The organism is Candidatus Neomarinimicrobiota bacterium (assembly GCA_016784545.1).
In the GTDB taxonomy this organism is placed as follows: Bacteria; Fidelibacterota; UBA8477; order UBA8477; family JABMPR01; genus JABMPR01.
The window spans coordinates 1-41,598 of the sequence record JADHUM010000033.1 but is presented as its reverse complement, the minus strand read 5'-3'; the positions used below and the strand labels follow the sequence as shown (position 1 = coordinate 41,598).

37 protein-coding genes are annotated in these 41,598 nt (G+C 42.3%); 31 read left to right on the top strand and 6 right to left on the bottom strand.

Translation table 11 applies throughout. The annotated features are described in order from the left end of the window. The first annotated feature begins 119 nt into the window (after window positions 1-119). The 27 genes from ISR87_09045 to ISR87_08915 all read left to right on the top strand — a co-directional run bounded on the left by ISR87_09045 (window position 120) and on the right by ISR87_08915 (window position 28,727). Window positions 120-1,235, top strand: coding sequence for a hypothetical protein (locus ISR87_09045; protein ID MBL7025590.1), 1,116 nt, complete (start codon window positions 120-122; stop codon window positions 1,233-1,235). Next, window positions 1,232-2,407, top strand: a complete 1,176-nt coding sequence (locus tag ISR87_09040) for a hypothetical protein (GenBank protein MBL7025589.1) — start codon at window positions 1,232-1,234, stop codon at window positions 2,405-2,407. The genes ISR87_09045 and ISR87_09040 overlap by 4 nt, the downstream gene beginning before the upstream one ends. A gap of 10 nt (window positions 2,408-2,417) precedes the next feature. Further along, window positions 2,418-3,692 (top strand): hypothetical protein, encoded by a 1,275-nt coding sequence (locus ISR87_09035; GenBank protein ID MBL7025588.1) that lies wholly within the window; start codon window positions 2,418-2,420, stop codon window positions 3,690-3,692. 12 nt (window positions 3,693-3,704) lie between these two features. After that, the gene (rpiB, locus tag ISR87_09030; protein MBL7025587.1) at window positions 3,705-4,157 is read left to right on the top strand and encodes a ribose 5-phosphate isomerase B; all 453 of its coding nucleotides are present in this window, start codon (window positions 3,705-3,707) and stop codon (window positions 4,155-4,157) included. Continuing rightward, window positions 4,147-5,445, top strand: a complete 1,299-nt coding sequence (locus ISR87_09025; protein ID MBL7025586.1) for a serine hydroxymethyltransferase — start codon at window positions 4,147-4,149, stop codon at window positions 5,443-5,445. Before rpiB ends, ISR87_09025 begins: the two co-directional genes overlap by 11 nt. A 5-nt stretch (window positions 5,446-5,450) precedes the next feature. Continuing rightward, window positions 5,451-5,894: a transcriptional repressor NrdR gene (gene nrdR / locus ISR87_09020; GenBank protein ID MBL7025585.1), complete on the top strand. Its 444-nt coding sequence runs from the start codon at window positions 5,451-5,453 to the stop codon at window positions 5,892-5,894. A gap of 36 nt (window positions 5,895-5,930) precedes the next feature. Further along, window positions 5,931-6,680, top strand: coding sequence for an ATP-binding cassette domain-containing protein (locus ISR87_09015; protein ID MBL7025584.1), 750 nt, complete (start codon window positions 5,931-5,933; stop codon window positions 6,678-6,680). Between the two features lie 357 nt (window positions 6,681-7,037). Continuing rightward, a complete protein-coding gene (locus ISR87_09010) occupies window positions 7,038-8,261 on the top strand; it encodes a PorV/PorQ family protein (protein ID MBL7025583.1) in 1,224 nt (407 codons plus the stop codon). An 88-nt stretch (window positions 8,262-8,349) separates the two neighbouring features. Continuing rightward, a complete protein-coding gene (locus ISR87_09005; protein MBL7025582.1) occupies window positions 8,350-11,160 on the top strand; it encodes a T9SS type A sorting domain-containing protein in 2,811 nt (936 codons plus the stop codon). A 5-nt stretch (window positions 11,161-11,165) separates the two neighbouring features. Then, on the top strand, window positions 11,166-14,276 hold the full coding sequence (locus ISR87_09000) for a hypothetical protein (protein ID MBL7025581.1): 3,111 nt from the start codon (window positions 11,166-11,168) through the stop codon (window positions 14,274-14,276). Beyond that, window positions 14,269-14,979 (top strand): hypothetical protein, encoded by a 711-nt coding sequence (locus tag ISR87_08995; GenBank protein ID MBL7025580.1) that lies wholly within the window; start codon window positions 14,269-14,271, stop codon window positions 14,977-14,979. Before ISR87_09000 ends, ISR87_08995 begins: the two co-directional genes overlap by 8 nt. Then, entirely contained in the window at window positions 14,976-15,773 is a 798-nt protein-coding gene (gene bamD / locus ISR87_08990) for an outer membrane protein assembly factor BamD (protein ID MBL7025579.1), read from the top strand. The genes ISR87_08995 and bamD overlap by 4 nt, the downstream gene beginning before the upstream one ends. Before the next feature lie 10 nt (window positions 15,774-15,783). Next, window positions 15,784-16,377 carry a nicotinate (nicotinamide) nucleotide adenylyltransferase gene (gene nadD, locus ISR87_08985; GenBank protein ID MBL7025578.1) on the top strand — a complete coding sequence of 198 codons (594 nt, stop codon included), beginning with the start codon at window positions 15,784-15,786 and terminating at the stop codon, window positions 16,375-16,377. Continuing rightward, entirely contained in the window at window positions 16,377-17,366 is a 990-nt protein-coding gene (locus tag ISR87_08980) for a calcium/sodium antiporter (protein MBL7025577.1), read from the top strand. The genes nadD and ISR87_08980 overlap by 1 nt, the downstream gene beginning before the upstream one ends. A 16-nt stretch (window positions 17,367-17,382) precedes the next feature. After that, window positions 17,383-18,147, top strand: coding sequence for a class I SAM-dependent methyltransferase (locus ISR87_08975; protein MBL7025576.1), 765 nt, complete (start codon window positions 17,383-17,385; stop codon window positions 18,145-18,147). Beyond that, complete coding sequence (locus tag ISR87_08970; protein ID MBL7025575.1) at window positions 18,144-18,806, top strand: ATP-binding cassette domain-containing protein; 663 nt, start codon at window positions 18,144-18,146, stop codon at window positions 18,804-18,806. Before ISR87_08975 ends, ISR87_08970 begins: the two co-directional genes overlap by 4 nt. Next, window positions 18,803-19,675: a hypothetical protein gene (locus ISR87_08965; GenBank protein ID MBL7025574.1), complete on the top strand. Its 873-nt coding sequence runs from the start codon at window positions 18,803-18,805 to the stop codon at window positions 19,673-19,675. The genes ISR87_08970 and ISR87_08965 overlap by 4 nt, the downstream gene beginning before the upstream one ends. Window positions 19,676-19,783: 108 nt before the next feature. Next, window positions 19,784-20,839, top strand: a complete 1,056-nt coding sequence (gene hrcA / locus ISR87_08960) for a heat-inducible transcription repressor HrcA (GenBank protein ID MBL7025573.1) — start codon at window positions 19,784-19,786, stop codon at window positions 20,837-20,839. A 1-nt stretch (window position 20,840) separates the two neighbouring features. Continuing rightward, window positions 20,841-21,419, top strand: a complete 579-nt coding sequence (locus ISR87_08955; protein ID MBL7025572.1) for a nucleotide exchange factor GrpE — start codon at window positions 20,841-20,843, stop codon at window positions 21,417-21,419. A 2-nt stretch (window positions 21,420-21,421) separates the two neighbouring features. Then, the gene (dnaJ, locus tag ISR87_08950; protein ID MBL7025571.1) at window positions 21,422-22,582 is read left to right on the top strand and encodes a molecular chaperone DnaJ; all 1,161 of its coding nucleotides are present in this window, start codon (window positions 21,422-21,424) and stop codon (window positions 22,580-22,582) included. A gap of 13 nt (window positions 22,583-22,595) precedes the next feature. Continuing rightward, entirely contained in the window at window positions 22,596-23,051 is a 456-nt protein-coding gene (locus tag ISR87_08945; GenBank protein ID MBL7025570.1) for a ComEA family DNA-binding protein, read from the top strand. 13 nt (window positions 23,052-23,064) lie between these two features. Continuing rightward, a complete protein-coding gene (locus ISR87_08940; GenBank protein ID MBL7025569.1) occupies window positions 23,065-25,296 on the top strand; it encodes a hypothetical protein in 2,232 nt (743 codons plus the stop codon). A gap of 14 nt (window positions 25,297-25,310) precedes the next feature. Continuing rightward, a complete protein-coding gene (locus ISR87_08935) occupies window positions 25,311-26,252 on the top strand; it encodes a hypothetical protein (protein MBL7025568.1) in 942 nt (313 codons plus the stop codon). After that, a complete protein-coding gene (locus ISR87_08930; GenBank protein MBL7025567.1) occupies window positions 26,242-27,405 on the top strand; it encodes a hypothetical protein in 1,164 nt (387 codons plus the stop codon). Before ISR87_08935 ends, ISR87_08930 begins: the two co-directional genes overlap by 11 nt. Continuing rightward, on the top strand, window positions 27,402-27,932 hold the full coding sequence (locus tag ISR87_08925) for an RsmD family RNA methyltransferase (GenBank protein ID MBL7025566.1): 531 nt from the start codon (window positions 27,402-27,404) through the stop codon (window positions 27,930-27,932). Before ISR87_08930 ends, ISR87_08925 begins: the two co-directional genes overlap by 4 nt. 1 nt (window position 27,933) lies before the next feature. Further along, window positions 27,934-28,431 carry a pantetheine-phosphate adenylyltransferase gene (gene coaD / locus ISR87_08920; GenBank protein MBL7025565.1) on the top strand — a complete coding sequence of 166 codons (498 nt, stop codon included), beginning with the start codon at window positions 27,934-27,936 and terminating at the stop codon, window positions 28,429-28,431. 11 nt (window positions 28,432-28,442) lie between these two features. Next, window positions 28,443-28,727: a zinc ribbon domain-containing protein gene (locus tag ISR87_08915; GenBank protein MBL7025564.1), complete on the top strand. Its 285-nt coding sequence runs from the start codon at window positions 28,443-28,445 to the stop codon at window positions 28,725-28,727. An 85-nt stretch (window positions 28,728-28,812) separates the two neighbouring features. On the opposite strand, the gene ISR87_08910 is transcribed toward ISR87_08915, so the two are convergent. Genes ISR87_08910 through ISR87_08890 form a run of 5 tightly spaced genes read right to left on the bottom strand, consistent with a single transcriptional unit; the run spans window position 28,813 to window position 34,745 of the window. Beyond that, entirely contained in the window at window positions 28,813-30,042 is a 1,230-nt protein-coding gene (locus tag ISR87_08910; protein MBL7025563.1) for a glucose-1-phosphate adenylyltransferase, read from the bottom strand. A gap of 28 nt (window positions 30,043-30,070) precedes the next feature. After that, window positions 30,071-31,486 (bottom strand): glycogen synthase, encoded by a 1,416-nt coding sequence (locus ISR87_08905; GenBank protein ID MBL7025562.1) that lies wholly within the window; start codon window positions 31,484-31,486, stop codon window positions 30,071-30,073. After that, window positions 31,487-32,530, bottom strand: a complete 1,044-nt coding sequence (locus ISR87_08900) for an endonuclease/exonuclease/phosphatase family protein (GenBank protein ID MBL7025561.1) — start codon at window positions 32,528-32,530, stop codon at window positions 31,487-31,489. Continuing rightward, on the bottom strand, window positions 32,511-34,517 hold the full coding sequence (locus ISR87_08895) for a sodium:solute symporter family protein (GenBank protein ID MBL7025560.1): 2,007 nt from the start codon (window positions 34,515-34,517) through the stop codon (window positions 32,511-32,513). The genes ISR87_08900 and ISR87_08895 overlap by 20 nt, the downstream gene beginning before the upstream one ends. Window positions 34,518-34,526: 9 nt before the next feature. Next, a complete protein-coding gene (locus ISR87_08890; GenBank protein ID MBL7025559.1) occupies window positions 34,527-34,745 on the bottom strand; it encodes a hypothetical protein in 219 nt (72 codons plus the stop codon). Between the two features lie 185 nt (window positions 34,746-34,930). Here ISR87_08890 and mtaB point away from each other — a divergent pair, with 185 nt between their 5' ends. Then, a complete protein-coding gene (gene mtaB / locus ISR87_08885) occupies window positions 34,931-36,235 on the top strand; it encodes a tRNA (N(6)-L-threonylcarbamoyladenosine(37)-C(2))-methylthiotransferase MtaB (GenBank protein ID MBL7025558.1) in 1,305 nt (434 codons plus the stop codon). Window positions 36,236-36,314: 79 nt separating this feature from the next. On the opposite strand, the gene ISR87_08880 is transcribed toward mtaB, so the two are convergent. Beyond that, window positions 36,315-37,562: an OFA family MFS transporter gene (locus ISR87_08880; GenBank protein ID MBL7025557.1), complete on the bottom strand. Its 1,248-nt coding sequence runs from the start codon at window positions 37,560-37,562 to the stop codon at window positions 36,315-36,317. A gap of 221 nt (window positions 37,563-37,783) precedes the next feature. On the opposite strand from ISR87_08880, the gene ISR87_08875 reads away from it, so the two are divergent. From ISR87_08875 to ISR87_08865, 3 genes are all read left to right on the top strand, one after another. Next, the gene (locus ISR87_08875; protein MBL7025556.1) at window positions 37,784-39,451 is read left to right on the top strand and encodes an NAD-dependent malic enzyme; all 1,668 of its coding nucleotides are present in this window, start codon (window positions 37,784-37,786) and stop codon (window positions 39,449-39,451) included. 110 nt (window positions 39,452-39,561) lie between these two features. Further along, complete coding sequence (locus ISR87_08870) at window positions 39,562-40,446, top strand: DMT family transporter (protein MBL7025555.1); 885 nt, start codon at window positions 39,562-39,564, stop codon at window positions 40,444-40,446. Between the two features lie 54 nt (window positions 40,447-40,500). Then, window positions 40,501-41,451, top strand: coding sequence for a phosphodiester glycosidase family protein (locus tag ISR87_08865; GenBank protein ID MBL7025554.1), 951 nt, complete (start codon window positions 40,501-40,503; stop codon window positions 41,449-41,451). Window positions 41,452-41,598 lie beyond the last annotated feature (147 nt).

Sequence of the window (41,598 nt, the reverse complement as noted above, 5' to 3'; positions counted from 1 at the left end):
AATTTGGAATTGGAAACATTCTTTGGAGTTGAGAATTAAAACTCTGAATATTGACAGTGTTGACTCTAAACCAACAGAGTTAAGTGTTTGATCGCTTAACTCTTTTTTTAAAGGGGCTTATGAAAATCCGGATTCCTTTCGCAGTTCTTATCACCGCACTTTTTTTGTGGTCGTGTGATGAACCATTATCCTATGACAATGCTAGCTTTGTCTACAACCCATTCTCATTTACTGAAGATACCCTTAACAACGTTACGGCGACTGAATCACGAGCTGCTGAGATTGAATGGGGATCACATTTCAGAGCCTGGGTTGGTGAAACACAATACTATAAATCAGGTTTTACAGTTGACTTTGTCTTCTCCGACACATCCTTGGATATCGCCGGTGTGGATAGTATCCAATTCCTGGTAAACCATTTTTTGACTTATCCTGAGAATGGGGCTGACACAATCGCTTCGACTTATTTAAACTTTGGCTATTACGAAACCATGGATCAAACTATAGACTTGGAAAGCTCCAGCTATGGCAATTTTCTTGGCACAGATTCTATGAATGTTTCTGGCGGTAGTAATTCCTGGAAGTATACTTTACCCTCTGGTCTCATAACTGAGGGTGATACCACCGCTAGTCTGGGTATTTTTCCTGCGACTACAGAATACCTCTCTTCATTTTATGGGGGTGGCTCTGTTTCAAGACCACTATTAAACTTTTTCTTTCATGAACCTGATACGGCTGGGGACGACAGTGCGACTTTTATAACCTTTGATGCCGATACGCTCTATATGCATTTAATTGAGAAATCTGGGGTTTTTGATCGATCGCAATTCGATTATATCAGTCAACTAAAGAATGATTCACTTATCATGACACTTGATCTCCAAGGATTCATGTTTGGCGGAGATACAATCCAGCACGTTCTTTCTTCCAGTGTTCTGCCTGCAATTGATGATATGGCTTCATCTCTTTATAGTACTGATAGTGTTTTCAGATTTAGTATGATTGTTGAAGACCCTAACTCAGGGTTGTCAGCTACTATTGAATATGGAGGGGATGGGTACAATAGCAATCAGGTGAAGGATGTTATTCAATCAGCCATAGATGATAAAGAAGATGTAATAGAATTGATATTGAAGCCTACGAATTCCGGTTACTCCCCTGGATTTCTGGCAATCTCAAAAGATGCCAGTGCTTCAGCTCTTTATGTTAAATCTTCCCTGGCGGTGCGACCATGAGGAAGCTGATACTCATACTTTTTCTGGCAATTTCCCTCATGGGGCAATCTGCTTACTACCGGCTGGGTTATGGTGATATATATCCAACAACAGACCCCCTGGGGAGCAGCCTTGGTCACGGTGTAGTGGCCCTCGAGGACTCCACCCGCATCACTATACACAATCCTGCTGCATTGAGCAGCTCGAACCGTGTACATTTTGGGGTAAGTTTGGGTTCAGAATTTAGATCAATTGACAATATCGTGTCTAACAAAACCCGGCTTGAACAGGTCTTTGTTACAATTCCAGTGGGAAAGCGATTTGGGATGAGTCTTGGAACCCATGCAATCTCTGATTTTGCCTCTGGATATGAATCTAGTCTGGACATGGGTTCTTTCTCAGAACAATCAATTGGAGGAATTTGGGATTTTCATCTGGGTCTTGGATATGCACTCTCTCCCAGTATGAAGTTAGGGCTCAAGTTGCATAAATTTCAGGGTCAAATAAGACGCGAATTCACGATTCTGACTGATGATATTCAAGATATGTACGTAATAAAGGGTGACATCTCCGGAAATAGTATTGAAGGTGGAATTATTTCCAATGTGAGAGAAAAAGTCTCGCTAGGGTTAACAGTTAATATCCCTTTCGACAAACCTACACTTTCCGGTAGGGATAGTCTGGCTGGATCTGATGCCTTTGCAGAAATAGATGAGGAGCTGAAAGCCTGGCCAACCACAATTAAATTTGGTGTCATCTACCATCACTCAAAAAACGTTAATTTTATGGCAGGTATTGCACAGCAACTATTCAGCGAATCTGGTTTCTCGGAAGCCAGAGTATTCGCACTACCAGCTGGATGGAGTACTATACCAGTTGCATCTTTTCAACTCTCCCGGCAAAAATTACCTACCGATAGAACCTCACGTTACTGGACCAAAAGAACCGGTTGGCAGGCTGGGGTATCAATCAAAAATTATTATCTGTCACCAGACAATGGCAATATGATATACGAATATTCACTGATTTCTGGTGCCAACCTCGCTCTGAGGAATGGAAGAAGTCTATTTGAGATTTCTGGGGAATTCGGATCTCGTGGAGGGGATGAAAGTCTGCCTGATGAGCTTTTCGCTCGTATGAAATTTGGAATTCAAATTAATGATATGTGGTTCAAAAAAGTTAAAAGAAGATGAGGGTTAACTCATGAAGTTAAAAGTTGTATCAATTATTACTATGGGCATCATGCTATTTACAATGGTCTTGTCAGCATGTATGCCTCCACAAGCCACAGCTGAAGAATTGGCTGCCATGGAAAAAGCACGCAAAGATTCCGTGCGCAAAGCAAATTCCCGCTACTGTATGAAACACTTAAGTTTTGCAACAGAGTACTACAAGAATAAAGCCTATCCAGATGCCTTGTTTAATTATAAGAAATTGTTCGAATATGAGTGTGTCGATGAACAAATGGCTCAAAATGTTTATGTCTATATGGGTAACTCCTATCGCGAATTAGACCATCTAGATACTGCCATGATTTATTACGATGAGGGCCTTGCAGTTATCCCCACCAACAAATACTTGTGGGAAAATAAATTATTCACCTTGAAATTGATGGATGATGAAGACGCATTGCTACAGGCTAAAGTTGATATGTATGCAGCTTTCCCTCAAGATTCTGTATTGGGTGAAGAACTTGCAGAGGACTACATTAAATTTGGAATGTATCCTGAAGCAAAAGACATTGCCGAACATCTTCTAGCTACCAACCCTGATAGTAAAAACTTGAGAAATATTGTTCGTGAATCCATAGAGGCTCAGGGTGGTGATGTCCGTGGTTTCATTGAGGAAGAGTATAGAAAGAATCCCGATAATATTTCCAATGCTCAGGACTATGTCCGAGTACTGCGAAATGATGGTGAAAATGATACCGCTATCAAAGTTCTGGAAGGTATTCTAACTATTTCGCCAGGTATGACAAACATCATGAAAGATCTTGTTGAAGCATATCGTGAATTGGGTCAAACAAAAACAGTTATCAGCTGGCTGCAAAAATTAAATACTGCTAATCCTGAAGATGTCCGTATCTACTTTGATATGACACAGGCTTACATAGAGGACGGCCAACTCAAATCAGCCATGTCATGGGCCGATAAAGCCATTAAAATGGATTCCAGAAATGGTCAGACCTATGCCAACCGTGCTTCTGTATTTGAAGCCGTGGGTGTAGCATGTGCTGGTTCTGTTCCAGATTTTGATGACAAACTGGTATTTATGATGGCGTACGAAGATTATTTAACTGCAAAATCAAATGGCTATTTTAAAGCGGCCAATAAAATTGATTTTCTAAAAGAAGCTCGTATTCCACAACAGGGTGACTGGTTCTTCAATCGAGATGAATACGTTAAAGGCGGTAAAGCTAAACCCAGGAAGGAATGTTATTCCTGGCTAAAACGTAGTGTCACGGCTCCCAAAGGCTAAAATAGGTCGGCTATGAAACTTGTCATTGGTTGTGATCATGCCGCTTTTGATGCAAAGACCGAGCTGGTTCACTATCTCAAGTCAATCGGGCATGATATCATCGATGAAGGGACTCACAATCTGGATTCTGTTGATTATCCTGACTTTGCTGCCAGGGTAAGCCAAAAAGTTCAATCCGGTGAGGCTCAGTGCGGGATATTGATATGTGGTACTGGTATTGGTATGTCCATAGCTGCAAATCGTTATAAGGGCATTCGGGCAGCCCTCTGCTGCAATGAGGAGTTGGCTACACTTAGTCGACTTCACAATGACGCAAATGTCCTCTGTCTGGGTGCCAGAACACAATCTATAGAATCAATGAAAAGCATTCTCTCAGTCTGGTTAACCACAGAGTGGGAGGGTGACAGACATGCAATAAGACTTAACAAAATTGAGCAAAATTCTCGAGGTCAAGATGCTGAATGAGCTAAAAACGTCTGATCCAGCCATATACGCTGCAATTATGGCAGAACGCGATCGTGAAAACGAAACCTTAGAGTTAATCGCTTCAGAAAATTTCGTTAGTAAAGCTGTTTTACAGGCAGCAGGCAGCGTGATGACAAATAAATATGCGGAGGGGTATCCTGGGAAACGATACTATGGTGGTTGTGAGGCCGTAGATACTGCTGAAAATCTTGCCAGAGACCGCGTCAAGCAACTTTTTGATGCTGAATATGCTAATGTCCAACCCCATTCTGGCAGCCAGGCAAACATGTCCGTATATTTCACCTTGGTGAATCCTGGAGACACAGTCCTTGGTATGGATTTATCCCATGGCGGCCATTTGACCCATGGCTCCCATGTCAATTTCTCAGGTAAATTTTACAAGATAGTTGCCTATGGTGTGAACGCTGAAACAGGCTACATCGATTATGATATGGTTCGTGACCAGGCTAAAAAGCATGGACCCAAAATGATCATAGCTGGTGGTTCTGCATACCCCAGACACTATGATTTTAAATTATTTAGAGAGATTGCAGATGAAGTTGGTGCCTTTCTCATGGCTGATGTTGCTCATCCCGCAGGATTGATTGCAGCCGGGGAGCATCCTAGTCCCATGCCACACTGTCATGTAGTCACCTCAACCACCCATAAAACCCTTCGTGGACCCCGCGGTGGCTTGGTGATGATGGGCAAAGATTTTGAAAATTCATTCGGCATTGTTGCTCCAAAAAGTGGTCGCACCAAAATGATGAGTGAGCTGCTGGACAGTACTGTGATGCCAGGCATTCAAGGTGGTCCGCTCATGCATGTTATTGCTGCCAAGGCAGTGGCCTTTGGAGAAGCACTGGAACCATCATTTAAAACGTATGCAAAGCAGGTGATCTCTAACGCAAAAGCCTTGGGTCTTGCTCTCCATGAATATGGTTTTAAGCTGATCTCTGGTGGAACGGATAACCACTTACTTCTTATTGATTTAACTGCGAATAATATTAGTGGCAAAAAGGCTGAGCGTCTTCTGGAAGATGCTGGGATGACCACCAATAAAAATATGGTTCCCTTTGATCAGCGGAGCCCACTCATTACAAGTGGTATTCGCATTGGAACTGCAGCCTTAACCACCCGTGGTTTTAAGGAAAATGAGATGAAATTGATTGCAGGATATATCAATGATGTGATTTCTGACCCAGACAATGAAAGTGTCAATCAATCAGTCCGATCCAAGGTGCAGGGACTTGTCAAAGACTTCCCTCACTATCAGGATGTCGAGTAAAACGTATGAATTGTCCACAATGTCAACAGGGTGATACTCGAGTAATTGATTCCCGTCACACCCAGGATGGTCGTGCAATTCGACGTCGTCGGGAGTGTGGGAGCTGTTCATACCGTTTCACAACCTATGAATATGTCGAGACACAACCCTTGCTGGTCATTAAAAGCAATCAGCGACGTGAACCATTTGACCGTGAAAAAATTCTTAAAAGTATAGCAATAGCATGTAGCAAAAGACCTGTGAACAGTACTCAGATGAGTCAAACTGTAGATTTGGTGATACAGGATGTAAATACTTTTGGATCTTCTGAAGTTCATGCAAAAGATGTTGGCGAACTGGTAATGAAGCATCTGAAAGATCTTGATGAAATTGCCTATGTCCGGTTTGCCAGTGTTTATCGGAAATTCGAAGATGTTAAAGAGTTCAGAGCGGAATTGGACGACATCTAAATCCATGAAAACGATCTGATTCAGAAATGTATCGGTATGATCGAAATTAAAAATCTCCATAAATCGTTCGGCGATCTCAATGTACTGTCTGGGGCCAGTATAAAGGTTGATGATGGCCAAAGTCTCGTGGTCATGGGAAAAAGTGGGACAGGAAAAAGCGTTCTTCTCAAGCTGATTACCCGTCTACTATATCCTGATTCAGGACATATCTATATCGATGGGGATGATCTCGGTACGCTCAATCAAAAACAACTCGGTGAATGTCGTCTCAAATTTGGGATGTTGTTTCAATCAGCCGCCTTATTCGACAGTCTGAATATTTACGATAATGTAGGTATAGGCCTAAAAGCATATAATCGGCATTCTGATGCTGAAATTGATACTATTACCAAGGATAGTCTGGAACGAGTGGGGCTGGTGGATGTGGGTCATAAATTTCCGTCACAATTAAGTGGTGGTATGCGTAAACGTGTTGGATTGGCTCGTGTAGTGGCCATGAAACCAAAATACATTCTATATGATGAGCCTACCACTGGATTGGATCCAGTTACCAGTGCTCAGATTGCCATCATGATAAAAGAAATGCAAGATGATTTAAATGTGACCAGTATTATTGTGACACATGACATTCCCACTGGCTTTTTTCTGGCAGATAAAATTGTTTTGCTAGATCAGGGGAACTTTTCCTTTGTTGGTAGCGTCGAAGAGATGAGAAAGTCAGAACTAAAATCAGTGCAGGATTTTATCAGTGGCTATAAAGAAGAAGCAGATATAAAATTTAGGTGATAATTTGAATCAACACCCAAAAAATGACATGGACACAACATATGATATTAGTCATGGTTTTCCACGGCTCATCATAGAGTTATCCAGGTCACTTGAGGGCTTAAATACTGTGAAATCCGTTGATTAGCGAAAGGTGTAAACCTATATTCGCCCGCTTTACGAGAGGAGAACTTTAAGAGAGAAAACGTTACTGGGATTTTTTGATGAGAATCCACCGAAAACAAAATACGAAACCTGGCGTTAATCTTTTTTTAAAGTTGATACCGAATGTTATTAATAATATTCGGTTTTTTTATGAATGAGGAGTTAGTTAGAATGAAAATGAATAAATTTTTAAATCTCACCATCGGAAGTCTGATGTTTCTGTCAGTGGCATTCTCACAGAGTGCATTATTTCTGTTAATCGCCCCTGGTGCACGGGCTGGTGGTATGGGTGAAGCACAAGTTGCTCTTGCAGATGACTCCTACGCAACCTACTGGAATCCTGCCGGGCTTGGATTTCAAAGTGGCTATGAGGTCTCTGGAATGCATGTGAATTGGCTTCCTGGTCTTGTAGATGATATGTACTATGATTTTCTGGCTGGAAGAGCTCCTGTAGAGGGTCTCGGAGTCTTTGGTGGACATATTATCTACCTGAATGCTGGTAAGCAGCAGTATACCGATGCAAATGGGACTTCACTTGGAACCTTCCTGACCTATTTCTCTTCAGGGGCAATAAGTTATGCCACAATGATATCTGAGAATTCTAGTGTGGGTTTTAACTTTAAAATTTTATATCAGCACCTTACGGATAAAAATGTCGGTACTGAGAAGACCAAAGGAACAGCGACTAATTTTGGTTTTGATGTGGGGTACCTGAGTAAGGGATATTTGGGTGGCAAGCTGGATCTTGGTGCCATGGTGGCTAACCTGGGTCCCAAAGTTATTTTCAACGATAAAGAACAAGCTGATCCACTACCTACGAACTTGAAACTTGGTTTCAACATGCGTGTGTACGACTCAAAGTACAACCGATTGAATGTGGTCTATGATGTAAACAAACTACTGGTTGGTGAATATGCATCCATGGATTGGGACGGTGATTTGAAAATTGGCGGCTATAATGAAGATGGCAATGAAGATCCTTCTGGAAATTACAATAAAGATGGACAGAATGAAATTGCTCACACTGATTCATGGTGGAAAGGAATCTTCACTTCTTTTCTAGACGACTGGTATCTTGGTGGTGATCGCAACATGGATGATGATCGCGTTATTGGAGGATATGGTCCTGATTCATCTGCTGTAGAAGGTGGATTATATGGAAACAATGGACTACTTGAGGTTGGTAATAGCGATGACAGAAGTCCGGCTGACGAATTTAAATCACTGATCCATAGTGTAGGTCTTGAATATTGGTATAATGAAATGTTTGCCATACGTGGAGGCTATTACTATGACTCTGAGGGTAAAATTACCACGCCTACAGTTGGTGCCGGATTGCGCTATGGAAACTATGGCTTTGATTTTGGCTATACCGTGGCAGAGGAAACACACCCTCTGAACAATACCATGCGATTCTCGCTTATGTTAAAATTTTAGGATGATCGGATCAATCTGGTCATCGATCCATAATTTTTAACCCTCAAAAGCTCGCGGGGATAATATCAATCAATTCACAGTAAGATTATTGCTGACTATTCTGTCAGTCCTATCCTTATCAGGGCAGGAGCTGAAGGTTGCTGTACTTCGAGTAGCCTTTCAAACGGACTCATCACCGGCAACAACTGGGGATGGAAGCTTTGTCCTGGAAGACACTGTTGATCTCGATTGTACGGACTGGTCACTGGACCCACCTCCTCATGATCGCAGCTATTTTCAGGATCACCTCACTGCCATGGAAAACTACTGGCAGCGGGTTAGTGATGGGGCGGTTCAGGTAAATATTGCTGAATCAGCCGTTTATCCACTGAATGAGGATGATGTTTACCTATTGCCCCATGAGATGCTCTACTATCATCCATATCTAGAAGCATATGATGAAACAGAAAAACTTTTTGAGTTGAGTCGAGATGTCATCGCCCTGGCAGATCCTGATGTCAATTTTGATGAGTATACTACAATCATTCTTGCCCATGCAGGCATGGGTGGTGATTTCGCATTTGCACTTGATCCCACACCAGGAAACATTCCCTCAGCCTATCTTTCACAGCCAGATTTCGGAGCGTATGGTTTTCTTCAAACCAATGAAGGCAATCTTTCTGATCTAATCATCATACCAGAGTCACAAAATTTTCTTCAATATGAAGAAACACGCACCCTTTTTGAGGATGCAGAAGACCCCTGCTTTTATCAGGTCGCCTTAAACGGGACCCTGGCGTTAATGATCGGCTTTCATCTTGATTTACCACCCTTATACAATACTGAAACAGGGGTTTCTCTTGTAGGTGGATTTGCCCTTATGGATCAGGGCTCAAATAATTTTCATGGTATCGTACCAGCCTATCCTGATCCTTTCACCAGGATTGAAAAGGGCTGGACCCTACCTGACGTGAGAGGAATTGGGGATACAGTCTTAGTTAGCGTTGATGATCCACCAGTAAAAATTTCCATAAGCGATACCGAGTACTATCTCATTGAAAACCGCCAGAGAAATCTGCTGCATCCCAGTAGTATGCCACTTTGGATTGACGAGCCAGGTTTTGATACGGTTTCAGTCGTTCTTAGTGCAAATGGGGTGGTTGTTCAGGTCGATGAGCAGCATGCCGGTTTGCCAGGCAATGGACTCAATATCTGGCATATTGATGAAACCGCACGATACACTGATGATAATCCCAATGGCGGGAATATCCAGATGGTAGATTTCGTGGAAGCTGATGGTGCCCAGGATATGGGATATGCCACTCAATTGCTCTTTGCTGACTATCTGGAAACCGGTTGGTGGTTTGATCCATGGTTTGCAGGGAATGAGGGATGGTTTCATCTTAATCGCTATGAGGACATTGTCGGGGATAGTCTTCTCAATTTCAGCTCAAGCACCTTTCCTGCAACAACATCCAATTCTGGGGCTCCCAGCCACTTGAAAATTGAAAATATTTCTAAAAATGGTTCTTCCATGAGCTTTTCGATTTCATCTGATAGATTGGTTGTGAAAGACTCTATTTCCAGCTTTTTAGGATGGGGGGCAACAGCAAACAGTCTGTGGGCCTTTAACAAGGATTCTACACAAATAGTCATGACCTCATTCGAAGAGGGTGGGTTGACACAAACACCAAGTTCGGTTCTATCTCCAGCAGATATTCTCCATGGCGAAGGCGATAGTACCTTTCATTTCCGATATCCCTGGATATTTCCAAACATGACCACAAGCACACATTTTATCAATGTGGAAACTGGTGATTCACATCCTAATACGAGGGTGAGCAATCCCTTCGAAATTATAATTAATCAGAGTGGCCAACTGACCTTATCGTATTTTGCTGAAAAAGATGGTGGATTTGCTCTGGTCAAGTGGTTTGATGCGCTTGGGCAAAGTATCATAGAAGGACCACTACCGGGTCCACCCATAGCAAGATTCCAGACGACATCAGGGATACAATCTTTTTATTCAGAATTTTCTGACAATCCTAAACCTGCAGGTGTGACGCTGTTTAGGGGACCTGATGACCTCTCTATGGCCGTTCCAGAAGCTATAGATGTTTTTTCATGGTCTACTGCTGAAAATGCCTTAAAAATATCTCATTTGCCTTCTGAGGAAGTTGTTTTAATTACTGTTGAAAAACCCCTCCATATCATTCCTCTGGATGCCGATCTGGACGGCTACTATGAGATTGGCCTCTTCTTTGAAAATACAATCAAGATTATCAATCAGGTCGGAATAGCTTATAGCGGTAATCCTTTCCACACAGAACCATATTTTGGCAATCCAGTAGTTGGTTCAACAATTGATGGCCAACTCACTATATTTTTAAGACATGCCAATGGGTATTCCATATTCGATTTGGAAGGAGAATTGCTAGACAGTGGTGTCTTGCCCCAGGTTACCAGAAGTGTGGAAAATTCCCTCAGTTCTACAAATGGCTTAACCTTGATTCTCAGTGATCAGGAACTCCTCTATTTTGAATATGATCAGACCATAGAAGGGATTGCTTTTTGGTCAGATCCACAGGGTAACCGAGCTGGAAATCGAGTTACTGAAACCCCAATAGTGGCACCTTCAACTGCACCCACACTCCAATCCAGTTCTGTATATAATTACCCAAATCCAATCAAAGGCAACGCTACGACCATCCGTGCCTGGTTGGGAGATGTAGATACCTGGAGCATTGAAATATTCTCTATGAATGGGGCCCAGGTGGTCCAGGTTGAACTGGACAAACTTCAACGCAATAGCTATAACGAATGGGTCTGGGATGCATCAGATGTATCCAATGGTGTTTACCTCGCCCAAATAGTGGCTGGGAAATCATCAGAGATAATCAAGATAGCTGTTATTCGATGAACATTGTGAAATACATACTCCCCATCCTGTCCACAGGAAGCCTGCTTTTTGCTCAGGGGTTCAATCATCCTGAGTTGGAATGGAAAACCATTGAAGGTGAACACTTCATCGTGCACTATCATCAAAACACTGAATGGACGGCCAACGAAGCTCTCCACGTTGCCGATGATATCTATGATGGGATTACATCCCTATACAACTATGAACCCGAGGAAAAGACACATCTTATCATCCGGGATACAGATGATTATGCCAACGGTGGCGCTTATTATTTTGACAATAAGATCGAAATATGGGCCATGCCTCTGGATTATAGCTTAAGAGGATCTCACTACTGGCTGCGTGATGTCATCACCCACGAGTTTACTCACATCATAAGCTTGAGAGCCTCTCGGAAAATGCATGGGAATGTACCTGCTGCATATCTCCAGGTGATTTCATATGAGCCAGAGCGAAGAGAAGATGTTCTATATGGCTATCCCAATGGTATCGCTTCATATCCGATTCCGTCTGTTGTTGTTCCCATGTGGTGGGCTGAAGGAATTGCCCAATACCAAAATGATACCACACGCTGGGATTGGTGGGATAGCAATCGAGATATGATCTTACGAGATCGTATTAGCTATGATAAAGTCTTGACACTTAACGAGATGGATGGATTTGGTAAAGTTGGAATCGGCAATGAAAGTGTCTATGACCATGGCTTTGGATTTGTACGCTATCTGGCCCAGGAGTTTGGGCAAGATGTCATAAAAAGGATTACGGATCGTATTAGTAATCCCCTGAGTTATGGCTTCTATAACGCCTTTGAAGCCGAAACGGGTATGTCAGCAAACAGCCTATGGTCTGACTGGGTTGCATCCCTTGCAGCAAGACAGTCGCATTCATATAATGATGATGAAGCTATCAGTCCCATCCACTTTGTCCAACGCGAGGGGGACGCAAACCACTATCCAAGCTTCAATTCAACAGGCAGCAAACTGGGCTTTATCTCCAGCGCTGGTGAAACCTATCTCTCCAGAACCGCTTTATTTATTAAAGATAGCTCTGATGAGGCAAGCAAAGTTCTCCCAGGAGTTGAAGGTTTCGACTGGAGTCCTGATGGAGGCCATCTGGTTTATGCACGTAAGGAATATTATGATGGGGGAATCCCTGATCCTCGCACCCCCGATCACTCTAGCCACAGCATCAAACCCTTCCTATCTGGCAATCAGGTTTCCACCTGTGAACGATGCCAACTCCTGATTAGCGGATCGAGATTCTCAGATTTGTTTATTGTTCACCCAGACAGCCTAAAGGATGAACGTCAACTTACTTTTGGTGAGCGGGTAAAAAATCCAACCTGGTCGCCCCAGGCTGATAAGATTGCTTTTGTGAATTTACGGGACGGCACCAATAACCTTTGTCTGGCATTTCCCGGTACTCCTGACAGCGTACAACAACTAACCTTTTTTGAACCTGGCACTCAGGTTTATGTCCCGAAATGGTCCCCTCAGGGAGATCGGATCATTTTCGACTACACCTCCGGGAGCAATCGCGATATTGCTGTTTATCATTTATCCAGTGGTGTAATTGAGCCGCTGCTCACATCAGTTTGGGATGAACGTGACCCGGTTTTCAGGGGTGATTCAATTATTTATTATAGCGATGATCGAACTGGTATTTTCAACATTTACAAGTTTGACCTCCAAACCAGGGACAATCCCCGTGTCACCAATGTAGTTGGTGGTGCCTTCCAGGCAGAATGGCAAAAAGAAAAGCTATATTATTCACTATATGATAGTCTGGGCTTTAACATTGCTGTGCTTGATGAATCAGAATTGATACAGGTTCAAACTGCACCACTTGCTGAATCCGTCCACAGAATAATTGCGCCAACCTGGACACGACATGAGAGTCAGTTAAGCGCTACTGAATACGCTTTTCGTGCAGGTCCCTTATTCCTGCTTCCTCGTCTGCAGATTGAAATGGATCAGTCGAAGAATGATGTCCTCTTTAAACCCGGTTTCTACTTTTTCTCAGATGAAATCATCAGTAATTACTCCATGATTGGTGGATTTGGACTTGCTCCCAATCTTGACATGGATTTATTCCTGTCGGCCCAGTATAAGGGTTTCTTGCCCACCCTGACCTTCGAATTCTATCAGATGGTTCGTCACACGACTGAGGAATTGCTTTACGGGGTATATCCTGCAGACAGCGATCTAACTTTCAGTTTATCGCAAGGCGTGTTATCGGCAGACATTCGTGTACCACCAATTCATGCGTTAAAACTGGATATCTCTGCATCCAATTATCGTACAGCCATCGCTGTGCACACTGTTGGACCTAATAATCTGCCAGGTGGCGGCATCAGCTATGACTACTACAAGGGCTGGGACTGGGGAATAAAATGGGATATGTCTCGTATCAATATCCGGCAAGAGCGGGGGATAAACCCCTCTGGCTACAAAGCCAGCCTATCTCTCCGAGATAATCACCATAATTTTCTTGATCATTACGGCTATGATGAATCAACAGAACGTTGGGGGAATATCTTTAGCAATAATCGCTACCTGAAGCTCAATGCTTCCGCTTTCTACGGATATCTACTGCCAATTCCCGGCAACATTGTTGTTTCCAATACTACAGATCTCAACCTGATTGACAATAATGCCATTGATGATTTTTTCTGGGAGTTTGGTGGTGGAATGCCCGGATTAAAAGGGTATCCATTTTATTCACTAAAGGGGACCCGTCGACTGGTATCTACGACATCATTGAGGTTTCCACTATTCAGGGACAATTACAACCGTGTTGCACATCTCACAATTCGTGACCTCTATCTAGGCTTCCATGGCCAGTTTGGAGCCATATGGGCAGCTGATCCAGATATGGTAACACCGGATGATCTATCCGCCTGGATGCAACATGAAGGTGATCAGATTGAGGTGGTCCGCGATATCGGAGTGGATTTAAGACTGGCCCTGAACTCATACTATGCTTTTCCCACTGCCTTTGAGTTTGGAGCTTATTATGGAATGGATGAATTAGATGTCACTACCAATAATGGAGAGGTAATCAGCTATGGTGGAGAATGGCGTTTTTACTGGAAGGTACTATTTGGTTTTGAATAGATTTAAAAACATATCCATCATGGTTCTCATGAGCCTGTTACTCGTATCCAACATCTACGCTCTGGAAACTCCTGCAAAACTCAAAGTAGACAAGCGTATGGTGAAGAACTTTATGAAGTCTTTGATTATTCCGGGTTGGGGTCAATGGGAAAATGGAAATAAAATCCGTGGAATAGTATACGTTACTGCCGAGATAGCAGGTATTTATGGCTATCAGTCAAATTTCAAAGCCGGGACAGATAAGGAATCAGAGTTCAAATTGTTTGGGGATGCGCATTGGGATTACACGGTATGGTCGTTTAGTGATAATGGTGAAACTGCTTGCGGTAATCTCAGAACCCACAATATGCCTACATACATTGATTCTGAAGGAATCATACAACCTATCCGGGACCATCATTTCTACGAAAATATTAGCAAGTATCCTGAATTCGTTTGTGGCTGGGACGATATATCACTCAAGGATGACAACGATTTAACACCTAACAAAAGTACCTATGTCGATATGCGTACACAATCCAATCAATGGTACCGCAATGCACAAATTGCAGGGACACTGATCATGGTCAACCATTTGATTAGTGCGTTTGATGCTGCCTTGGGCACAGATTTGACATCATTTGAATCAACTAGTTTCGCTGGAAAATTCTATATTAATCCGCTGAATGTCTCGAGAGGCATCACGATGGAGGTAACATTTTGATTAAACGCTCTACCAGAAATACATTTATTGTGCTTGGTCTCCTTTTAATTGGGTTCTCATTTCAACAATGTGCAAGTAAGAAAAGTGATATGGACGCATCAAATATTGCAGATTCCTATCAACGTGGGCTCGATTATTTCGAAAAAAATAATTATATCAAGGCAGAAGAAGTCTTCACCTTCATTATCTACAATGATCCAGGTGGGGCCTATGCTGACGACGCACAGTTTCAACTCGCTGAAACCTATTTTGAGCGAGACGAATATCTGCTGGCGATTAGTGAATATGATCGTCTAATCCGCAGAATGAAAAATTCACCCTTCGTTGAAGATGCATTCTGGAAAAAGACAGAAGCTTACTGTGAACTCTCTCCAGACTACCGTCTAGACAGAGATATGACTGACAAGGCCTTAAGAAGTCTTTATGATTTTGTGGATATTTACCCAACGAGCAAGTATTCTGAGGAAGCCCAAACACGTATACTTGAAATGCGTGAGAAGCTCGCCAGGAAATTACTGGAGAGCGCAAAATTATATGATACGCTACGTGAATACGAATCGGCTATTTATTACTATGATAATGTCATAAATGATTATTCTGATACTGCTTTATATGCATCAGCTCGTCTGGGAAAAGCTGGAGATATGGTTGCTCTGGGTCGTTGGTCTGAGGCCAGAGAATTGATGAACTCCATTGCACTTAATGGTAAGAATGACCTTACCCAAAAGGAAATGCTGAGAATGCGCACTCTGGGCGAAAAAGTTGTCGCAGAAACCGATTCCACGAAGAAGTGAGCCGAACCCCTTGAAGGTCTGTCTCTTTGGCGGTACATTTGATCCACCCCACAATGCACATTTTATCATTGCGGAGGCGATTAGAGAATCCCTGGATTTGAATAAAATAGTATTCATCCCAGCTTATAGACCTCCCCATAAATTCGAAATCAAGCCAGTTACACCCGTTGAACATAGAATTGCCATGTTAAAACTTTGTATTAATGATATCTCCCAATTTGAGTATTCGGATATTGAAATAGTACGCGGGGGTGTATCCTACACCATCGATACCATTCGTGAGATGAAAGTTAAAAAGAATATTTCCTCAAAGGATTTACACTTTTTAATTGGTAGTGACAGCCTTGCTGAATTTAAATCCTGGAAGGACTGGGAAGCAATTCTTGACGAAAGTCAAGTCATCGTAGCTCGTCGCCCCAGATTCGAAAAAACTGATATTGATGCTGATATTATCGACCGGGTCCAATTCTTAAATTTACCCCGAATGGAAATCAGCAGTACAGAGATCAGAGACCGATTCCAGGCGGATCGGATGACAAGATTTTATGTTCCAACTGTTGTTTCAGAGTATATTCAAAACAACAAACTTTATGGAACCAAATAATGGATAACATGATTGCTTCAATCGGAATGGGTGGGAATAGTGTTATCATTGCACTCAGCGCCACCTTACTCTTTTTTGGTGCAGATTGGTTGGTAAAAGGGGGTAGTCAACTCGCTAATCAAATGGGTGTAAAACCCCTTATTGTTGGCTTATCAATCGTGGCATTCGGTACCTCCATGCCAGAGTTTGTGGTCAGTTTGATCGCCAATGTTTTTGAGGACTCGTCTACAATTGCCATCGGAAATATTATCGGAAGCAATGTGACCAACATTGGATTAATCCTGGGAGTCAGCGGATTGATCTTCCCCATAACCATCCACTTTAAACAAACCTATAAAGGGTTGATCTTTCTTTTTGCAGTCAGCCTTCTGCTTTATGGTCTATCCCTGGATGGTTCCGTATCGCGCATAGATGGTTTTATTATGGTGCTGGTTCTCATCGGTTACATCTTTTATTTGTATCGTCACCCAAGTGAAGTTCCACTTGAAAATTTTGAAGGTGAATTTGGAAGTAAAACAAATAATCTCCTCCTGGTTTTAGCCGGAAGTATAGCATTGTCTGTTGGTGCCTGGTTGTTTGTAAAAAGTGCAGTTTGGATAGCCGAAGAATTTGATATACCTAAGATGGTGATCGGCCTGACCATCGTGGCTGTTGGGACCAGTCTACCAGAATTGGCGACTTCCCTGGTAGCTGCGTTCCGAAAACATGGTGAGATATCAGTTGGAAATATTATTGGAAGTAATGTCTTTAACATCCTCTTTATCATGGGAGGAGTGGGATTAATAAAACCACTCGATGTCCTTGAAAGTCGGACGATTGCTGGCGAAGCCGTGAAAATATTTCCTCATGCCCAATATCTCATCATGATGGCATTTGGGTTGGTCCTGATACCACTGGGAATGCGGCATAAAATTGGACGCCTCACTGGTACCATCCTGGTTCTCGGTTATCTGAGTTTTTATATCTATCTTTTTTATGGACGAGCTTGATAGGAAACCAAGGCTCATGCCGGACAAGCAGAATATACAGACGATTCAGCCCTACCAGCGTCTTGCAGCCTATTACGACACCCTCATGGATTATATCAATTATGATATTTGGGTAGATGATATAGAGGCACTGGTTGCACCCTATGAGCCAGACAAGACATGGTTGGATATCTCTTGTGGTACCGGTTCCATGGCTCTCAAGCTTGCCCGGCGTGGCATTAATATGACTGCCATAGACTTGAGTGAACACATGATTGAAATTGCTCGCAATAAAGCACTCGCGGAAAAGCTTCAGATTGAGTTTGGGGTTGGGAATATGGTCAATTTTACGTCAGCCAAAGAATTTGACGTCATCATCAATCTTCATGATGGTTTGAATTATCTGCTGGAGACGTCTGAGATTGAGTTATTTCTCCGAAATACATTCACACTTCTCAAACCAGGTGGCATTTTGCTGTTTGATGTGGTTACCCCCCTGTTATGCCAAACCCATTTCCGTGGCTATCGGGAGATATTCAGTGATGAATATGGAGGGTATGAGCGATACACCAACTATGATCCTGACTCTCAATTGGCTGAGTCAGTCTTCACTCTGAAAACAGATAGGGAAGATACGGTTGATGTTGAATCACATATTCAAAAAGCATATGAGCAATCTGACGTGGAGAAGTTTTGTACATCCTCAGATTATAAGTGGTGGAAAATTCTCGATGATGAAACGCTGGATCAACCCACTCCACAATCGGAACGGTTTATCGTTATGTTGAGGAAGACTGCATGATCAGATTCGAAAATGTTTTCTTGAGATATGATACGGGGATATCCCTACGCGATCTGAATTTCAGCATAGACAAAGATGAGTTTGTATATTTATATGGAGATTCCGGAAGCGGTAAATCCTCCATTCTCAAGATGATCTATTTGGATTTGTTTCCTAATTCAGGCGCAGTGAGTGTGCTTGGTTCTGACTCCACCCATACAAAGAGAAGAGACATTGCCAAGATTCGTCAAAGGATTGGCATGGTGTTCCAGGATTTCCATCTGTTGGCTGACAGAGACATTTACTCCAATATCGCCCTTCCTCTCGAACTGCAAGGCTTCAAAACCGACGAGGTTCGAAGTAAGGTTTCATTAAAGGCTGATGAGTTAGGTATTCGCTCCAGATTGTCACATTACCCCCATGAATTATCGGCTGGCGAACAACAGAAAGTTGCGTTGGCACGTGCCATGGTGATTTCTCCTGAAATTCTACTGGCCGATGAGCCTATCGCACATCTCGATGAAAAAGCCGCAAGTGAAGTTCTTAAATATATCTGGAAAATTCATGATGCAGGAACATGTGTCATTTTTGCCACCCACAATGATAACCTTCTCAAACAGGATCCAGCCAGGAACATCACTTTGGTATCTGGTGAAGTTGTGAGTGACAGGCCATTATGAAACTAAGTTATATCATAAGAGAGGGAATTATTGGTATCAAAAGAGCCCGCATGCCTTTCATGATATCCGTTTTCTCCGTAACCATTGCCTTGCTGATCGTGGGGCTGGGTGTACTGGCAGTTGATAATAGCCTGGAGTTCTTAGGTGAATTTCAAGCAAGCTATGATCTTGAAATATTCCTGGAAAATGAAGTGACTACCCACCAAAAACATGAGTTGGCAGCCATCGTCAGGGATTATCCAGGAATTTTTAGAATGGAATATTTGTCCAAGGAAGATGCAGCCGCCCTTTATAATGCTGAATTTGGGGAAGATGTTCTTTCCTTGTTGGATGACAATCCATTGCCCAGTTCATTTCGCATTACTTTTGAGGAAGATCATCGTTCTGCAGAATATATCTTAACTTTTATCCACAACATGAATGAATTGGATGGGGTAGATGAAGTCATGTTTAAGAAGGATCTGTTCAATCGGGTTCAGGGCATCATGAAGCTTGTCTACACAGTCGCCACCGTCACCTTGTTTCTCATAATCTTATCCACAGTATTTCTTACTGCCAATAATCTTCGGTTGATGATACTGGCCAGATACGAATTTATTGAAACGGTTCGCCTATTGGGCGCCAGCGATTTCCTGATAAAGGCACCATTCTTTCTGGAAGGAGGCATTCTGGGATTTCTTGGGGCAAGTCTCTCAGTGCTTCTGATCATGCTAGCTGAGTATAGTATTAAGTATTTTGTCCAATTCGACTTACCTGTAAGGATAATTGATCATCCCGAAGTAATATTAGGGTTGATTCTTTTCGGCGTCAGTATTTCCTCCTTAGGTGTTTTGAAGGCCGTAAGAAAAATGCTTCGGTTCGTTGCTTGATTTTAAAGATTCCTCCATCCTGAACATTTGCTTTCAAGCCTTATATAACAACTCTTTACCCATTTAAAATCTTGTATTAATTGGGACCCAAAATTATTATGTTCGGTTATGAATCGAAGTCCTAGACAAACGTTTATAGAACTCAAGGACCGTGAGGAAAAAGTCCTCAAATGGTTGGTGAGAGATTATGCTGTGAACGGGCACCCAGTTGGGTCTTCACGTCTGGTTGCCATGGATTATTTCAAGGTAGGGTCCGCAACCCTTCGTCATGTTTTGAGCGATCTTGAAGTGGGAGGATACTTATTGCAGCCCCACACGTCGGCAGGACGCATTCCAACGGATAAGGGATATCGATATTTTGTGGATAGGCTGATGGAACTCGAACAACCCCAGCAGAACGTCACCAGAGATTATGAGTCAGGGTTGGATAATCTTAGTAGAGATCTCGATCAACTGATCAAAAATACTGCTCAGTTTCTGGGTGATATGTCTCATGCCCTGGTGCTCATGTCCCGCCCTCAGGAAAGAGCTACTCGTATTCGTTCAATTGCTCTCCATGAATTGGATAAAGAATCCGTACTTCTTATTGTCCATATGTCCCTGGGACAGGTGAAGACGGTTGCCTTTGAATTAGAGAGCAAGCTTTCTCGCATTGTGATGCACGAAGCAGAAAATATATTGAATGATCTATTTGCTGGTCGCGATATAGATGATGTTCAAAAGCAGGTTGAACAGGGCACTGACGAAGTGACACGAAAAAACCCCATCATTGATCAGATTTTAAAGAGTTTTAACAACGTTCTGGATTCCAATTCCAGCAATGATTTTAGAACCTATGGCACGCACCAGTTGCTGCATTATCCGGAAATTGCGGATCCAGCAAAATTAGAATTCTTGCTGGAAGCTATAGAGACTGATTCTCTCCAACGGTATTTACCTGCGCCCTTATATAGTGGGAAGCCCAGTGTCTTTATCGGTGGGGAACTGGGGCAGACATTTTTTAAAAATATGTCGCTCGTCTCTATTGCCTATAAGGGGAACAGGTGTAGTGGTGAAATTCATATTTTAGGACCCACTCGCATGGAATATGAACGTATCATTGGTCTGGCAGAATTCACTGCAGATAAAATTGAAACATTAATTAACACGAAATACATAAAGTAATATGACTGATAAAACGACAAAGAAGACGAGCAAACAAAAAAAAGCAACTCCAAAGCCTAAGCTTACAGCTAAAGAAAAATTGTTAACCAAAAAGATTGAAAACCTTGAAGATACTGTGGAAAAACTCACTGATGAACTGGTGGATCAGCAACTCCGTGTGCAAGCAGCAGAAGAAAAAATGTTGCGCGTAGTTGCAGAATATGAGAATGGAAAAAAACGAGTAGAAAGAGAAAAAGAACGATCCCTAACCTTTGCCAAGGATCGAATGCTTATGGGGCTCTTTCCAATTATTGATAATCTTGAGCGCTCTGCCCAATATGAACAGGACGCTGCAGATGCAGAAAATTCATCCAAGGGTATTGCTCTGGTTTTAGATCAGATTCAAAAGTTCCTGAAAGATACTGACGATGTTGAAGTCTTTGATCCCACAGGGGAACCTTTCGATCCCGAGCTGCACGAAGCCATGGCCATGCAACCCTCTGAAGAACATGATCCCGGCAACATCATTCAGGTGTTCGAAAAAGGCTATAAATCAGGTGATCGTGTGTTAAGAGCAGCAAAAGTAGTGGTTAGTCAATAGCTATGGCCAAACGCGATTATTATGAAGTACTTGGTCTATCTAAAGGGGCCAACAAAGCTGATATAAAGAAATCTTATCGTCAGATTGCCATGAAGTATCATCCAGATAAAAATCCTGGTGATAAAGAAGCTGAGACCAAATTTAAAGAAGCTGCTGAAGCCTACTCAGTCTTAAATGATGAACAGAAAAAAGCACAATATGATCAATTCGGTCATGCCCCTGAAGGCGGCATGGGTGGAAGCCCCTTCGATGGATTCGGTGGTGGTGGATTCGGTGTAGATCTGTCTGATGCCCTGCGAATATTTATGGATGGATTCGGCGGTGGCGGCGGTGGTGGATTTGGAGACATATTCGGTGGTGGTGGGGGTTCTCGCTCCCGCGGTCGTTCCAGAGGTTCAGATTTAAAAATTAAGTTGCCCTTAACCCTGGAAGAAATTGCTACGGGTGTCACCAAAAAGATGAAAGTCAAAAGATTCGAATCTTGTCCCGATTGCAGCGGAACCGGCGCACGGGATAAGGCCAGCAAAACAAACTGTACGGTTTGTCATGGTAGGGGTGAAGTACAACAAGTTTCCAGATCAATGTTTGGACAATTTGTCAATATTCAACCTTGTTCAAATTGTGACGGCACCGGTGAGGTGATCGCTCATCCATGTCAGACTTGTAGAGGCGATGGAAGAGTGAGAAAGGAATCTGTTGTATCAGCTAAGATTCCTGCTGGTGTTCACGCAGGCAATTATATGACCCTTAAAGGCGAAGGCAACTCAGCCAGACGCGGTGGGCAACATGGTGATCTGATTGTTCTCATTGATGAAAAAGAACACGATTTATTTATTCGAGATGAGGATAATATCTATCTTGAACTGGGCATTAATATGGCCCAGGCAGTCACTGGTACAGAATTGGAGATTCCAACCCTGACAGGAAAAGTCAATCTGAAAATTCCTGCTGGTTCTCAATCGGGGAAACTTCTCCGATTAAGAGGAAAAGGGATTCCTCGTATCAATAGCCATATGGTTGGTGATCAAATGGTGAAGATTCAGATTGAAACTCCTGTAAAACCAAGCAAGAGAGAGAAAGAGCTCTACAAAGAACTAGCAGACTACTACAGTAGTCAAAAAGTCAAGCGTAGTATCTTTAGAAAAATAAAATCCTTACTATGATGAGGCAGGAAACTTGCTAAATTTTACCCGCCAGGAACGAATTGTAATTTACTTTTTAGTGGTCACACTGGGAGTAGGTGCTGTTCTCAGGCTTGTTAGAAATCAGCGTATTGAAAAACAGTTGACTCCGAATCGGTTTTATGAAGAGGAACAACAATTCATAAAGATCACAGAGCAGATAAATTCTGACTCGCTCCAGTTTGTTGACAAGGACAATTCAACGCCGGAATCTAGTGGAGTTGATACGCTTACAGAGGGGATCGATGGAGCTGTTAACCTGATAAATTTGAATACGGCTGGAGTTAGTGAACTTTCTAAACTGCCGGGTATCGGCCCGGCTATAGCTGAAAGAATAAAAGATTATAGGGATCGAAATGGTCCATTTAAGAATAAATCAGATATTGTCCTCGTTAAGGGGATCGGAAATAAAATATACACCCGCATTGAGGGTTTAGTTACGACAGAGTAGTCGAGGAGGACTCGTGAGTAAAGATTTTTTCGCCAATCACAGAACCAATTCAATAATAATTATTGTTCTGATAATACTGTTTATCAGCGTGATTTATCTTCCAAAGACTATCTGGGATTATGAGGCCACATTGCGTGATGATGCTCGATTCCGGATGAACGCTGTAAGCCTTGCTGAAAAACTTCACTATCAATTAGCAAAAGAATATACCACTGATACTGAACAACTTTTACTTGTTGTGAATAGCGTTAAAGACAGTCTTCTTGCCGCAGCTATGGATACAAATTATAGCTATTATGGACCTCAGAAGATACCTATGGCCGCAAAGTCTATTCCGGTGAATTATTCTGATGAATATAAAAAGCTTTATAATAAGTTACATCTCGACCTATTCAAGACACTGGAACCCAATCACAATATGGATGCAAATACTATCAATCTCGTTCTCGATAGTATAAAAACCCTTTTTGACGCTGGCAACTATGTCGGTGACCAGAATATGGAGATAGATAGCATTGGTTTGAGCTTCACGGTTTCAGACAAATTTGATATTTTATATCAGAACATCAAAACCTCTATGTTCAATGCACTTACCACGAGTTACACAAAATATCCAACCTTCTCCAATCCCCTGGTTGATGCTGTCATGGATAGCATCGCCAAAAATCCCAATCTTTCAGGTCGTATTGAGTTTGGTGGTATTTTTGATGGTGATGTGAGGATTGACTTCATCATTCCAGCTACCTTTGAAGAGAACCTGGAAAAGACACTGGAAGCACTAAAAAAACAATTTGTAATTGATTCCTATGATTCAACTACCTACGGGGACACCCTCTATGACATGGCCTTGGCAGAGTTTCTCGTACTAAATGATACGCTGGAAACCATGCCTGACTTTATGAAGCTCATGTATCTGGATACAAGTGGTATCGAAGTTGAAATCCCTGTGGAAGTTAAAGTTGGGGATATGGAAGCTGCGCTTGCAAAACGAAGGAACAACTTATACAAGCGCCTGACAGGGTATTCTGAACCAAGTCCTTACATTGCCGACCAAGTTATAGCAGTCGCTTTGGATTCATTAAACAGTCCCACTGCCGGATTAGATTCAATCCACCTGGATATAGATTTAACAAATGCAGTTTTTAACATTAATATTCACAAAAATATTTCTGAGTATTTTAATAAGGTGAGTCTGGAACAAGCTTACTATAAGTCAGCTGTAAATTTAAGTGATCTCGACTGGGAAAAAGCCGCCGTTGAAGTGGTTGAATTTATCGGTGCAAAACTAATAAAAAAATCTGATTTCTTAAAGTGGCAGGTGGTAGAAGTTGAGTCTGATACTTTTAATGTGAATATTTATGACAATTTCTTACGTAAATATGATGATATGAATATTAAACTGGCAGAGACACTTACAGGCAAATTCATCAACATACATAATCAAGCCCGCGATATCGTTGGAATTGCAGAACATTTGGCTGGTGTTGATACACTAAACTGGAGCGGTGAACAGGTTATTGAATTTCCTGCAGATACTTTGCTTATTGATGTATTTCCAACCTATCTCTCGGAATATGACACTACCTTTACTATTGCACGTGATACAGTTGTACAGATTGAAGATAGTACTTTCAATGGTGTCTGGTATAGAGGCAAGGTGGGCGTTACTCAGGAATTCTCACTCGATTCTTTGCCTTTCCTCAAGCGACTAAACAATTCAGCCTATCACTATGATTTCAACGGTACTGATAGTGTACTGTCAATGAATATTCTGGAAAAAAGTGATACTGCCTACGTAGAAAAGGTTTTCTACGGTATGGATAAATTCATTTTGGTTTTCGCAGGGGATAGCCTGCTTGAAAATTTATTCCTTATTGCAGATATGTACTCAGAGCTTGACTCCATCCAAATTGATAGTCTTAGTGTTGTCTCTGATGAATTTGTCGCCGGTGACAATGAAAAGGATCTGTTTATGCACAAAGATTCCTTTGGAGGCTGGATCGACACAACAACCAGCAAAAAATATGTTAAAAAACAACTGTTTTCTCACTATCAGTTTGAGCCAAAACTCACTAGGTGTACCGTAACTGATTTGCCATATCGTGTTACTGTGAGAAATAATGTGAATCTGGGCATTGAGTCTCCAATAACACATCCAATTGAAACCAGACGATATCTTTTCTTTACTCAGGTTGATTCAACCCATGGAAGTCTGATTGATGGAGAGGAAAGCTGGGCCAAGTAGAAGGCTAATACACCATGCTGGCAATTCATATATCTCGGCAGAATATAAAATTCGCCCAATTGGTGAATTTTAAGGGTACCCCATTTATCGAGAGTCTTGGAAAAGTCAGTTTAAACGATAATCTCCATAGCCCGGATATGACAAACTCCCAGGTTATTATGGCCCTGGCTGAGCAAATTTCAAACATTCGTAATTCTGCAGAGTTTCCAGATACAGCAACCCATCTTGTCATTGACAGCGATTGGTTTCCAATGGGTATTCATCCCGTTGATGCTGCCTTATCAGGAAACGATCTAAGTAAATATCTCAATTGGTACATGAAAGAGATGCTGGAAGGGTCCCTTGCTCAATATTCCATGGTGCACCAGGAACTCAATAGATCCTCAGCCAAGGCAGCGCAGTATCTTTCTTTGGCAATACCTCAATCCTTTGGCTCATGGTTAGACCGAATTATTGGTCCTTCTGAATTGGAATTGAAGAATGTTATTACAGAGATAGAAGCAGTTGGCAATGTTTTGACAGCAACCAAGCTCCTTGATTTCGAAGGGGGAATCCAGGTTGTTTTGGAAAATCGTGAAAATACGATTAGCTGTCACATGTTTCAGGACCAGGAATTTTCAGGCTTATTCCATGGTTCATTGAATTGGGATTACAAAATTACGCTAGATCATGTCAGGGGCGATGGCGATCTCATTATGCTTGTGAAAGAAGCCATTGAGAGAGCAATCAAAGGCAAGCGCGATCCTGACAATGTGATTACCAATCTTTTTTACTTCTCCTCGACTGGGGATCCTTCTCTTATGAGCAACCTGGAAAAATATGAGGTTAGCTGTCAACCGCTCAATTTGGGCAATCACTTCAATTTCAGAGATCCTGATGCTGAGAATATTGATGAATATGCCGTTGTCCTGGGTGCGTTGAATGTAGAGATACAGGAGCGCTTCAGTGAAGATTGATCTTAGAAAAGACAGAGGGATTCTGGATTTAAAGAAATTCCTGGCAGACGAATCCTCAACCCACCAGCTGTCTGAAGATGAACTCATTGCTGAAACCATGCGTAGGCGACGTTCCAGCCTAAAAACTGAAACTCCTGATCAAAATAAGCTGGAGACGGTAGCAGACATTCCAAAAACCGAATCCAAGGCCAAGAAAAAGACAAAAGACAGCAACAGAAATCCCCTCCGTGAGTTGGTGCTTCTCATCCTCATGCTTGCAGTCACAGTCTATTATTTAAATGATAAAGGAATACTTTATTCAAGCATAGATATGGCTCAGGAAATGGTTTACGACCTATTGGGTATAGATCCGGTTCTCCCTGTAGAAAAAGATTCTGATCTAGATCAGTACGATCAGTATTTTTCTGGAGATTCCTTGGTCATTGATGATGTGCTTCCAGACGAAGTGTTTAATGAACTTATGCCCCTGACCGATGATATCGTTGCTTTGGCCGATTCAATTGCATCAGCCAAACCTGAATCCCTATACGTGAAATTACCTGGTGGAAGAGACACAGTTATCGTCTATGAGGAGTTCACCCAAGTTTCTGAAGAAGTCGTTAAACTCACAGATGAAGACATCTCTATTATTAATAATCGCTCGCTGCTGCTTATGGTAACAGAAATGGTAAGTAACTTCCCCCTTGAATATGATTCTGGACACCTGTATTTGAAAAGAGACGCTCTCTCCATAAATGCCCCTCGAGGTGGTGAATGGGTTGGAGCAATGAAAACTACTCTTGATAAATTTGTCCTGGGATCCTTTATAGAGGATTATAGCTCAGGCACTGCCAAAATTTCCAGTAAATTTGAAATTATTATGAATGCTGAGAAAGGTTTTCGGGGACAGTCCTTTGATGCAATGCGACTTCTAGACATCCTGGCAAATCCATTTTATGACTATTTGGAGGAAGTCGTTATTGATCCCGCACGAGGCACCGATGACAATCCAGTTCAAATTATATTCTCAGGCTCTGCCCAGGAAATTCAATATATTTTATCATCCTGGTCTGAATCAAGGAGCAACTACCTCATTCGATCTATTGATATTGAGTTTAAGGCTGAAATCCTCAAGCTCACCTTTGGCGTCACCTTCTTCAATTACACCCCATGACACGAATCATAGCTGGGGAGTGGAGGGGACATCCTCTACCAAAACTGAAGACAGGATCTGTTAGACCTACCACCGATCGTGCTCGTACAATTTTATTTGATACCCTCAGGGATGTCCGGGAAATGCATGTATTGGATCTATATAGCGGTACTGGTGCCCTGGGTTTCGAAGCACTGAGTCGAGGAGCGGTTTCCCTTATCTCAATCGATCAGGAGAGGAAATACATCAACGAACAGAAAATCTGGATGAAGCATCGCGACAAGATCTTCAAAGCGTATGTCGGAGATGTTCAAAGAGTGCTCAGGAAATTGAATCAAAAGTTTGATCTCATATTAGCTGACCCACCCTACGCAGAGAAACTTTCCTCAACTATTATACATCTAATAGAAGTACATGCCGCTGAAAATGCTTATTTTGTCTATGAATCTGCCAGAAGAGAAGAAAGCATTCTGGATTCAGATGTTTTTAAATTGCTTAAAGAAAAAGTGGTTGCAGAAACAAAAATTCAAATATATAAGGCGCACTGATATGAAAAAGAGATTAGCCATATACCCAGGTACTTTTGATCCAATCACTCTAGGTCACCTCGACATTATAGAAAGAGCTGTATCCGTTTTTGACGAAGTCGTGGTATCAGTGGGGAGAAACATCGGTAAAAAGCCCTTGTTCTCTGTAGAAGAACGCATTGAGATGATTGAAAAAACTACTGCGCATCTTGAAAATGTGAATGTGACTTATTTTGATGGTCTGGTTGTAGACTATGCTCGCAAATTGAATGCTGTTGCCATGATCAGAGGCTTGAGAGCGATGTCGGATTTTGAATTTGAGTTCCAGATGGCTCTTGTAAATCGAACACTTTTTCCTGATCTTGTTCAAGTATTTCTCATGCCACATGAAGCATACACCCATTTGAATTCGACCATTGTAAGGGAAGTATCGAGTTTTGGTGGGGACATTACTTCATTTGTCACGCCCTATGTTGCCGACGTACTTCATAAAAAATTTCATTTAAAAGCTAAAGAATAAGGTTATCGAGCATGCCAACATATGAATATGAATGCCTGAGTTGCGGTACTCATTTCGATGCTTTTCAAAAGATGTCAGATTCTCCTTTAGACAGGTGTTTGCAATGTAAAGGAAGTGTCAGAAGAATTGTTAGTGGTGGAAGCGGGCTCATATTTAAGGGTTCAGGATTTTACATCACCGACTATGCCAAGGGTAAAGGCAAGAAAACTGAGACAACAACTGCTCCAAAGAATGGGTCAAAATCTAACTCGTCTAAACCAAAAACTGCTGATACATCCAATACCAAAAAAAAATAGCTCAACCCTTAACTGACAGTCTAAATTCAGACCACGCTTTGGATAAATCGCTTCCCGCTTACCCCATAAATCCAGTTAATATCGCTTAAATTTCAAAATTGTCAGGAATTATGGCATTTTTAGGAATAATGATGATGCCATCTTTTATGGTAATGGTATCACTCTCAAACTCATCCACCCCGTCTTTATTTGTGAGTCGGACATTTGTACCAATACGCACATTCTTATCAGCAATGACATTCGATAGAACAGAGTTTTCACCAATTCCAATGGGGATATGTGACTTTGAATTGGGATCATCATAGAAATCAGCACCCATGAAGTAGGTACGCTTCAACTTTACCCCATCTCCAATAATACTTCGGATACCGATAATTGAGTCTTTCAGTTGAGCATTGCCAATCTTGCACCCCTCACAAATGATGGAGTGGTCAATCTTCGCACCTCGAATTTCACTCCCAGGCAAGAATCGCTGCCGGGTATAGATTGGATTCTTTTCATTATAAAAAGAAAAATCTGGTTTCTCTTTTGTCAGAGCAATGTTGGACTCAAAGAAGGTTCTAATAGTTCCAATATCTTCCCAATACCCCTGAAATCTGAAGGCAGTGGTTTTCAAAGTTTCGATTGCGTGGGGGATGATATTTTTTCCGAAATCATCTCCCTTGATTTTCAGCACCTCAGTGAGCACCTTTTTATTGAAAATATATATTCCCATGGACGCCAAAACTTTATTCTCACCGTCAATCACTTCAGCTAATTCATTGATGAGTTCCTCAGATTGTGGTTTTTCAACAAACCTGGTAATCTTGTCATCACTATTTGCTTGCAGAACACCAAGTTGAGGAGCTGTGGAAGTGGGCATGGGCCGTACGCCAACAGAAACATCAGCCCCAGTAGCGAGGTGATGATCAAAAAACTCAGAATAATCCATTTTATACAGATGATCCCCTGCTAAAATGATATAATGAGTTGCACTCATCTGTTCAAATCGATCCCAATATGATCTCACAGCATCGGCTGTCCCCTGAAACCAGTCTTTGTTTTTCGATGTTTGCTGGGCGGCTAATATTTCTATGTCACCACCTGAATAGATATCAAATTTATAGGTACGCGAGATGTGTCGATGGAGGGAAGTCGTATTGAATTGAGTCAAGACATGAATGAGGTTGATCCCTGAGTTGATGCAATTACTGATGGGCACATCAATCAAGCGATATTTACCTCCAATATGCACGGCAGGTTTTGCACGATAAGAGGTCAAAGGAGATAATCTTTCTCCACGTCCACCCCCAAGGATAATAGCTCCCAAACGCACTTCAGACTGTTTCACACGAACCTCGCTTTCAAAGATTATATAAATGTAAATACTGTTTTGCTGATTGATCCCACGAAAAATCCTTTGACATGGCTCTCGCCATGAGAGTTTTCCAATCTGACCCAGAATGGTATACTTTTAGAGCCAGTTTCATTGCTTTTCTCAGTTCCTTTGTACCATAGGGTTCAAAAACAAATCCCGTTCCAGAGTCTGGGCTCCAAGCTGCCACTGTATCTCCCAGACCTCCAGTAAGATGAACGATGGGTATGGTCCCATATCGCAGACTATAAAGCTGATTTAATCCGCAGGGTTCAAACCTGCTGGGCATGAGAAACATATCGCAACCAGCTTCAATCAGATGTGCCAGTGGTTCATTAAATCCATCCTCAAATGCAATGTGCTGGGGATGTATTTTTGATGCTTTACGGAGCTGCCCAGATATCTCAGGACTCCCAGAACCGAGAAAAATAAATTTTGCACCCAATGTAACGAACTCGTCGAGGACTTCCATAATCAAAGGGAAGCCTTTATTCTCTACCAGTCGGGATATAGACCCAAAAAGAGGGGCATCAGGTTCTGGAGAAAGACCAACTTTTGCCAGCAATGCCTCCTTATTTCTCCTTTTACCAGTCAGATCATCCTTTGAAAAATGATAGGGTGTAAATTGATCAAGTTCAGGGGACCAATATTCAGTATCGATCCCATTCACTATTCCTGAGAAATTGGATTCACGGGCCTGTACTCTAATCAGGCTATGCTCATCTACATTCAAGCCTTCTAGTAGCTCTAGAGCGTACCCTGGGCTCACTGTGGTCACAATATCACTATGATCAATTCCCTCAAGCAGCGCACTATAATTGTCCCACTGTGTTTTTGTCAGGTACGTGCTCGTCGATTCTGGGAGAAAGGATGCTTCTTCAGGTGAGAAATGACCATGGTATAGAAAATTGTGAATTGCAAATATCGTTTTTATCTTAAGTTTCATCGCCTTCACCATAACGGGCAATAGTCCTGTATGATGATCATTACAATGCAGGATATCCACCTCAAGACTTCCCCTGGAAATAAGGTCCAACACAACCAGTTGGAAATAAAAATAACGAAGGTTATTGTCTGCAAAACCCTCACCATCTGATTCCGTGTAAATTCCATCTCGACCAAAAAACTGCTCACACTTAATAAAGCCAATTTTAGTATAACCATCACTATCTGTGGTATGATGCAGCGAATAAGGAATAATCTCATCACCTAAAGTGATATCACCCTTTATGGACGTTGGCTGGATATCATGCTTGATTTGATCGATTTGACCGTATAGGGGTGTTAGTACCTGAACTGATTTAACATACGGGGCTATTGCCTGGGGGAGGCTGCCGGCTACATCAGCCAGTCCACCTGCCTTGGAATACGGGGCAACTTCGGCTGATACGAATAAAATGTTCATTTAATTATGACTTACAGTAATATTGCACACAACCGGCAAATGGTCGGAATATCCGCCTTGATATTTACCACTCCGATACATCCTGTCTGGCCAACCCTTATGGTCGCCATCTTTTTCAATGAGATAGCCCGGTTTGAAAGGATGGGTGGATTCGAAGGTCCAATCAAAATTCTTTCTATCACGCATCCCCGATGAAATGATTATTTGATCCAGAACTGTCCATTTACCGCGGTACATACATGTTCCAGCATCCGGGTTTTTGTCTAGTGACCAGGTTGTATTAATCAGGTCACCTGGATACAATTGGGGACCCGCTTGATGAGCTCGGAGGACATCATATAATGAAGGATCATCTGGGTAGTCGTTAAAATCACCCATGATCAAAATATCAGCTTGTGGATCCTTGACGAGAATATGATCAATGCGTGTCCGCAAGGTACGAGCAGCAGTTCTACGGAGAGGATCAGTTTCTTTTTGCCCGCCCCACCGTGAAGGCCAGTGATTTACAAAAACATAAATGGTTCTATCACCAGAAGTCCTGTTAAAAGTGAATTCAACCTCAACAATATCTCTGGTTTTCTCATTGCCAGCCAGAAATATAGGCAAAAAGTGGCTACTTTTTAGCGTGAGTTGCTTAGGATCGTAAAGTAAGGCACAGTCAATTCCCCGTTCGTCAGGCGATTCTTTGTGGACAATTTTTAATCCACGTTTTAAAAAGCTGTCATTGAGTCGGGTTAAAACGCTTTTGTTTTCAATCTCAGCCAGACCAAGAATGGCCAGATCATTGGCTTTGTCCAAATCATGGATAACTCTGGAGAGGGCCTCAAACTTCTTAACCAGTCTTTCTTCCGTCCATTCGTACTTACCTGATGGCGTAAAATCGTCGTCCTGAATAAGTGCAGCATCTGTAGTGTCAAATAGATTCTCGACGTTCCAGAATGCTGCTTTGAATTGACTTTGAGCGTATAATTCTCCCGACCAACCAATGAGAGTGAGGGTAAAGAGAAGTATGCGCATGGAATGATTACATTTCTTTTTCAGCACGAAGTGCCTTACCCTCGGTCAATAGACCTGCGTCTATGAGGTCGGGCGTCATATAGACTATGCCATCTTCATCGTGTGGTTCTGCATAAACTGAATGGACAGATTTCAAACCGCCCATCCAGCGCCGTTTATCACTGATGTAAACGAGATCACCAACATTTGCCGCCATTTCTTCCATTTGCTTATGAGAGAAACGCACATATGAATCAGCTGATTCCTCGAGTTTCCAATGTACGATTGGTTCTTCACCTGGAACATCATTGGGTTTTGAGCCCTTGAACATCTCTCTGGCCTTATCCAGCGTCCAAACTGTGATACCATCTAGTTTTTCATCATCAGCGGCATTCAAGACAAAGGAGTTGACCATATTTGAAAAACCCCAAACCAGTGTGTAATAAACCCTTCCCAAACCTGAGATGGGTTGTTCTGTGCTATTGAGATGGGCTTTGGCATTTACGACAATATTGGCAGTAAACTTTTCGATTCTCACCTCAACCTTACGGGTGAAAATAAAGGAAAACACCACACCCGACGCAAGACAGACAAATGTATTGTAGAGAGCTCTGATATAGGAGTAGGGATGATCTGGATCCATTGCAATGCCGTGATCAAAGGGACCAATTAAACCGGCAGGATACTTGTTACCCAGCCACATGAGAATGGCACCTACAACGAAAGTCGATACAGCTGCCAGGGTGGTATAGCGTTTCCAGAAAATACCAAGAAATATGGCGATGACCAATGGAGGTGTCATGGTGCTATGGAAAAACCCATGAGCTTCATATAGGGTTGGGAAATTATCAAAGAATGTAACGGCAATAACTCCCAACAGTGTTGCGCCAGCGGATATGAACATTGCGGCTTTTAAATAATGCTTATCGTCCCGGTCTTTTACAATAGGCCGGTATATATCATTAATTACAACCGCTGCAACGGCGTTGATCAGGGTGTCCACAGTAGACATAAGCGCTGCGACAACGGCAGCAATAATAAAGGCAAATACAATTTCCGATGAGGTTACCAGTGCTGCCACCTGGGTGAATACATGATCCAGCTTAATGGTTGCATCCCATTTTTCGGGTGTCACGAGACTAATGGCTTTGCCAACCCAACCTGCATTACTTACAACCACTGTTGAAATGGGGAGGAGGAATAAAATATTAAAAGCAGCAGCCTTGCGTCCCTCATTCACTGATTTCGTCGCCATGAAACGCATGATCAAACCCTGGTTCATAAAGAGAAAACCAACGGAACCAGCCACACCATCCTGCCAGAATATCCCGACAAAATTGAAATTGCTGGGTTTATTAAAGTGGGCGAGAGGGAGCTTAAAATCCATTGGAAGGGCATTCCAGAAGACATCAAATCCACCGAGATAGTTGATTCCTAAAATGAAAACCAATATACCTGCGAATATCAGAACAAATCCCTGGGCGAGATCAGTAAAAATGACTGCAGTCTGGCCACCAAAGGTGATGTAAATACCTGCTATGATAGCGACCACCCAGATAATCGTATAAAGATCCCAACCCAGGAGTGGCTCCAGGGTTTTACCCATGGTGAGAAATCCTATTGCGATGTAACCAATCATGTAACCCAGTATGGCTATGGTTGCCAGGATACGTACATTTCGATTAAAACGTCTCTCAAAATAATCGGGAATGGATCGAATACGTGTATAGTAAACAATTGGCAACCAACCAAAAAGAAAGAATGGGAGAAAGAACCAATCATTCATGTAAGTCATGGTTGAGGAAAAACCATGCTCAAAAGCTTTGGCTGAATATTTAAGAAATGAATGTGATCCCACGCCAGTTGCAACTATTGACATGGTGATCAGCCACCATGAAAATCGACGGCCACTGAAAAAGAAGTCATTTGTGTTTTTATTATATCTGGCGAAATAGGATCCAAATCCCAGGATCAGGGCAAAATAGCCAGCTATGATAATCCAGAAGATCGGTGTGGTCTGTATAGCTTGTTCCATGAGTCTCTCCTAGAAATTCAATGCTGCGTAGGTTAGAAATGTATGAATCCCCAGATAATAGAAGTACCCGAAAAAGAGTACATAGAACCAGCGCTTATGCATGGGACGAGAAAGCTTAATCGATTTAGATTTATATATAATTACCATTCCCGCTGAAAAGATGATTCCACCTGCCACATAGAGGTAGATGACGGGCAACCAAGTTCTAAAAAAAGTGAGCTCATGCATGAATTATTAATCTCCTAATGTCTTTGAGATTCCAAAATAATTTTATCCCTATTAAATCAAACTGAATTCGGGGAGATTCTTCTGTTAAATAAGCATTATACGGGGAAATATTCGAGATATAATTCACAGATAATGCAAAACCATAATGAACTTTTCCATTGAGATTCAGTAACTATAATATGGCGATGATTAATAGCACAAAAAAGGTCGCATTTCATACACTCGGTTGTAAACTGAATTACGCCGAAACTTCAACCTTATCCCGCCAATTTGTGTCAGCTGGGTATGAAAAAACAGATTTTAGCAAGGCAGCTGATCTGTATGTCATCAACACCTGCTCGGTTACAGAGAATGCTGACCGTGAGTTTCGTAAAATTGTAAACAAGGTGAAACGGCTGGCCCCAGATTCAAAAGTTGCCGTCATAGGATGCTATGCCCAACTCAGACCTGAAAATATTGTAGCCACATCCAATGTTGATGTGGTGCTGGGGACGAAGGAGAAATTCAATCTTCTTGAGCATCTTGATTTTAACGCTCCAAAAGAAACTCCCTTGATCATTCGCGACACTGAAATTGATGAATTACACGGCTGTACCCCATCATATTCTGTGGGCGACAGAACGCGTTCATTCTTAAAAATCCAGGATGGCTGTGATTACCCCTGTACCTATTGTACCATCCCGCTGGCCAGAGGGAAAAGTCGCAGCATTGATCCAGACATTCTGGTTACCCAGGCCTATGAAATCGCCGCTAGAGGTGTCAGGGAGATCGTTCTCACAGGCGTAAATGTGGGTGACTACCGTTTTGGATCGGAGATTACTCTACTAGATCTCCTGAGAAAACTTGACCGAGTGGTAGGAATTGACCGCATTCGAATCTCATCAATCGAGCCCAATCTTCTTACAAATGAAATAATCGATTTTGTTTCAAAATCAAAAAGTATCCTCCCGCACTTTCATATTCCTTTGCAGGCCGGCTCGGATAAAATTCTCGGCCTTATGAAGCGCAGATATACTCTTGACCTATACAAAGACCGTATCAAAGCTGTTAGATCGGTTATGCCCGATGCTGGAATAGGTGTGGATGTCATCGTCGGCTTCCCAGGTGAGGGAGAGGCTGATTTCCAGGAGACCTATGATCTCATCGAATCACTTGATATCTCTTATCTCCATGTTTTCACCTATTCAGAGAGGCCCAACACTGAAGCTGTCAATTTGCCAGGCAAGGTGGGGATGAGGGATAGAAAAGATAGAAACAAGCGCCTGACGGAGCTTTCAGACAAAAAGAACCAGGCATTTGCCCTACGACAGCTAAATCAGAAAAAGTTTGTCTTGCTTGAGAGCTTGAACAATGGGGTTTTAACAGGTATGACAGAAAATTACCTAAAAGTCCATATTCCCAGCAACTCGGAGGAGCTGTTGAATACCATTGTAGGTGTTGAACTCACAGGTGTTCATCAATCAAAAGTGTTAGCCTCGATACACACCTGATTTACGATCCACAGATATGTATAAAAAAAGGAGACAGATAAAACTGTCTCCTTTTTTTATACTACTTTAAATAATGTATTTAAGTCGATTTAATCGGTGGTTTAATCTGTGACATAATCACTGCAGCAATTAAGCAGAGTATTCCACAGATTGTAAAGGCTAGAGGGAAATTACCCATATCTCCAAGCCAGCCACCCATGATGGGACCAAGGATTCCACCAAAGCCATAGGCTAAGAATATCCATCCATAATTCTGCCCAATAAATTTAGTACCAAAGGTGTCTGCAGTAATTGTTGGGAAGAGAGAAAAATTTCCTCCAAAATTAAAGCCGATAAGGGTTGCTCCGAGATATAAGAGAGCTGGTGTTCCAGCCATCCATTGAAATAGAATCACAACAACGCCCTGAGTGGCCATCATTATCACGATGGATTGTTTACGTCCAAGTCTATCACTGATGGCACCCCAGGCAATACGACCCAGTCCATTTGCCAGAGAGAAAAATACAGCCATGGCAGTTCCGGCGATGGCACTTGCAGCAACCTTATCAATTCCGTTGGCAGTTAAGGCAACCATGGGCCATAACTTCATGAGGCCAATACTCATGAGTCCGGCACTTGCACCAAAGGCAAAAGTCATTGATATAAAATGGAATTGTGGAGTCTTCAGCATTTCAGTGCTGTTAAATTGGTTTTCATCGCTGATGGCAGATCCATCAGAAGCCACAGGTAGGGTATAACCAGCAGGTAGCCAACCCTCAGGTGGAAAAATCATCCAGATGCCACCAACCAGGATCATCAGCATAAAAACTGCACCCAGAGCTGTAAAAGTTGTACTGAGTCCATAAAGGGCAATGAGTGAGCCCCATGATCCAGCCAGTTTGACCCATAAAGTTGCACCAAAGCCAAAACCAGAAACAGCCAGACCTGTGATCAGCCCTTTTTTATCTGGAAACCAGCGCATACCGACAGCAATCGGGACGACATATGCCAAACCAATTCCGGCTCCGCCTATCATTCCAATAAAGATGAGAAGGGCAATAAAGTTGGTCCCCCCGAATAATCCTGCAAGCAGGTATCCTGAACCTAACACGAACCCACCAGCCATAGAGACCTTCCGTGGTCCAAGTTTAGGCATAATTCTACCTGCAATAACCATTACCACCGCAAAAAAGAACAGGCCGGTAGCAAAAACAGCTTGGGTCATAGCTTTTGTCCAACCAGCATCCACCAATGACGGCGTGAAAACTGACCAGGCATAAATAGCCCCCAACGCCAATTGAATAAGAACTGCCCCCAAAACAACAAACCAACGATTTCTTACTTTCATTATCCCTCCGCTATTTAATCGTGTATTGATCAATAAATCTTGAATCGTTGAATTTTATTTGCATGAATAGTGCCAAGCTTGCATCATTTTTGCATAATTATGCTAGCATGAAAGATCAATACTAGCAAAGGGTTCACTTCGGCACATTGTGTCCCTTAATGTTTATTAATAGGTTTAAGAAGGGGAAAATCATGGGAATGGTAAAAAAACGTCGTTATCAGATGGAAAGTCCAGATGAACCGCTTGAGGTGATCATCAGAGGCACTGATGTGTTAAATGAACCGCTACTTAACAAAGGAACCGCCTTTACAGAGGAAGAACGTGAAGCATTGGGTCTACGTGGTCTGGTTCCACCAAAAGTATTTACTATAGAAGAACAGGTTCTAAGGGTTCTTGAAAACTATCAACGCAAAACGGATCCATTGGAAAAATTTATTTTCCTCACGAGTCTTCATGATAGAAACGAAACTCTCTATTATAAAGTGCTTACTGAGAACCTCATGGAGATGACACCGATTGTCTATACACCTGTTGTAGGGGCAGCCTGTCAGCAATTTGGCCATATATATCGTAAAAATCGGGGTATGTATATCAGTGCCAATGACAAAGGCCATATTCGAGATATTTTCGATAACTGGAACCAAGATGAAATTGACATTATTGTGATCTCCGATGGATCCAGAATTCTTGGTTTAGGCGATCTGGGTGCCAACGGAATGGGTATACCTATCGGAAAACTTGCCCTCTATGTCGCTGGTGGTGGTGTTTATCCCTGTAAGACCTTACCTATTCTCCTGGATACAGGAACCAATAACGAAGAATTACTGGCTGATCCACTCTATTTGGGACTAAATCAACATCGTATTGGGGATGATGAATACTATGAGATCGTTGATGAATTTGTCAACGCTGTACAGGACAGATGGCCCAAAGCTTTGATTCAGTGGGAAGATTTTACAAACGATCACGCCTTCCCAATACTGAATAAATACCGGGAAGACGTGTTGTGCTTTAATGATGATATCCAGGGCACTGGCGCCGTGGCTCTATCTGGTCTACTCGGCGGTATGCGCATGAAAGAAGAGAAACTCGCAGATCAGCGTATCATTTTCTACGGAGCAGGCTCAGCAGCGGTTGGTATAGCAGACATGATTGTGGCTGGAATTGTTGAAGAAAGTGGCATGAGTGAAGAAGAGGCCAGAAAACGATTCTGGTTGATTGATAGTCAGGGATTGGTGGTAAAGAATGGTCCCCGTCCGCTCCAGGATCACAAAGTACCCTATGCCAGGGATGAAGCTCTCATAGATAATCTCATGGATGTCATTAAAGCAGTGAAGCCTACTATTCTGGTTGGCGTAAGTGGCCAGGGTCAGACATTCACACCAGAAATTATCAAGGAGATGCTGAATTATTCAAAGCAACCCATCATTTTTGCTCTTTCTAATCCTACCTCTAAATCTGAATGTACGGCCCAAGAAGCATACAAGTGGACAAAAGGGAAAGCCATATTTGCAAGTGGAAGTCCCTTTGATCCAGTCAGAATGAAAGGTAAAATATTTGTTCCAGGTCAAGGCAACAATATGTTTATTTTTCCTGGAGTCGGTCTCGGCGCTTCACTTTGTCAGGCCAAAAAGGTAACCGATGCCATGTTCTATATGGCAGCGAAAACGCTGGCGGATATGGTTACAGAAGAGGAACTCGCTCTGCGGACTGTATATCCAGATCTTAGGAAAATCCGAAAAATATCTCTAACTATCGCGGCAGCTATATGCGAAATGGCATTTGATGAAGGCTTGGCTCGTGTTGAGAGACCAAAGGATATCAAAGCCTGGGTAAAAGAAAATATGTTTGAACCAGTATATCCACGCTACGTAGCAGCCTCTGAATAAAACCTGACTAAAACTCAATATAAAGTCCCCATCACGAAACTGGTGGGGGCTTTTTTTATATAACTACATTCAATAGCGGTAATATCAATCGTCTGGATTAACATGTTTTGATGAAGAGATCAGAACATACTATTCTATATATCATCATGATCATATCCATGTCCTTGTGGGGTCTCTCCTGGACAAATGGAAAAATCCTGGGGACATTTACCAGCATCCCAATTCTCATGTTCTGGAGATTCTTCATAGCTGGGATATTCATGTTGGGAGTCTTAATTGTCCGTGGCACACAATGGAGGATTACGCTTGCAGGATTACCCTCAATCGTTGCTTCCGCTATTTTTCTGGTTCTCTATAATCATTTCTATTTTACAGGAACCCTGATTGGCTCTGCTGGGGCGGGTGGAGTCCTGGTCACTACACTCAATCCAGTCTTAACATTTCTACTCATAACAACTATAAGGCGTAATATTCCCAGAGGACGCTCCTTGGCGGGACTTCTATTGGGTATTCTGGGTGGAACCATCTTAATAAACATCTGGCAAGATGGTTGGTCTGCCATATTTACCAGCGGAAATCAATACTTTGTCCTATGCGCCAGCACCTGGGCCTTCCTCACCTTCATTTCCTCAAGAATTAATAAACACATGAGCACACTTACCTACAGCTTCTGGCTTTACATGCTTAGTTCAATCCTTGCTTTGCTCTTTGTGGATAAATCTCAAGTGTTTTCGGTGTTTAGGCTGGGGCTCAGCTTCTGGTTAAATCTATTGTCCGTTTCAGTGGGAGCTATGGCATTTGCAACAACAGCCTATTTCATTGCTGCTTCCCGTTTGGGCTCTGAGAAGGCCTCAGCATTTATATTCACAGTCCCTCTGAGTGCAATGATCTTTGCTATGCTCATATTAAATGAGCCATTGAAGTGGAATATTGTCTTTGGTGGAACGATTTCGATTATAGCTGTATTCCTGATTAACTCGTCCAAAAAAAAATAACCAACCCAAGAATCACTTTTCGATATTGGATATTATCACACTATATTGGTTAATATGTTAATACGCTTCTTTCTATCTATTCTCACTATCCTGATGCTCTCTGGCTGTAATACATCCGGGGATTCCTCAGTTGGATATCCTGGACTTGGTCTTGAGTGGTCAGCAATTGATTCGATTAATCAAGAATTACCTGAGGGAATATCCGTTTATCAGTCAGTTCATGTCGGTGCAAACCTGAGAGCCTGGTATGTCCTTGTCAGAGAGTCTCTTCCTGAAATTGAGAGTCGCGTTGTTGTTTCCAACGATTCGGACAGAACAGAAACTGTATCAGAATTTGCCCGTCGTCTCGGTGTACCCGTGATTATAAATGGAGGCTATTTCAGGATGGATTTGAATCCTGCTAAACATGTGGGGATATTGAAAGTTGATGGGGAGTTGATTCATGCTGCCACTTCATCGGTTCTAAAAGATGAAGAAAGGTTTTATCTCCATCGGTCGGCAATTGGTTTCGATGAGAATAATGCTGTTGAAATAAATTGGGTCTCTTCTTCAGGAGATTCAGTTTTCAGTTGGGAGCAGGGGATTGAGAATATGCCCGGTCAACCTGGTCAACAAAAAGAAAATAGTTTTCGAAATCTTTGGACCTATCGAGATATTCTTGGAGCTGGTCCTCTGCTGCTTCGTGATGGGAAAGTATTTATTCCCGTTAACGAGGAAGTGTTTTTTGGATCAAGCATCCCTGAGGTTCATCCACGTACGGCTGCCGGGATAACCTCAGATGGAGATTTGATACTCCTGTTGGTCGATGGCAGGCAGTTGATAAGTCGTGGTGTAGATTTGCCTGAACTGGCAAATATTATGTTAGAGCTGGGGTGTGAAGACGCCATCAATCTGGATGGGGGAGGATCATCGGCTCTGGTGGTGAACGGTATGTTGCTGAATAGGCCGGCAGGGAAGACGGTGGAGCGGGAAGTCATGTCAGCTATCGCTGTATACGCACACTAGGGTTAGACACAAAATCGAGTAGGAGGATAGGGATTAATTCCCTATCCGTCCTCTCACACCACCCTGCGTACGGTTCCGTACAGGGCGGTTCCTTAATTTACACCTTAACATTTCGGTAATAATCCGTGAAAAAGAGGTATCCAGCTT

Coding starts and splice junctions, on each gene's coding strand:
- ISR87_09045 (MBL7025590.1), top strand. CDS start 120: ATGAAAATCCGGATTCCTTTCGCAGTTCTTATCACCGCACTTTTTTTG.
- ISR87_09040 (MBL7025589.1), top strand. CDS start 1,232: ATGAGGAAGCTGATACTCATACTTTTTCTGGCAATTTCCCTCATGGGG.
- ISR87_09035 (MBL7025588.1), top strand. CDS start 2,418: ATGAAGTTAAAAGTTGTATCAATTATTACTATGGGCATCATGCTATTT.
- rpiB (MBL7025587.1), top strand. CDS start 3,705: ATGAAACTTGTCATTGGTTGTGATCATGCCGCTTTTGATGCAAAGACC.
- ISR87_09025 (MBL7025586.1), top strand. CDS start 4,147: ATGCTGAATGAGCTAAAAACGTCTGATCCAGCCATATACGCTGCAATT.
- nrdR (MBL7025585.1), top strand. CDS start 5,451: ATGAATTGTCCACAATGTCAACAGGGTGATACTCGAGTAATTGATTCC.
- ISR87_09015 (MBL7025584.1), top strand. CDS start 5,931: ATGATCGAAATTAAAAATCTCCATAAATCGTTCGGCGATCTCAATGTA.
- ISR87_09010 (MBL7025583.1), top strand. CDS start 7,038: ATGTTTCTGTCAGTGGCATTCTCACAGAGTGCATTATTTCTGTTAATC.
- ISR87_08980 (MBL7025577.1), top strand. CDS start 16,377: ATGGATAACATGATTGCTTCAATCGGAATGGGTGGGAATAGTGTTATC.
- ISR87_08975 (MBL7025576.1), top strand. CDS start 17,383: ATGCCGGACAAGCAGAATATACAGACGATTCAGCCCTACCAGCGTCTT.
- ISR87_08970 (MBL7025575.1), top strand. CDS start 18,144: ATGATCAGATTCGAAAATGTTTTCTTGAGATATGATACGGGGATATCC.
- ISR87_08965 (MBL7025574.1), top strand. CDS start 18,803: ATGAAACTAAGTTATATCATAAGAGAGGGAATTATTGGTATCAAAAGA.
- hrcA (MBL7025573.1), top strand. CDS start 19,784: ATGAATCGAAGTCCTAGACAAACGTTTATAGAACTCAAGGACCGTGAG.
- ISR87_08955 (MBL7025572.1), top strand. CDS start 20,841: ATGACTGATAAAACGACAAAGAAGACGAGCAAACAAAAAAAAGCAACT.
- dnaJ (MBL7025571.1), top strand. CDS start 21,422: ATGGCCAAACGCGATTATTATGAAGTACTTGGTCTATCTAAAGGGGCC.
- ISR87_08935 (MBL7025568.1), top strand. CDS start 25,311: ATGCTGGCAATTCATATATCTCGGCAGAATATAAAATTCGCCCAATTG.
- ISR87_08925 (MBL7025566.1), top strand. CDS start 27,402: ATGACACGAATCATAGCTGGGGAGTGGAGGGGACATCCTCTACCAAAA.
- coaD (MBL7025565.1), top strand. CDS start 27,934: ATGAAAAAGAGATTAGCCATATACCCAGGTACTTTTGATCCAATCACT.
- ISR87_08915 (MBL7025564.1), top strand. CDS start 28,443: ATGCCAACATATGAATATGAATGCCTGAGTTGCGGTACTCATTTCGAT.
- ISR87_08905 (MBL7025562.1), bottom strand. CDS start 31,486: ATGAACATTTTATTCGTATCAGCCGAAGTTGCCCCGTATTCCAAGGCA.
- ISR87_08895 (MBL7025560.1), bottom strand. CDS start 34,517: ATGGAACAAGCTATACAGACCACACCGATCTTCTGGATTATCATAGCT.
- ISR87_08890 (MBL7025559.1), bottom strand. CDS start 34,745: ATGCATGAGCTCACTTTTTTTAGAACTTGGTTGCCCGTCATCTACCTC.
- mtaB (MBL7025558.1), top strand. CDS start 34,931: ATGATTAATAGCACAAAAAAGGTCGCATTTCATACACTCGGTTGTAAA.
- ISR87_08880 (MBL7025557.1), bottom strand. CDS start 37,562: ATGAAAGTAAGAAATCGTTGGTTTGTTGTTTTGGGGGCAGTTCTTATT.
- ISR87_08875 (MBL7025556.1), top strand. CDS start 37,784: ATGGAAAGTCCAGATGAACCGCTTGAGGTGATCATCAGAGGCACTGAT.
- ISR87_08870 (MBL7025555.1), top strand. CDS start 39,562: ATGAAGAGATCAGAACATACTATTCTATATATCATCATGATCATATCC.
- ISR87_08865 (MBL7025554.1), top strand. CDS start 40,501: ATGTTAATACGCTTCTTTCTATCTATTCTCACTATCCTGATGCTCTCT.